Source organism: Stenotrophomonas sp. SMYL86, assembly GCF_036320025.1.
In the GTDB taxonomy this organism is placed as follows: domain Bacteria; phylum Pseudomonadota; class Gammaproteobacteria; order Xanthomonadales; family Xanthomonadaceae; genus Stenotrophomonas; species Stenotrophomonas maltophilia_A.
In genome coordinates, this window is record NZ_JAWIRU010000023.1 from 8540 (window position 1) to 66210 (window position 57671).

At 66.1% G+C, this 57671-nt stretch carries 47 protein-coding genes (1 of these 47 cut by a window edge); 38 read left to right on the forward strand and 9 right to left on the reverse strand.

The genetic code is table 11. From position 1 onward, the window contains the following. Positions 1-189 precede the first annotated feature (189 nt). Both V3B64_RS19215 and recG read left to right on the forward strand, forming a co-directional pair. Positions 190-576: a RidA family protein gene (locus V3B64_RS19215; RefSeq protein WP_005410875.1), complete on the forward strand. Its 387-nt coding sequence runs from the start codon at positions 190-192 to the stop codon at positions 574-576. A gap of 7 nt (positions 577-583) precedes the next feature. Beyond that, on the forward strand, positions 584-2695 hold the full coding sequence (recG, locus tag V3B64_RS19220; protein WP_049422642.1) for an ATP-dependent DNA helicase RecG: 2112 nt from the start codon (positions 584-586) through the stop codon (positions 2693-2695). A 144-nt stretch (positions 2696-2839) separates the two neighbouring features. Here the strand turns inward: recG and V3B64_RS19225 are convergent, their stop codons facing one another. After that, entirely contained in the window at positions 2840-4168 is a 1329-nt protein-coding gene (locus V3B64_RS19225) for a Fic family protein (RefSeq protein WP_065427838.1), read from the reverse strand. Positions 4169-4393: 225 nt separating this feature from the next. Here V3B64_RS19225 and V3B64_RS19230 point away from each other — a divergent pair, with 225 nt between their 5' ends. From V3B64_RS19230 to V3B64_RS19240, 3 genes are all read left to right on the forward strand, one after another. Then, positions 4394-5332, forward strand: a complete 939-nt coding sequence (locus V3B64_RS19230; protein WP_032127836.1) for a nucleoside hydrolase — start codon at positions 4394-4396, stop codon at positions 5330-5332. An 88-nt stretch (positions 5333-5420) separates the two neighbouring features. After that, positions 5421-5663 (forward strand): type B 50S ribosomal protein L31, encoded by a 243-nt coding sequence (locus tag V3B64_RS19235; protein ID WP_005418951.1) that lies wholly within the window; start codon positions 5421-5423, stop codon positions 5661-5663. 296 nt (positions 5664-5959) lie between these two features. Continuing rightward, positions 5960-7237 carry a citrate synthase gene (locus V3B64_RS19240; protein ID WP_032127838.1) on the forward strand — a complete coding sequence of 426 codons (1278 nt, stop codon included), beginning with the start codon at positions 5960-5962 and terminating at the stop codon, positions 7235-7237. Positions 7238-7393: 156 nt separating this feature from the next. On the opposite strand, the gene V3B64_RS19245 is transcribed toward V3B64_RS19240, so the two are convergent. After that, positions 7394-8167, reverse strand: coding sequence for a helix-turn-helix transcriptional regulator (locus tag V3B64_RS19245; RefSeq protein ID WP_329914714.1), 774 nt, complete (start codon positions 8165-8167; stop codon positions 7394-7396). Between the two features lie 93 nt (positions 8168-8260). Here V3B64_RS19245 and V3B64_RS19250 point away from each other — a divergent pair, with 93 nt between their 5' ends. The 9 genes from V3B64_RS19250 to V3B64_RS19290 all read left to right on the forward strand — a co-directional run bounded on the left by V3B64_RS19250 (position 8261) and on the right by V3B64_RS19290 (position 21013). Continuing rightward, positions 8261-9028: an alpha/beta hydrolase gene (locus tag V3B64_RS19250; protein ID WP_329914715.1), complete on the forward strand. Its 768-nt coding sequence runs from the start codon at positions 8261-8263 to the stop codon at positions 9026-9028. 109 nt (positions 9029-9137) lie between these two features. Continuing rightward, positions 9138-9500 (forward strand): NirD/YgiW/YdeI family stress tolerance protein, encoded by a 363-nt coding sequence (locus V3B64_RS19255; RefSeq protein ID WP_121504454.1) that lies wholly within the window; start codon positions 9138-9140, stop codon positions 9498-9500. Positions 9501-9534: 34 nt separating this feature from the next. Further along, the gene (locus tag V3B64_RS19260) at positions 9535-9681 is read left to right on the forward strand and encodes a hypothetical protein (RefSeq protein ID WP_329914716.1); all 147 of its coding nucleotides are present in this window, start codon (positions 9535-9537) and stop codon (positions 9679-9681) included. Positions 9682-9890: 209 nt separating this feature from the next. Continuing rightward, the gene (locus V3B64_RS19265) at positions 9891-10400 is read left to right on the forward strand and encodes a CS1 type fimbrial major subunit (RefSeq protein WP_329914717.1); all 510 of its coding nucleotides are present in this window, start codon (positions 9891-9893) and stop codon (positions 10398-10400) included. A 52-nt stretch (positions 10401-10452) separates the two neighbouring features. Next, positions 10453-13185: a TcfC E-set like domain-containing protein gene (locus V3B64_RS19270; RefSeq protein ID WP_329914718.1), complete on the forward strand. Its 2733-nt coding sequence runs from the start codon at positions 10453-10455 to the stop codon at positions 13183-13185. Further along, the gene (locus tag V3B64_RS19275; RefSeq protein WP_329914719.1) at positions 13182-14333 is read left to right on the forward strand and encodes a CfaE/CblD family pilus tip adhesin; all 1152 of its coding nucleotides are present in this window, start codon (positions 13182-13184) and stop codon (positions 14331-14333) included. The genes V3B64_RS19270 and V3B64_RS19275 overlap by 4 nt, the downstream gene beginning before the upstream one ends. Before the next feature lie 18 nt (positions 14334-14351). Next, positions 14352-15059 (forward strand): pilus assembly protein, encoded by a 708-nt coding sequence (locus V3B64_RS19280; protein ID WP_329914720.1) that lies wholly within the window; start codon positions 14352-14354, stop codon positions 15057-15059. A gap of 59 nt (positions 15060-15118) precedes the next feature. Beyond that, the gene (locus V3B64_RS19285; RefSeq protein ID WP_329914721.1) at positions 15119-20200 is read left to right on the forward strand and encodes an ESPR-type extended signal peptide-containing protein; all 5082 of its coding nucleotides are present in this window, start codon (positions 15119-15121) and stop codon (positions 20198-20200) included. Between the two features lie 69 nt (positions 20201-20269). Continuing rightward, positions 20270-21013: a hypothetical protein gene (locus V3B64_RS19290; protein WP_329914738.1), complete on the forward strand. Its 744-nt coding sequence runs from the start codon at positions 20270-20272 to the stop codon at positions 21011-21013. A gap of 281 nt (positions 21014-21294) precedes the next feature. On the opposite strand, the gene V3B64_RS19295 is transcribed toward V3B64_RS19290, so the two are convergent. Both V3B64_RS19295 and V3B64_RS19300 read right to left on the reverse strand, forming a co-directional pair. Then, on the reverse strand, positions 21295-21939 hold the full coding sequence (locus V3B64_RS19295; RefSeq protein WP_012511978.1) for a hypothetical protein: 645 nt from the start codon (positions 21937-21939) through the stop codon (positions 21295-21297). 331 nt (positions 21940-22270) lie between these two features. Then, positions 22271-24694 (reverse strand): penicillin-binding protein 1A, encoded by a 2424-nt coding sequence (locus V3B64_RS19300; RefSeq protein ID WP_071229171.1) that lies wholly within the window; start codon positions 24692-24694, stop codon positions 22271-22273. Between the two features lie 219 nt (positions 24695-24913). Here V3B64_RS19300 and V3B64_RS19305 point away from each other — a divergent pair, with 219 nt between their 5' ends. The 15 genes from V3B64_RS19305 to V3B64_RS19375 all read left to right on the forward strand — a co-directional run bounded on the left by V3B64_RS19305 (position 24914) and on the right by V3B64_RS19375 (position 41680). After that, complete coding sequence (locus V3B64_RS19305; RefSeq protein ID WP_010484061.1) at positions 24914-25972, forward strand: pilus assembly protein PilM; 1059 nt, start codon at positions 24914-24916, stop codon at positions 25970-25972. Beyond that, entirely contained in the window at positions 25972-26868 is an 897-nt protein-coding gene (locus tag V3B64_RS19310; RefSeq protein ID WP_049422632.1) for a PilN domain-containing protein, read from the forward strand. Before V3B64_RS19305 ends, V3B64_RS19310 begins: the two co-directional genes overlap by 1 nt. Next, a complete protein-coding gene (gene pilO / locus V3B64_RS19315; protein WP_049400744.1) occupies positions 26865-27521 on the forward strand; it encodes a type 4a pilus biogenesis protein PilO in 657 nt (218 codons plus the stop codon). Before V3B64_RS19310 ends, pilO begins: the two co-directional genes overlap by 4 nt. Before the next feature lie 26 nt (positions 27522-27547). Beyond that, a complete protein-coding gene (locus tag V3B64_RS19320) occupies positions 27548-28054 on the forward strand; it encodes a pilus assembly protein PilP (protein WP_032127850.1) in 507 nt (168 codons plus the stop codon). 21 nt (positions 28055-28075) lie between these two features. Continuing rightward, positions 28076-30049 (forward strand): type IV pilus secretin PilQ family protein, encoded by a 1974-nt coding sequence (locus tag V3B64_RS19325; protein ID WP_049400745.1) that lies wholly within the window; start codon positions 28076-28078, stop codon positions 30047-30049. A 197-nt stretch (positions 30050-30246) separates the two neighbouring features. Beyond that, positions 30247-31272: a MoxR family ATPase gene (locus V3B64_RS19330; RefSeq protein WP_032127852.1), complete on the forward strand. Its 1026-nt coding sequence runs from the start codon at positions 30247-30249 to the stop codon at positions 31270-31272. Positions 31273-31280: 8 nt separating this feature from the next. After that, positions 31281-32210, forward strand: a complete 930-nt coding sequence (locus V3B64_RS19335) for a DUF58 domain-containing protein (RefSeq protein WP_121504461.1) — start codon at positions 31281-31283, stop codon at positions 32208-32210. After that, positions 32207-32656, forward strand: coding sequence for a DUF4381 family protein (locus V3B64_RS19340; RefSeq protein ID WP_329914722.1), 450 nt, complete (start codon positions 32207-32209; stop codon positions 32654-32656). Before V3B64_RS19335 ends, V3B64_RS19340 begins: the two co-directional genes overlap by 4 nt. Next, complete coding sequence (locus V3B64_RS19345) at positions 32653-33657, forward strand: VWA domain-containing protein (RefSeq protein WP_329914723.1); 1005 nt, start codon at positions 32653-32655, stop codon at positions 33655-33657. Before V3B64_RS19340 ends, V3B64_RS19345 begins: the two co-directional genes overlap by 4 nt. After that, positions 33654-35492 (forward strand): tetratricopeptide repeat protein, encoded by a 1839-nt coding sequence (locus V3B64_RS19350; RefSeq protein ID WP_329914724.1) that lies wholly within the window; start codon positions 33654-33656, stop codon positions 35490-35492. Before V3B64_RS19345 ends, V3B64_RS19350 begins: the two co-directional genes overlap by 4 nt. Continuing rightward, a complete protein-coding gene (locus V3B64_RS19355; RefSeq protein WP_329914725.1) occupies positions 35489-37204 on the forward strand; it encodes a BatD family protein in 1716 nt (571 codons plus the stop codon). The genes V3B64_RS19350 and V3B64_RS19355 overlap by 4 nt, the downstream gene beginning before the upstream one ends. A gap of 57 nt (positions 37205-37261) precedes the next feature. Next, a complete protein-coding gene (locus V3B64_RS19360) occupies positions 37262-38581 on the forward strand; it encodes a dicarboxylate/amino acid:cation symporter (RefSeq protein WP_032127858.1) in 1320 nt (439 codons plus the stop codon). 199 nt (positions 38582-38780) lie between these two features. Next, complete coding sequence (gene tkt, locus V3B64_RS19365; RefSeq protein ID WP_032127859.1) at positions 38781-40778, forward strand: transketolase; 1998 nt, start codon at positions 38781-38783, stop codon at positions 40776-40778. A 306-nt stretch (positions 40779-41084) separates the two neighbouring features. Beyond that, positions 41085-41363: a type II toxin-antitoxin system RelE/ParE family toxin gene (locus V3B64_RS19370; RefSeq protein WP_329914726.1), complete on the forward strand. Its 279-nt coding sequence runs from the start codon at positions 41085-41087 to the stop codon at positions 41361-41363. Between the two features lie 11 nt (positions 41364-41374). Continuing rightward, on the forward strand, positions 41375-41680 hold the full coding sequence (locus tag V3B64_RS19375; protein ID WP_329914727.1) for a HigA family addiction module antitoxin: 306 nt from the start codon (positions 41375-41377) through the stop codon (positions 41678-41680). A gap of 88 nt (positions 41681-41768) precedes the next feature. Here the strand turns inward: V3B64_RS19375 and V3B64_RS19380 are convergent, their stop codons facing one another. Beyond that, complete coding sequence (locus tag V3B64_RS19380; RefSeq protein ID WP_329914729.1) at positions 41769-43721, reverse strand: acetyl-CoA hydrolase/transferase C-terminal domain-containing protein; 1953 nt, start codon at positions 43719-43721, stop codon at positions 41769-41771. Positions 43722-43755: 34 nt separating this feature from the next. Beyond that, positions 43756-44313 (reverse strand): flavin reductase family protein, encoded by a 558-nt coding sequence (locus tag V3B64_RS19385; protein ID WP_049461815.1) that lies wholly within the window; start codon positions 44311-44313, stop codon positions 43756-43758. A gap of 118 nt (positions 44314-44431) precedes the next feature. On the opposite strand from V3B64_RS19385, the gene V3B64_RS19390 reads away from it, so the two are divergent. The 3 genes from V3B64_RS19390 to V3B64_RS19400 are packed head-to-tail and all read left to right on the forward strand — an operon-like array spanning position 44432 to position 46552. Next, complete coding sequence (locus V3B64_RS19390; RefSeq protein ID WP_014648244.1) at positions 44432-44797, forward strand: BlaI/MecI/CopY family transcriptional regulator; 366 nt, start codon at positions 44432-44434, stop codon at positions 44795-44797. Further along, positions 44790-45992 carry a TonB family protein gene (locus tag V3B64_RS19395; RefSeq protein WP_329914730.1) on the forward strand — a complete coding sequence of 401 codons (1203 nt, stop codon included), beginning with the start codon at positions 44790-44792 and terminating at the stop codon, positions 45990-45992. The genes V3B64_RS19390 and V3B64_RS19395 overlap by 8 nt, the downstream gene beginning before the upstream one ends. Beyond that, complete coding sequence (locus V3B64_RS19400) at positions 45989-46552, forward strand: hypothetical protein (protein WP_032127863.1); 564 nt, start codon at positions 45989-45991, stop codon at positions 46550-46552. The genes V3B64_RS19395 and V3B64_RS19400 overlap by 4 nt, the downstream gene beginning before the upstream one ends. 57 nt (positions 46553-46609) lie before the next feature. On the opposite strand, the gene V3B64_RS19405 is transcribed toward V3B64_RS19400, so the two are convergent. The 3 genes from V3B64_RS19405 to V3B64_RS19415 form a co-directional block, all read right to left on the reverse strand. Then, a complete protein-coding gene (locus V3B64_RS19405; RefSeq protein ID WP_329914731.1) occupies positions 46610-47410 on the reverse strand; it encodes an MBL fold metallo-hydrolase in 801 nt (266 codons plus the stop codon). An 11-nt stretch (positions 47411-47421) separates the two neighbouring features. Then, the gene (locus V3B64_RS19410; protein WP_329914732.1) at positions 47422-48240 is read right to left on the reverse strand and encodes a S1/P1 nuclease; all 819 of its coding nucleotides are present in this window, start codon (positions 48238-48240) and stop codon (positions 47422-47424) included. 559 nt (positions 48241-48799) lie between these two features. Further along, positions 48800-49429, reverse strand: coding sequence for an OmpW family outer membrane protein (locus tag V3B64_RS19415; protein ID WP_329914733.1), 630 nt, complete (start codon positions 49427-49429; stop codon positions 48800-48802). A 193-nt stretch (positions 49430-49622) separates the two neighbouring features. Between V3B64_RS19415 and gap the strand changes: the two genes are divergently transcribed. From gap to pyk, 6 genes are all read left to right on the forward strand, one after another. Further along, positions 49623-50627 (forward strand): type I glyceraldehyde-3-phosphate dehydrogenase, encoded by a 1005-nt coding sequence (gene gap / locus V3B64_RS19420; protein ID WP_032127866.1) that lies wholly within the window; start codon positions 49623-49625, stop codon positions 50625-50627. 125 nt (positions 50628-50752) lie between these two features. After that, complete coding sequence (locus V3B64_RS19425) at positions 50753-53428, forward strand: DUF2339 domain-containing protein (RefSeq protein WP_121504471.1); 2676 nt, start codon at positions 50753-50755, stop codon at positions 53426-53428. After that, the gene (locus tag V3B64_RS19430) at positions 53425-54801 is read left to right on the forward strand and encodes a DUF3999 domain-containing protein (RefSeq protein ID WP_329914735.1); all 1377 of its coding nucleotides are present in this window, start codon (positions 53425-53427) and stop codon (positions 54799-54801) included. Before V3B64_RS19425 ends, V3B64_RS19430 begins: the two co-directional genes overlap by 4 nt. 631 nt (positions 54802-55432) lie before the next feature. Next, positions 55433-56608: a phosphoglycerate kinase gene (locus V3B64_RS19435; protein ID WP_121504472.1), complete on the forward strand. Its 1176-nt coding sequence runs from the start codon at positions 55433-55435 to the stop codon at positions 56606-56608. Next, entirely contained in the window at positions 56605-57258 is a 654-nt protein-coding gene (locus V3B64_RS19440; RefSeq protein WP_049463104.1) for an HAD hydrolase-like protein, read from the forward strand. The genes V3B64_RS19435 and V3B64_RS19440 overlap by 4 nt, the downstream gene beginning before the upstream one ends. Positions 57259-57438: 180 nt before the next feature. Continuing rightward, on the forward strand, positions 57439-57671 hold the start of the coding sequence (gene pyk / locus V3B64_RS19445) for a pyruvate kinase (RefSeq protein ID WP_032127871.1). The gene runs 1234 nt beyond the window's last position; 233 of the gene's 1467 nt are visible here — the first part of the coding sequence; the start codon lies at positions 57439-57441; its stop codon lies beyond the right edge, outside the window.

Sequence of the window (57671 nt, forward strand, 5' to 3'; positions counted from 1 at the left end):
CGCCGCCAGTAATGCGAACCCGGTAGTGCCGGCCGCTGGCCGGCAACTTCGCGGTGCTTCCGACATTCATGGGTTTGCCGGCCAGCGGCCGGCACTACCGAAGCGGCGCGGTGGATCCACGCCATGCGTGGATGCGCCCCCACCCGGTACAATCACCGCTCTGTTTTCCCCCAAGCACCGGAGCGACCCATGTCCCGCCAGATCATCAACACCGAAAAGGCTCCCGCCGCCATCGGCCCGTACTCGCAGGCCGTGCGCGCCGGCAACACCGTGTATTTCTCCGGCCAGATCCCGCTCGATCCGGCTACCGGTGACATCGTCGGCGCCGGTGACGTCGAAGCACAGGCCCGCCGCGCCTTCGACAACCTCAAGGCCGTGGCCGAAGCCGCTGGCGGCTCGCTGGACAAGGTCGTGCGCCTGGGCCTGTACCTGACCGACCTGGGCGAGTTCGCCAAGGTCAATGCGGTCATGCAGGACTACTTCCAGGCCCCGTACCCGGCCCGTTCCACCATCGAAGTCTCCGGCCTGCCGAAGGGCGCCAACTTCGAGGTCGACGCGGTGATGGTCATCGACTGACCGCCACGTGGCACGCAAGGCGGCGGTCACCCCGGTCCTGTCACCGTCCGGCGAAGCATCCCTGGCGATGCTCGCTGGCGTCGGTCCGGCCGTGGCCGCCAAACTGCAGGCGCGTGGCCTGGCCACCCTGCAGGATCTCTGGCTTCATCTGCCGCTGCGCTATGAAGACCGGACCCGGCTGACCCGCATCGAAGACCTGCGCAACGGCGTACCGGCGCAGGTGGAAGGGCGGGTGGTCGCGGTCGAGCGCGGCATGCGCTACCGGCCGATGCTGAAAGTGGCGGTGGAAGACGAAGGGCAGGGCACCCTGGTGCTGCGCTTCTTCCACTTCCGCCAGCAGCAGGTCGGCCAGTTCGCGGTCGGCAACCGGCTGCGCTGCTTCGGCACCCCCAAACCCGGCCACCTCGGCCTGGAAATCGTCCACCCCAGCTACCAGGTGCTGGGCCGCAATGACGATCCCGAACTCGGCGACCGCCTCGACCCGGTGTATCCCACCGTGGAAGGCGTTGGCCCGATGACGATGCGCAAGCTGATCGGCCAGGCGCTGGACCGCCTGCCCGAGGAAAGCACGCTGGAACTGCTGCCCAGCGGCTGGCTGGATGGCCTCGGCCTGCCGTCACTGCGCAGCGCGCTGCTCACTGTGCACCGGCCGCCGCCGGATGCCGATCTGGCCGCGCTGGCCGCAGGCACCCATCCGGCGCAGCGTCGCCTGGCGATGGAAGAACTGCTGGCCCATCACCTCAGCCTGCGTCGTCAGCGCATCGCCTTGCAGGCGCACCATGCGCCGCCGCTGGCCGGCCCCGGCAAGCTGGCCAAGGCGCTGCTGAAACAGCTGCCGTTCGCGCTGACGGGTGCACAGGCGCGTGTGTTCAAGCAGATCCGCGAAGACCTCGCACGGCCCAGCCCGATGCTGCGGCTTGTGCAGGGCGACGTCGGCTCCGGCAAGACCGTGGTCGCCGCACTGGCCGCGATGCTGGCAGTCGAGCAGGGTAAGCAGGTCGCATTGGCAGCGCCCACCGAGCTGCTGGCCGAGCAGCATCTCAACAACCTGCGCGGCTGGCTGGAACCGCTGGGCGTGCGCATCGCGTGGCTGGCCGGCAAGGTCACCGGCAAGGCGCGCGCCAAGGTGATGGAGCAGGTCGCCAACGGCGAAGCGCAGGTGGTGGTCGGTACCCACGCGCTGATGCAGGAGGCGGTGGTGTTCCAGGACCTGGCCCTGGCGATCGTCGACGAACAGCACCGCTTCGGCGTGCACCAGCGGCTGGCCCTGCGCGACAAGGGCGCGGGTGGCAACAGCGTGCCGCACCAGCTCGTGATGACCGCCACGCCGATTCCACGCACGCTGGCGATGTCCGAATACGCGGATCTGGATGTGTCGGCCATTGACGAACTGCCGCCGGGCCGCACGCCGGTGCAGACCGTCGCACTCAACAACGATCGTCGTCCCGAGCTGATCGAGCGCATCGCGCTGGCCTGCCAGGAAGGGCGGCAGGTGTACTGGGTGTGCACGCTCATCGAGGAAAGCGAAGAGCTCGACGCCACCCCGGCGCAGGCCACCTACGAATCGCTGCAGGCGCTGCTGCCGGGCGTGCGCGTGGGGCTGGTGCATGGCCGCCTGAAGGCCGCCGAGAAGCTGGCGACGATGGTGGCGTTCAAGGCGGGTGAGATCGATCTGCTGGTGGCGACCACCGTGATTGAAGTGGGCGTGGACGTGCCGAATGCCTCGCTGATGGTGATCGAGAACGCCGAACGCCTCGGCCTGGCCCAGCTGCACCAGCTGCGTGGCCGCGTGGGCCGTGGTTCGGCGGTGTCGCGCTGCGTGCTGCTGTACCAGGCGCCGCTTTCGCAGATGGCGCGCGAGCGTTTGCAGACCATGCGCGAAACCAACGATGGCTTCGTCATCGCCGAGAAGGATCTGGAGCTGCGTGGCCCGGGCGAACTGCTCGGTACCCGCCAGACCGGCCTGGCTGGCTTCCGCATCGCCGATCTCGCGCGTGATGCCGGCCTGCTGCCCGGCGTGCATGACCTGGCCGAACGCCTGCTGGCCCAGCAACCCGCGCTGGCCGATCGCGTGGTGCAGCGCTGGATCGGCACCGCCGTGCGTTACGCCTCGGCGTAATGCCGCATTGGTGGGTGTGGACCTTGGTCCACACATCCACGCATGGCGTGGATCTACTGCGCGCCGCGCGCGTGAGTCGAGCATGGCGCGACTCTACAGACAGCGCTTTCGATCACCTTCCCGTCATCCCCGCATGGCGTAGATCTACAGCGCCAAACGTTCCGACAGACCGGGTAGCACGAGATACTCGGACGCCTTCCCGACGCGCTCTTTGCTGACAAGCCCGGAAGCCACCAATCCGTTCAGATCCTTCAACGCGGTCGGATAGGTAATGGTGTGTGCCGCCTGGTGGCTGGCGACGGTGTAGGTCCGGTCAGGATCCTTCAGCGCGTTGGCCAGCAACGCGCGCTGACGATGATTGAGAGGCACACCGCCAAGCCGGGCGGTTCGCAGCACGCGTCGCGCTGCCTGATCCTCCGCATGCTTCCTGGCGATGTAGGCATGCAAACCCTGGATCGATTGCTCAATCGCCTCCAGTTGTTGCGCCACGAAGTAGCCAAGATCCCGGTTGTCGCTTTCGGTGTAGAGGTAGGCCCGCATGTACTTGCCTGGGGACTTCTTCAACACGCTGGAAATGGAGAAGTACTCGGTCATCCAATATCCGGCATTCATCATCGCCCAGTAGAACAGTGCGCGTGCCGTACGGCCATTGCCATCCACGAAAGGATGGTCATAGCCAATCTGGAAATGCAGTGCGATGGCCTTGGCGACAGGATGGATGAACGGTGTGCTTTCCTCATTGATGAACGTGCACAGCCGCTCGATCCGTGCGGGCACTTCCTCGGCCGGAGGAGGGATGTGCAGCAGCGTAGGTGGTGAGCCGCGATCGAAGATCGCAACGTTGTCTTCGGCGGTTCTGAAGCGCCCGCTGTCGGTTGGAAGCTCCAGCGTGCCGTCGGTGAGGATGCTGTGCAGCTCCAGAATCTCGCCGGGAGTGATCGGGCGTATGCCGCGCTCGCGGATCACGTTCATTGCCACGTAGTTGTTGTAGATCATGCGCTCGGACTGGTCGCGCGGCGCACGGCCTGTGCTCAGCATTTCCTTTGCCACCGCCCGCGTGGTCGAGGCGCCCTCCAGCTGCGATGAGGTCATCGCTTCCTCGATCAGCGAGCGGATCAGGAACCGTCCTTGGCCGCTGGCAGCATCCACACCCTTCACCGAGCCTGCGGCCTCCCGATCAATGTAGTGCAGGTGCCGCTGCATTGAATCGGTAAGTGCCAGCTTGAAGGGTTGCTGCGTCTTGTCCAGCAACAGCGGTAGCGGCTTCAGCAATGCTGCGCGCGTCCACGTGATGCCCAGCCACCACTGCTCCGCGTTCAGGCCCGCCGGTGGCGCTCTGTGGCGGACTTTGTCCCAGTGCTCATAGGCGCCGTTCACCTCGGGCCCGATCCGGGCGTCCAGGATGGTACCGAGGGTCTCCATGTACTTCCGGGTGAGGGTTGCCAGATCGGGAGCTGGCGCGGGCAGCTTCATGGTTGTTTTCTATAAAATGTTCAACACTTTTTATAGCAAATGATGTTGGGCGCTCCAAGCGACCCGAACTAGAATCTGTTCATGTTCGTGAGTGCGTTGGGCGGGGGCGTTGGTGGGGGCAACGGATCCAACCCTCTCCACTACATCTTTGCCGCCGGGGCAGACCGGTATTGCAACGGTCATCATCCCGGTCCACACTTCGTTGCCGATCTGAAGACGGCAACGATGACCCACAAGATCCCCCTGTTGATCGACACCGACCCCGGTGTGGACGACGCCCTGGCCCTGCTGATGGCCTTTGCCGATGAACGGCATGACGTGGTCGCCCTGACCATCGCCGCCGGCAATGTCGGCCTGCAGTACACCGTCCGCAACGCCCTCAAGCTCTGCGACATCGTCGGCCGCGCCGACGTACCGGTGTTTGCCGGTAGCCCGGATCCGCTGCTGCATCCCTCCGTTGACGCCGCCCACGTGCATGGCCGTGACGGCTACGGCGACGTGGACCTGCCGCCGCCGAGCCGCCAGGCTGAAGCCGAACACGCCGCACTGGCCATCCTGCGCCTGTCGCACGAGCACGCCGGTGAACTGATGCTGGTGATGCTTGGCCCGCTGACCAACCTGGCCCTGGCACTGAAGCTGGACCCGACCCTGCCCGAGCGCATCAAGCGCATCGTGGTGATGGGCGGCGCGGTCACCTGCCACGGCAACATCACCCCGGCCGCCGAATTCAACATCGCCTTCGATCCGGAAGCGGCGCACGTGGTGTTCACCTCGTTCAAGCACCTGCTGGTGTCGGACTGGGAGGCCACCGTTGCCCATGGTCTGCCGCTGCAGGATGCTGAAAAGTGGCTGCAGGCTGATTCCGATCGCGCTCGTTTCTACGAGCTGATCTCGCGCAAGACCCGTGGCCTGTCCGAAGACAGCAAGGGCGGCCGCTGGTATACCGCCGATGCGGTCGCCATGGCCTGGGCGCTGAACCCGGAAGGGCAGCTGCAGGTCGAATCGCGGCCGCTGAACGTAGAGCTGAACGGTACGTTCAGCCGCGGCGCCACCATCGTCGACTGGAACCGCCAGACCGGCCAGCCGGACAACTGCGATCTGCTGATGGCCTACGACCAGCAGCGTTTCGAGGCCCTGGTGCGCCAGGCCCTGGGCGCGGACTGAAGTCTGTTGACCCGCACCGGTTGCCCCGAGCGGCAACCGGTGCTTATAATGCCGCTCTTGACCACCAGCCCATTTACGGTGTGAGCCCATGAAGGCCGATATCCATCCGAACTACCGCGACGTCGTCTTCCATGACGTCACCTCCGATTTCAAGTTCCTGACCCGCTCGACCATGGGCACGAAGGAAACCATCCAGTGGGAAGACGGCAACGAATACCCGCTGGTCAAGGTTGAAATTTCCTCTGCTTCGCACCCGTTCTACACGGGCAAGCACAAGGTCATCGACACCTCGGGCCGTATCGACAAGTTCCAGAAGCGCTACGCGCGCTGATCTGTCGATCCAGCTTCGAACCGACGGCCGCGCTCTGCGCGGCCGTTTGTTTTTCCCCAACGCCAACCCAACAGGCGTTTGGATGGACGGAACACTGCGTTCGTGTGACAACACTTTTGCCGATCCGGGCCGCTCAACGGCCGGCGTCTGGCCGCCTGTCGTATACGACTTCTGTCTAGCGCCGGGCAAATGCTGCTGTGCGATAATGACCTGATCCCCGGCACAGGCCGAGGACGTCATTCACGTGCCTGACCAATGCGCTTGGGCAGGCGCCTTCCCATGAAGGAGCGCACACAGTGTCCGATCTTGATCAGGTCACGCTCAACGCCGGCGATAAGTCGGTCGTTCTGCCCGTCATCAAACCCACCCTTGGCAACGACTGCGTCGACATCGCGAAGCTGACCAAGGAAACGGGGTATTTCACCTACGATTCCGGCTTCACCGCGACGGCCAGCTGCAAGTCCGCCATCACCTACATCGACGGCGACAAGGGCGTGCTGCTGTACCGCGGCTACCCGATCGAACAGCTGTCGGAAAAGTCGAGCTACGTCGAAGTGGCCTACCTGCTGATCAACGGCGAGCGCCCGAGCGCCGAGCAGCTGAAGGCCTTCACCGACGAGCTGGCGGCCGAAGCCAACGTCGATGAGTCGATCAACACCCTGATCGGCAGCTTCGCCAAGGATGCACATCCGATGGCCATCCTGACCGCCGCCATCGCGCAGCTGTCGGGCATCTACCACGCCTCGCTGGACCTGTCCGATGCCGAACAGCGCCGCCAGGCCGCTGTGCGCCTGATCGCCAAGGTGCCGACCCTGTCGGCGCTGATCTACCGTCACGGCAAGGGCCTGCCGGCCAACAAGCCGGACACCTCGCTGGACTACGTCAGCCGCTTCCTGAAGCAGACCTTCGAGTCGGCTGATGGCCAGTACGATCTGAACCCGGACGTGGTCAAGGCGCTGGACCTGCTGTTCATCCTGCACGCCGACCACGAGCAGAACGCCTCGACCTCGACCGTGCGCCTGGTCGGCTCGACCGGTGCCAACCCGTACGCGTCGGTTGCCGCTGGCGTCACCGCGCTGTGGGGTCCGGCCCACGGCGGTGCCAACGAAGCCGTGCTGAAGATGCTGGAAGAGATCGGCAGCGCTGACAACGTCGAGTCCGCCGTGGTCAAGGCCAAGGACAAGACCTCCGGCTTCCGCCTGATGGGCTTCGGCCACCGCGTCTACAAGAACTTCGACCCGCGCGCCAAGGTCATCGGCGAGATGACCAGCAAGGTGCTCAAGCAGCTGGGCGTGCAGGATCCGCTGCTGGACGTGGCCGTGAAGCTGGAACAGGCCGCGCTGCAGGACGAGTACTTCGTCGCCCGCAAGCTGTACCCGAACGTCGATTTCTACAGCGGCATCATCTACAAGGCGCTGCAGATCCCGACCGAAATGTTCACCGTCATGTTCGCCCTGGGCCGTACTTCCGGCTGGGTCTCGCATTGGCTGGAACAGCAGGTTGATCCGGAAATGAAGATCGGCCGTCCGCGCCAGGTCTACACCGGCAGCGACGTGCGCGACTACCAGGGCTGATCGCCCGCGTAGATTGTGCCGAGAACGCCCCGCATCCGCGGGGCGTTTTTTTTGCTTCGGCTCTGGTAGCTGCCAACCTTGGTTGGCACGCACGATTCCCAGCATGTGGTAGGTGCGGACCGTTGGTCCGCACGGCAACCAGACACCTATCCGGCACTACACCTCGGAATACCGGCTCGGCGAACACCCCAGCTCACGCCGGAACGCGGCAGAAAACGCGCTGGGGCTCGCATACCCCAGGTCCAATGCCACGCGTGTCACCGCCTGCCCCTGGCCCAGCCGTTCGATGGCTGCCAGCAGGCATACCTGCTGCCGCCACTCGGCGAAACTCACCCCGGTACCTGCGCGGAACGTCCGCGTGAAGGTGCGCCGGCTCATGCCTGCATCCGCAGCCACCTCATCAAGCCCGATGGCGAGCGAGGGCGCATCGAACAGCGCCCGGCAGACGCGTGCGAGGCGTGTATCGGCAGGCAACGGCGCATGCAGGGAAAGCATCGGCATCGACGCGATCTCCGCGACCAGCAACTGCATCAGCTTGCCCGCACGCCCGTCCTCGTCGTACCGCGCGGGCAGGTCCACTGCGCCTTCCAGCAGCTGCCGCAGCAACGGCGAAACGGCATACACGTGGCACTGCGCCGGCATCGCCACTGCAGCAGCCGCCTCGATGGAAAGGAAGGCGTTGAGCATCGTCACCGGCCCGCGCATCGTCATCTCGTGCACCAGCCCGGCGGGTACCCAGCAGGCGCGCTGTGGCGGCACCAGCCAGCGCCCCTGCGGTGTCGTCACGCTGATGGTGCCGCGCGCGGCGAACGCGAACTGCCCGCGTCGATGGGCATGGCGCGGAAAGGTGGACGACGCTGCATAGTCGTTCGAGGTGACCACGACATCGCGCGGCAGGTCTTCGTAGGGATCGAGCAGCGAATTGCGCATGGCCCGGATTCTATAGCGGTTGACCCGTCATCGACGGTGGGCCGGGCCTGCGCTGCCTAGCATCAACCCTCCTCCTCACTGCGGCAATGCTTCATGGCCAACACTTTTCATCGCGTGGGGCAGGGGCCTCACTCCGTCCTGGTCCTGCATGGCTGGTTTGGCGACGCACACGCGTTCGAACCGATCGAGCCATGGCTGTCACGCGACCACTTCAGCTACATCTTCATGGACTGCCGTGGCTACGGCGGCATGCGCGATGTGGCGGGGCAGTACAGCATCGACGAAATCGCCCGTGACGCGCTCTCGCTCGCCGATGCACTTCAGCTGGAAACGTTCAGCGTAGCGGGGCATTCCATGGGAGGCATGGCGATCGAGCGCATCGCCGTGCTCGCGCCCCAGCGGGTGCGCTCCATGCTGGCCATCGCACCCGTTCCCTGTGGCGGCATTGCCTATGACGCATCCACGCGAGGACTTCTGGAAAGCGCTGCCGGCAGCGTGGCCAGCCGAAGGGCCATCATTGATCGCAGTACTGGCGGCAGACTGCCTGCAGCCTGGCTGGATTGGAAGGCCCGTTACTCAATCGAGCATTCCACGCCGGACGCGTTTGCTGCATACCTTCCTGCGTGGGCAGATACGGATTTCAGCAATGAGATCGTCGGTGACCATCGGTTGAAGGTGGTGGTGGGTGGGAATGATCCGACCTTCAACCGATCACTGATGGAGCGCACCTATCTGCGCCGCTACCGGCAGGCCACGCTGGAGGTTCTGGAGGATGCAGGACACTACCCGATGAATGAGACACCCTTGGCCTTGGTCACGGCCATGGAATCGCTCCTGAGAGCAGGGGCTCATCCGGCATGAATGATTTCTGACACTGAATGTCGCTTTCACATCTTTTCGGATCTATTGCATAGGCATCACATCCGGGGCGATAGAACCTGAGGGCACTTACTCAGCCATGGAGAACGCCATGAATCGACTGCTTGCCATTGCCCTCATCGCCACGCCGCTGGCCCTGTTGAGCCCGCACGCATCCGCGCAGTACACCGGCCCGGGTGCGGGCACCGCTGCCAGCTCCGTGGCCGATGCGCGCGCCCAGCGCGACGACCACCCGGTGGTGCTGCGTGGCACCCTGGTCGCCAAGCTTGGCCACGAGCGTTACCAGTTCCGCGATGCCAGTGGCCAGATCGAAGTGGAGATCGATGACGAAGACCTGCCGCAGCAGGCCATTGGTGCGGATACCGTGGTGGAACTGCACGGCAAGGTCGACACGCATCGGTTCAAACCGACCGACATCGATGTTGATCGCGTGACCGTGGTGCCCGCAGGCTGAGGCTCGCGCGGGTTGCAATATGTAGAGTCGAGCCATGCTCGACTCGCACGCACAGCACGCACAGCACGCACAGCACGCACAGCGCGAACAGCACGCACAGCGCGAACAGCGCGAACAGCAGTCGAGCATGGCTCGACTCTACAAAGGCGAAGCAATGAGATTTTTTGCATTTACCGAATGAGGGAAATTGCATAAGCCTGGAACGTTGAACTAATTCAAAGATTCTTCTTAACGTTCAACGTTTTAGGAATGCTTGAATGGCCTGCAGGACAATGGGTTTCTAACATTCTCTCCGTCGCCCGCAACCACCTCTGCGGGCGGCGCCTCCCTCCCTTTCTCCTTAGGGGAGGGGGGCTTTCTCATTCCCCCCTTGTCCGAGAGAGACAACCCATGCACGCCATTCTCAAGAAGGCCGCGCTCGCTGCAGCGCTGGCCACGGCTTCGCTGTCCGCGCACGCCGTGGAAACCAAGATCTCCGTCTACGCCGACGTCGACCCGACCCTGGCCCTGCTGCGCGACGATGGCAGCGCGCTGCCGGACCTGGTCACCCTGACCCATGACCCGCTGCGCGGCCTGATTCCGAACACCCAGCGTGTGCGTATCCACTCCAACGATGACGCTGCAGATATCGAAGCGCGTATCGACGGCGCCTTCGTTCTGGCAAACGAAACCGGCACGATCACCGTGCCGATGACGATCAGCCTGAACAATCGTGCATTGGGTGCCACTGCCATCGAGTACAAGGCGTCTGATCTCTTCACCGGTGCCGGCTCAACCCCGGGCGCCTCGATCTCGATGCCGCTGACCATCGCCCAGACCACCCCGGCCCCGATCGTCAACAAGGGCCGATACGAGGGTGTCGTCAACGTCGTCCTGAACCAGAAGGCCACCACGCCGTAATCCCCGCGCCGGCCCGTACGCCGGGCCGGCTGCCTTTCCAGCGGTACCCCCAATGACCCCACACGCCCCCGCCATCACCCGGCTGGCGGTCGCGCTCGCCCTGGCGCTGGCAACGCCGCTGGCGGCGGCGCGCGGCGTCCCGCCCGGCTTCGAAGATCTGGTCGAAGGCCAGACCGAACAACTCGACATCCAGCTGTTCGGCCGCTCGGCCGGGCTGTCGCCGGTGCGCGTGACCCTGGAGCACGTACAACTGGAAGAGCCAGCAAGCGTGCTGCAGGCGCTCGACCTCCCCGCCGAGGCGCAGGCCGCGCTGCTGCCCGCGTTGTCGCAGCCGATGGCGCGCAACAGCCATCTGGCCTGCCGCTTCGGTGGCGCCACGGCGGGTTGCGGCTATCTCGATCCGCCGGAAGACCCCGCCACCGTGCGCGCGCTGTACGACGAAGGCGAGGGCGCGGTGCGCCTGTTCGTTGCCCGCCAGTGGATTCCCGGCAAGCCGGCTGCCGAACGCTTCCACACCGTCAGCGCCAACGCCGAAAACGCGTTCCTGCACCAGCAGGTGATCAATGTCAGCGGCAGCCGCGACTACCAGACGCTGTCCGCACGTGGCACCGGCGTGCTGGGCCTGTTCGACCGCGGGCATGTTTCCGCCGAATGGAACTTCAACCAGCAGCGCTACCGCAGCCGCGGCAGTGACAGCGAATTCCAGTTCGACAACGTCTACTACCGCCATGACCTGGGGCAGGCGCACTACCTGCAGGCCGGGCGCATGGACCGCCGCAACCTGTCCAGCCCGCAGGGCGGCACCTTCAGTTTCAGCATGCTGCCGCTGGACCGCCTGCAGGGCCTGCGCGTGGGCACCACCCATGCCTATGTGGATGCCGATGCCGCTGTGCAGGCCACGCCGCTGACCGTGCTGCTGGCGCGCGACGCACGCGTGGATGCCTACGACGGCACGCGCCTGCTGCAGACCTCCTACCTGCAGGCCGGCATCAACCAGATCGACACCCGCAACTTCCCGTTCGGCAACTACAACGTCACCCTGCGCATCTACGAAGACGGCGTACTGGTGCGCAGCGAAGATGCGCCGTTCGACAAGGGCGGCGACTGGACCAACAGCCAGTGGCAGTGGTTCGTGCAGGGCGGCAAGCGCAACGAGCGTCGCAGTGACCGCTTCGATGGCGAACGCGTGGCCGTGGCCGGCATGCGCGTGCCGCTGGGCCGCGACGTGGCGATGGTGGCCGGCGCCGCCGACCTGGGCGGCTTCCGCTACGGCGAGCTGCGCGTGGACCTGCGCCGCCTGTACGCCACCCAGGAACTGCGCGCCAGCTTTGGCGGCATGCGCGGCAACGATGGCAGCACCGGCCAGCAGCACCAGCTGTCGTACCGCCGCACCGCATCCTGGAACATCTACCAGCAGCGCATGCGCGGCAAGGCCTGCCAGTTCGAGGCCGACGCCCGCGACCAGCTGGGCTGCACCAACTCGCTCAGCGCCTCGATGGCGCTGCCGCTGGCCGGTGGCAGCGCCTATGTGGGCTATACGCGGCGCCAGACCTGGCGCGCGGGACGCATCCTGCCGGGTGCGGAAGACGATCCGCTGGCCGGGCTGGACCCGCTGCTGCCGCCGCCGGCGCCGTGGCAACCGCGCCGCGAGCCGCAGCTCAGCCGCACCTGGCAGGCCAGCTTCAGCCGCAGCCATCGCTGGCAGGATTTCAGCGTCTCCACCCGTGTGGGTGTGTGGCAGCAGCGTGCCAGCGACAGCCTGCGCGGCAGTGATCAACGCGACCGCGGCATCTACTTCAACCTGAGCCTGACCCGCCTGCTGCGCGGCACCGCCGGCAGTGGCCAGCGCCGCTACAGCGTAGACGTGCGCCAGCCGCAGCACCAGCGCCCGGACATCAACTACAGCGTCGGCCACAGCCTGCGCCAGGAAGTCGATGCGCAGTACCGCGAGCTGTCAGCCGAACTGCGTGCCAACAACAGCGACCGTTACAGCGCCACGCTCAGCGGCCAGCTGCAGAACAGCCTCGGCCAGAGTGGCGCCACGCTGGCGCACTACCAGCAGCGCGGCCGCAGCGAGACCGCCTACAGCGGCATGCACAGCTCTGGCTTTGCACTGGGCAAGCGCGGCTTCTACTGGAGCGGCAGCAACGGCGCCGACGCTGGCCTGGCCGTGCAGGTGGCCGACACCGACGACATCGACCTGCGTGGCGTGGCGGCCGAACTGCAGGTGGGCGGCCTGCGCAGGCAACGCCTGCAGATTGGTGAGCGCCGGTTGCTGCCGTTGTCGTCGTACCAGTCGCACCGCGCCGAAGTACAGGACGCCAGCACGCTGGACAGCATTGCCGCCATCCGCGTGACCGGCGTGGGTGGTGCACGGCCGATGTTCCTCAGCCCGGGGCGGCTGATGCGCATGCCGGTGCCGATCGAGGTGACCTACACCTTCATCGGCAACGCCAAGGATCTTGCCGGAGCGCCGCTGGGTGGCGCCCGCATCCTCAACGCGCCGGTGCCAGGCACCAGTGCCAACGGCGGCTTCGTTGCCGATTTCCCGCGTCGCGAGACAACGCTGTACCTGCTGCAGGACGACCGCCTGCTGCACTGCCCGCTGCAGGTGCGCGAGCGCCGCCAGGTGGTGCTGCTGGTCGGCGCCGTGCGCTGCGAGCCGCTGGCCGTGGCCCAGCTGCCGGCAGAGATCCGCCAGCAGGCCCGCGTGACCCGCCTGCTGCAGGAACGCGCGTTGATTGCCGCCACGCCCCAGACCGCTGCTGCAGGAGGAACGCCATGAACCGGCGAGTGTTGTTGGTGTTGATGCTGGTGTGTGCGCTGGTGGTGCTGGCGCCGAGGGCGTGGGCGCAGTGGCCGCCGGAGACGCACCCGGCGGATCAGAGCCGGGACATCGTGATGTCGTGGGATCGCTCAGCGGTTCCGGGTGATGTGGAGCTTTGGGCGCCGCGGACGGTGTTGGGGTTCAGTCACGACCTGGCGCTGAAGTATGGGCAGATCCATGTGGTTTGTGGGTCTGCTTCTGATCCTGAGTTTGGGCGGTGTCCGACGGAAGGTGACCTGACCTCGTCAGGGGGAACAGGAACAACAGAGATAGCGTTGCGTCTCGTTGAACTAAGGACTGGCCTGCGTACCGAGATTCGTGCAGTAGGAAACCTGCAGCGGGTCATGTCGGGGTATCGCTGCAGTTTAGATTACTGGGACTCAGTACCGCGTGTTCTGAATGCAGCATTCTGGTACACATGTGGCATAGGGAGTGGGGCAGATCAGCCGCTCGGCACCGGCGTCGAGATGATCCTGCCTCAACGCGAGATCTCGCGGCTCGTCGCAGGCCACTGGAAGGCCATGATGCGCCTGAACATCAAAGCCGACCCAGCCGCCGCACCGGTTGCAACAGCCACCTTCAATTTCGACTTCACCGTCACCGACTACGACGCGATCTCGATCTACTTCCCCGGCTTCAATGGCGTTGCACCCCTGGTCAACATGGACCTGCGCTATGACCCCATCCGCAAGGTCGTCGCCGGGCGTAAGGACGTGGACATGTGCCTGTACGACGGCGTGGGTTCGCAGAGCGAATTCCTCGGCGTCACCGTGCGCGACAGCGGGCCGCGGCCACCACCTGGGCAGGACTTTGCGGTCTGGCACCAGGACGGCGGCAGCGACGACACCCAGCGCCTCGACTACCAGGTCGGCCTGAATTACGGCGGCAACCTGCTGGCCATGAAGCACGGTGAGGAACAGCTGCTGCGCGGTATCGACAGCGCACAGCTACGCATGGTGCTGCTGCCGGGCATCAGCCAACCCGTGTACTGCGTACCCACACCACTGACGCTGGAAACACCGCCCACGCCCATCGCCAGCAAACGCCCCGGCCTCTACGACGGCGAGCTGACGGTAGAGCTGCGCGTGCCGACCGCCAAACCCTGATCCCCACGGAGGCTCATCATGAAGAAGCTGCTGTTCTGCCTGTTGCCGTTGAGCGCACTGCTGGCCCCGCCGGCACAGGCCAACCTGTCCATTCATCCGATGCGAGCGGCGGTGGACGCCAAGCACGGCACGAAGATCCGCGTGTACTCGCAATCCACCCAGCCGCAGTACGTGCAGTCGCGGCTGCTGCGTATCGTCAATCCGGCTGCGTCCGACGAAGAAGAGTTGGAAGTGGAGGCGGCCGATGCGGCGATTGCCATCACGCCCGGCAAGTTCGCACTCAGCGGTGGTGGCAATCGCCTGATCCGGGTGATTCCACTGCAGACGGTCGAGAAGGAGGCGGCCTACCGCATCTACTTCGAGGGCGTGAAGGGCCCCGACGGCACCATTCTGGAAGGCGACGAGCAGGCGGCGCAGGCCAACGTTGGCGTCAGCCTGGTCTGGGGCGCGCTGGTGAACGTAGTGCCCGCCAAAGGCAGCGTGGATCTGCAACTGCAGGGCAACACCCTGCGCAACACCGGCACGCTGCGTGTGGGCATCACCGGTGCTGCCGAGTGCAACACCGGTGGCGTGTGCACGCCGCTTGAGCTGTCCAGAAGTCTCTACCCCGATGCTGCGCTGACCTTGCCGTTCCAGCTCCAGCCGGGCAGCACTCTGCAGCTGCAGTACCGACTGTCGAACGACAGCTATCGCGATCACGTAACAACTCTGGCGCCGAGCGCCTGACCTCTATCGCCCTGCGTAAGCGCGGGGCTTCATTTCCCTTGTCTTGTTAAGGAATGAGCATGAATCACATCTACCGTCGTATCTGGAATACAGCCAAGCAGTGTTGGGTGGTGGCAAGCGAGATCACCTCGGCCAGAGGTCGTAAGAACGCACGCGTAGCTCGCCTTGTACGTGGTTCATTGGTGCTGTCGATGGCTACTGGTGTGCCGGCAGTGCACGCCGATACCTTGAGCTGCTCAGCGCACAGCAGCGGTCCAAAGTGCGAGCTCGATGGTAACGATGTGCTGATCTTTCGTGCGGCAAAGCCAATCACCGAATTTCTCTCTGTGGGCTCTGGGATTATGGGGGCGGGACCGTGGTCAACTACGTACGGCGACGCCGCTGACGCGCCAGGTCGCTACAGCGGTGCCTTTGGCTTTGCAGCAAAAGCTCAGGGCGACTACAGCGCCGCATTCGGGTATACAACAACAGTTGCCGGGGAGAAGAGCGCTGCATTTGGCCCAAGGGCGCGCATTGATGGCGTACTGAGTTCGGCAATGGGATACAGGGCAACTGCGAAGGGCGGCCATGCTTCAGCCTTTGGTGCAGACTCCTTGGCTGATGGAATCGGATCTGTCGCGGTGGGGCACGATGCGCGCGCACTTACACTGAACTCGATTGCCGTTGGTAGTGGAGCGAAGACCAACTCGGGAGCTGGCATCTCCAAGATTGCAATTGGTGGAAATGCATCCGCTGGCACGAATGGATGGACCGGCGCAATCGCGCTCGGTGGGCAGACCTGGGCAAGTTATGACAGCGTCGCCATTGGCTATGAGGCGAAGGCATATGCTGCAAACGCAACTGCGCTTGGGCGGGGCTCGGTTGCGACCGAGGAGGCGACGGTCTCCGTTGGAAGTGCGTCCATCAAGCGTCGCATCGTTAATGTCGCTGACGCCCGCGTTAACGATGCCAGCACGGATGCGGTAGCGGGCAAGCAGCTTCACGCTACCAACAAGAAGCTGGAAACGGCCGAAAGTGCGATTGGCACCGTCAAATCCGATGTAGCCGCCGTACGCACCCTGGCGCAGAACGCCAGCAACAGGATTGATGCCACAAACCTTGCTGTGGGAAAAGGTTCCATTGCGGAGGCTGGCAGCTACGGCCCAAGTACGGCCATTGGCAGCAATGCGGTGGCCTACAACGGACGCGGCGTAGCGGTGGGCCACGGCGCCCGTACCGGCGTGGATGCGGCAGGCAACAAGCTCTCCGGGTCGAACGCAGGTGTCTCACTCGGTGCAGATGCCTGGAGTGGCAACGGTGCCGTGGCGGTGGGATTCAACGCCAATGCATCAGGTGGTTTTGCGGTGGTGGTAGGCACTGGTGCCCAGGCGCAGTCCGAGTACAGCATGGCCTTCGGCTATTCGAGCAAGGCCAAGGCTGCCCACGCGATGGCGTTGGGGGCCTCCAGCGAGGCCGATGCACAGTACGCCGCCGCACTCGGCTACGGTGCCAGAGCGCTTAGCGCCAGCTCCGTGGCGATGGGAGATCGGGCGTTGGCCAATCACAGAAACGCTGTCGCCCTGGGGGCAGGGTCGGTTACCTATACCGCTGACTCGGTTTCTGTAGGCAGTGATTCGTTGCTGCGGAAAATCCAGAGGATTGCCGATGGCACCGTCGCCGAAGGCAGTACCGATGCGGTGACAGGCAACCAGCTGAACTACACCAACGAGCGGGTTGCCTCGGTACACAGCTTGGCCAGCACCGCGCAGTCGAAAGCTGAAGCTGCAACGGTGAGCGCCACCAAGGCGCTGATGGAAACCGAAGCGCTGGGCGGCCTGGTGGCACAGACGTCTGCTTCAGGCAGTGTGCGACTGGGTGGAGGCAACAGTGGTACGGCTCTGGATGTCCGCAACAGCGCAAACGCCAGCCGCAGGATCACCGGCGTGGCAGACGCCACGCTGAGTACGACGAGCACTGACGCTGTGTCAGGCAAGCAGCTGAATGCGACCAACAGCAATGTCACGGCCGCACGATCCGTTGCTGATACCGCGAAGACCAATGCAGACAGTGCGCTGACCAAGGCCAATACCCTCTCCGGGCTTCTGAGCCAGAACTCTGCGTCGGGCAATGTCCGCCTGGGCGCAGCCAACAGCGGCACCGTTCTGGACGTGCGGAACAGCGCCAATGCGAGTCGTAAGATCACCGGTGTTGCCGATGCAGCGTTGTCCACCACCAGCACCGATGCGGTGACGGGCAGGCAGCTCAATGCGACCAACAGCAACGTCAGTATTGCGCTGAGTGATGCAAGCGCGGCCAAGACCAGCGCAAACACCGCTCTGACCCAGGTAGGAACGCTCAACGGGCTGCTCAGCCAGGCCAGTGCCAGCAGTAATGTCCGTATCGGTGAGAAGAACAGCGGCACCGTTTTGGATGTGCGCAACAGCGCGAACGCGAACCGGAAGCTGACTGGTGTGGCTGATGGAGTGGTCAGCGCCAGCAGCTATGAGGCCGTCAACGGCAGGCAGCTCAACGCCACCAATGACAAGGTGGCGACGGTGGAGGGCATTGCCAAGACTGCGGGCACGGAAGCTGCAGTGGCGAAGACGGATGCAGCCAAGGCGCTGGCCGAGACAGCAGCGCTGGGCGGGCTGGTGGCGCAGGCATCTGCGTCTGGCGATGTGCGCCTGGGCGGGAAGAATAGTGGTGCGACGTTGGATGTGCGCAATAGTGCCAATGCCAATCGTAAGATCAGTGGTGTGGCAGATGGGATCTTGAGCGCCAGCAGTACTGAGGCTGTGTCCGGTAGGCAGCTGCATTCAACCAATTCACGCGTCTCAGATCTTGAGGATATCGCGCAGTTTGTGAGTATCGGCTCAGCGCCCTTCAGTGAGCGCGCCGAAGCAGGCGTGGCAGGCGTTGCGGTGGGGAATTCAGCAAAGACGGGACTGGAGGGAGGAACTGCGGTAGGCACTTTTGCGGAGGCAATGGGGAGGAACTCCACCGCAATTGGCCGAGGGGCAACTGTCTCCGTGGATTCCGAGAATGGGTTCGCAATGGGAGTCGGTGCACAGGTCGGCGGAGACGCTGGCGGTGCACGTGGAGGTGTGGCGATCGGTGCTGGCGCAAGTGTTGAAGGCGGAGCTCACGGCTCGTTGGCACTTGGAATGGGTTCCCAAGCTGATGAAGTTGGGGTTGTGTCATTCGGGAGTGTCGGCATCCAGCGCCGCCTTGTAAACATCGCCCGCGGCACCGCCGACCACAACGCCACCACTGTCTCCCAGCTTAGGGATTCATTGGCCACCCTCGGTGGCGGAGCAGGCATGAACGCTAGCGGAAACATCATCGCCCCGGCCTACACGGTGCAGGGCGGAACACAGAGCACCGTCGAGGATGCACTGATGGCACTCGACGGCGCGGTTGTCACCGCCGGCCGTCGCGCGGACAAGGTGGAAGGTCAGCTCAGTTCGATCTTCCAGGATTCACCTTCGGCGCGCGCTGACGGCATGAGCCAGATCGCGCTGAATGGCGTTAACGGCATGGTGCTGACCAATCTTGCCGACGGCCGGGTGGCACCAGGAAGCCGTGATGCCGTATCGGGCAATCAGCTGTACGCCGCAGAGCAGAAGATCTCGCAGAATCGGAATGATCTGGACGCGATGCGCAAGGAGCGGGAGATGGGGCAGCAGGCAATGCGAGAGATGGATGGAAACGGCCCGATCGACTTCGGTGGTGCGCGCTTGACTGGCGTGGCCGAGGCGAAGCTTTCAGCTGATAGCTCGGACGTTGTGCGCGGCAGTCAGCTCTATGAGACCAATAGCCGTGTGTTGGCCTTGGAAGGCATCAGCCAGTACGTCAGCGTGGGTAGCGCGCCTGGCTATGGCTCTGCTCAGGCTGGTCCAGTCGGTCTTGCTATTGGAAACTTCGCTAAAACAGGTGCTAATGGTGGTACGGCAATTGGAACGTTCGCTCATGCGATTGGAATCAACTCAATTGCCATTGGACGCGGATCGAGGGTCTTTGAAGGATCAGATTACAGTTTTGCCATCGGAACTGGAGCTGAGGTCGGTAGGGCCGGTGAGCGGGGTGCGATCGAAGCAATTGCCTTTGGCGTCGGTACAAGGGTCGAGCCCGGAGCTGACGGCTCTATGGCACTTGGAAGCAACTCTCAAGCAATCGAGGCGGGAGTTGCATCATTTGGCAATGCTGGATTGAAACGCCGCCTCGTAAACATCGCCAACGGCACCGCCAACCACAACGCCGCCACCGTCGGCCAGCTGCGCGGTGCGCTCTCCGCGTTCGGCGGCGAGGTGGATGCCAACGGCAACATCGTTGGCCCGCGCTTCAACGTCCAGGGCCAGACACAGTCCACCTTGAATGGCGCACTGGAGGCGCTGGATGGCGCGGTCGTCACCAACACCTCGCGCGTGGACAAGGTCGAAACCCAGCTCCGCTCCGTCTTCCAGGACACCCCCTCGGTCCGCGCCGATGGTGTCAACCAGCTCACCCTCGCCGGTGCCAACGGCATGGTCATCTCCAACGTGGCCAACGGCCTGATCGCGGCCGGTAGCCGCGATGCAGTCAACGGTGGTCAGCTGCATTCGATGCAGCAGCAGCTCAACGGCCGCATGGACGGTCTGGAGCAGCGCATCGACGATGCCCCGGCACCGCGTGCACTGGCGTCGTCCTCGGTGCCGAAGCCGCAGACCGAGGAAACTTCGGTGGCACCGGAGGGCAAGGATTCCCAGCAGATTGCCTCGGTAGGCGAGGGCGACAAGCCCACGCCGCAGCCGAAGGCCAAGCAGAACGACTCGCCGAAGCCGCAGGTCGACACCGCCGAGCTGGAGAAGATGCTGGCCCGCGCCAACGAGTACACCGATGGGGCGATCAGCAACTTCGAGCGCCGCCTGGACAAGATGGACAAGCGCTTCAACCGCATGGCCGCGATGAGCAGTGCACAGAGCGCGATGGCGATGAACACCGCCGGCCTGGCTACCTACAACCGCCTCGGTGCGGGCGTGGGTTACAGCGAGGGTGAGTCGGCGATGGCGGTGGGCTACCAGCGCGTGCTCAACGAGAGGGGCTCAGCCACCTTCAGCCTCAATGGTGCGTTCACCAACAGCGGTGAGCGCAGCATGGGCGTGGGTGTGGGCATCGGCTGGTAAGCCATGGAGCCCCGGCGTGACGCGCGTAATCCACCCCGCCGCGCCGGGGTCCTCGCCCAGGAGATGGCGATGTACAGATGGGTAAAGGGAATCATCAGCTATCGCACGTTCTACATCTGGCGGGCGCGCTATCGCTACTACACACGGAACCTGGATCTGTGGACGCTGATGAGCGGGCTGTGCATCGCCGGTCTGTTGCTGGTGCTGTGGTACATGTGGCGGATGCTGAGCGTGCCGACGCCGCGCGTGCACCCGGAGACAGCGGCGCTGCGCATCGAGGGTGTCACCAGGGAGGCGATCCATCGCATCGTGCTGGTGCGCCACGCGGGCAGCACGCCGGGTGCTCCGTTCACTACGCCGGAGGAGGTGCGGGCGAGCACGCTGCGCACGATGCGGGTACGGCAGGTGATGGACAGCGAAGTGGTGTGGCGGCTGAAAGCCGACATGCTGGCGGACATCGCTGACTACATCATGGCCACAGGCGGGTGCTTCCCCTACGATTGCGGGCGGGTCCTCGATCGATTGGACTACGTGCGCAAGGCGGGTGTTGAGAATGCGCAGATCAACGCTGCGCTGTCGACGATCCTGGAGGTGTCGTTGGACCAGATGCCGTCGTTGGAGGCAGACGAGCATGAGCGGGTGAAGAGTGGTTGGTCGGATGGGTTCAACGACATCTACTACCAGTCCTGGGTGTTGCGGGACCTGCAGGCCATGCACGCACAGATGATGCGGGAATATCCGCAGCGTGCCCCCGCACCGTGGTTGCCGCGGCTGCTCAGCGACCCGCTGCGCGATACCCGTTTTGTCTGGTAGCGGGAGCAAGATGCGCATCATCTGCCAGAGCAGGTAACACCGCTTTTGTAGAGTCGAGCTTGCTCGACTGCTCTTCGGTCAGCCATCGAAATGCCCGAAGCACAGTGCGGACCAGCGGTCCGCACCTACCAAACACGGGTGCAGCGCCCCTGTAGAGTCGAGCCATGCTCGACTGCTCTTCGGTCAGCAATCGAAATGCCCGAAGCACAGTGCGGACCAACGGTCCGCACCCACCCAAGGCAGGCACCGCTGCGCTCGCCGGCCATGGACCGGCGCTACCGTCACCCGCCGATATACGCGGTGATCTCCGCCTCGGCCAGCACCTGCCGCAACTGCGCCACCGACGCGCGCCGCATCGGCTTCTCATCCACCGGTGATAGCGGCGCCTGGCGCAGGGCGTCGTAGGGCAGCACGGCCAGGTCGAAGGTCAGCTCTTCGGCACTGAACACCCACACCGGCACGTCGAGGCAGCGCTCGCGGTCCATGCGCAAACGGCGCGTCCGCGATTCGGCGGGAATGCCGTGCTCGTCCAGGAAGCGGTGCACGGCTTCCGGGTCGTCGCTGTGCAGGTGCAGCTGCACGGGGCTGTTGGCGTCGGCGGTGCCATCCAGCACCGGGCCAGCCAGGCGAGGGGCGAAGCCGTGCAGGAACTCCAGTGCGCGCATGGCGGCTTCGCGGCGGCGCTGCAGTTCGTTGCCGTGCTGGGGCCCGGAGAACAGCCGCTGGTACTCGCGCAGGGCGTCCTCGATCTCGGTGTTGCGGGGCAGGGAGGCATCGTCGTGGATACCGAGACGGCTGGCGGCCTTCAACTTGGCCTGGTGGTAGTCGCGGATGCCGCCTTCGGCCATCAGGCGGGCGGCTTCGTGGGCGAGGCGGTGGCGCCGCTCGCGGGTCTGGCTGGCAGCATGCTGACGGGCGCGATGCATGCGATGACTCCCTGTTGCGACCTGGCTACAGACTAGCGCACGGATGTGACATCTGCGTGGGTATGGCGGATGCAACCGCTTTGGTGGGTGCCGACCTTGGTCGGCACGGGGCGCCAACCAAGGTTGGCATCTACCAGGGCGGCATCGGCGCCAACCGAGGTTGGCACCCACCAACGCTTTGGTAGGTGCCGACCTTGGTCGCACAGGGCGCCAACCAAGGTTGGCAACTACCGGGGCGGCATCGGTGCCAACCGAGGTTGGCATCTACCAGAGCGGCATCGGCGCCAACCAAGGTTGGCATCTACCAGAGCGGCACCTACCGAACCCTTCCTCAGAAGATATCGAACGCGGCGGCGTCGGCCTGCGGCGTATTGAGGTTCAGGTCGTAGTCGGTCAGGCGGTCCATGTCTTCCACTTTCACCCATTCGGTGGCGCCGTTGAGGGTGGCCTGGACCATGCCGCTGGGCGGTTCGTTCTGCGCGATCGGGGTGTCCTTCAGCGCGGTGCGCATGTAGTCGATCCAGATCGGCAGGGCGGCCTTGCCACCGTATTCGCGGTAGCCCAGCGAGCGGAAGTCGTCGCGGCCCACCCACACGGTGGTCACGTACGGGCCGCCGAAGCCGGAGAACCAGGCGTCACGGTGGTCGTTGGTAGAGCCGGTCTTGCCACCCACGTCCTCGCGGCCGAGCACCTTGGCCTGGGCACCGGTACCGCGCTGGACCACGTCGCGCATCATCGACACCAGCTGGTAGGCGGTGCGGGCGTCGATCGCGCGCGGGGCGGTGCGGGCATCGGGGTTGACCGGCGCGGCCGGGGTTTCGGTCTTGGCTTCGGCCTTGGCCGCAGCAGCCGGGTCCACCTTCGGGGCCGGGGCACCGAAGTTGAAGCCGTCCACCACCTGGTTGACCGGCTGGTCGCTGCTTCCGGCGCAGTCGCGGCAGGCCAGTGCCGGGTTTTCCTTGAACACCAGGTTGCCGTCGCGGTCATTGACCTGGTCGATCAGCCACGTATCCACGCGCGAGCCGCCGTTGGCGAACACGGCGTAGCCACGGGCCACCGACAGCGGGGTCAGCGAGGCGGTACCCAGTGACATCGACAGGTTCGGCGGCAGTTCCGATTCGGCAAAGCCAAACTCGCTGATGTACTTGCGCGCGTAGTCCACGCCCATGCCATCGAGCAGGCGCACCGAGACCAGGTTGCGCGACTGCACCAGCGCTTCACGCAGGCGCATCGGGCCGCGGAAGCCGCCACCGTCGTTCTGCGGGGCCCAGGTCTTGCCGCGGCGGTCGCGGAACACGACCGGGGCGTCGAGCACGATCGAGGCCGGGTTGTAGCCCTTGTCGAAGGCGGCGGCGTAGACGAACGGCTTGAAGCTCGAACCCGGCTGGCGACGGGCCTGGGTGGCGCGGTTGAACTTGTTGCCGGAGAAGCTGAAGCCACCCACCAGCGCCTTCAACGCGCCGTTGTGGGCATCCAGCGAGACCAGCGCGGACTGGCCGCGCGGGATCTGGTCCAGCAGCCACTCACCTTCCTTGGCACCGGCGCGCACGCGCACGATGTCGCCGCGCTGCACCAGCTTGCCCGGGGTCTTGTTGGTCCACTTGGCGGCGCCGGCCGGCAGCACGATCTCGCTGCGGTTGGCCAGCACCACCGTTGCGCTGCCATCGGCACCGGTGCTGGCGACGATGGCCGGCAGCAGGCCGGCCTGGCCGTACATGCCACGCAGGTGCTCGGCCAGGGCAGCGGCGTCTTCGCCGGCACCCACCTGCACCTGCTTCTCCACGCCGTGCCAGCCGTGGCGGTGGTCGTACAGCAGCAGGCCGTCGCGCACCGACTGGTTGGCGGCGGTCTGCAGAGTGGCATCGATGGTGGTGGTGACGTGGTAACCCTTGTTGACCACATCGCCGCCGAAGCGGGCGATCATTTCCTGGCGCACCAGCTCGGCCACGTAGGGGGCATCGACCTGCACCGGCGGCTCATGCGCGGTGGCGTGCATCGGCACGGCCTTGGCCGCATCGGCCTCGGCCTGGCTGACGAACTTCAGGTCGGCCATGCGCTGCAGCACATAGTTGTCGCGGCGCTGGCGGGCACGTTCCGGGTTGGAGATCGGGTTGCCCGAAGACGGGAACTTGGGGATGCCGGCCAGCGAGGCCATTTCATCCAGGTCCAGCTCGTTCAGCTTCTTGCCGTAGTAAAACTCGGCGGCGGCGGCCACGCCGTAGGCGCGGTTGCCGAAGAAACTCTTGTTCAGGTACAGCTCGAAGATCTCGTCCTTGCTCAGCTCGGACTCGATCTTCCGCGCCAGCAGGATCTCGGCCAGCTTGCGGGTGTAGCTGTACTCGGAGCTGAGGAAGAACTGGCGGGCCACCTGCTGGGTGATGGTGGAGCCACCCGGCACGCGCTTGTCGTTGGTGGTGGCCAGCAGCCACACCGCACGGCCGATGCCCATGTAGTCCACACCGCCATGCTCGTAGAAGCGGGCATCCTCGGTGGCCAGGAACGCCTGCTTCAGGCGCTCGGGCACGTCCTTCATGGTGATGGGGGTACGGCGGGTCTCGCCGAACACCGCCATCAGCTTGCCGTCGGCAGCATAGACGTACATGGGCTCCTGCATTTCCACGTCGCGCAGGGTCTGCACGTCGGGAAGCTTGGAGGACACGGCGTAGTACAGACCGCCCACGGCGGCCGCGCCGATCAGCGCCAGGACCAGGACAATCAGGAAGATCCAGCGCAGCCAGCGGCGGAGTCGAGTCATCGGGTTCAGATTCCGATTGCGAATTTCGTGGTCGCAGAGTATAGATTACGCAAGGTGGCGGCTGGGGTCGGCACCGGGGAGCGCAAGGGGAACAGTCAGGGGCTGCATGGTGAATCCGTGAGGGACTTCACAGCAGGGCCGTTGCCATTTGCTAAGAATACGTTATTAATGCTCGGGCGCAGGTCTTGCGTCCAAGTGCCCGTCGGCAGGGGAGAAACCGTGGGGCTCATCCCAAAAAGTCAGTCGCCGCTTGTAGGCGTCGACATCAGTTCGACTGCGGTAAAGCTTTTGCAGCTGTCCCGCAGTGGCAATCGTTTTCGTGTGGAACATTACGCTGTGGAACCTCTTCCGCCGAATGCGGTGGTGGAGAAGAACATCGTGGAAGTGGAGGCCGTGGGTGAGGCCATCCGCCGCGCGATGAACCGCTCGGGGAGCAAGGCCAAGCTGGCCGCTGCCGCCGTCGCTGGGTCGGCGGTGATCACCAAGGTGATCCCGATGCCGGCCGAGCTCGACGAGAACGACATGGAAGCCCAGATCGAGCTGGAAGCGGTCAACTACATTCCGTACCCGATCGAGGAAGTGAACCTGGACTTCGAGGTGATCGGGGCGATCCCGAACAACCCGGAGATGGTCCAGGTGCTGCTGGCCGCGTCGCGTTCGGAGAACGTGGAACTGCGCCAGTCGGCGCTGGAGCTGGGTGGCCTGCAGGCCAAGGTGATGGACGTGGAGGCCTTCGCGGTCGAGAACGCCTATGCCCTGGTCGCCAGCGAGCTGCCGGTATCCATCGAGGGTGTGGTCGCGCTGGTCGACATCGGTGCCACCATGACCACCCTCAATGTCCTGCGCGGCGGCCGCAGCCTGTACAGCCGCGAACAGGTGTTCGGTGGCAAGCAGCTGACCGACGAGATCATGCGTCGCTACGGCCTGAGCTACGAGGAAGCCGGACTGGCCAAGCGCCAGGGCGGGCTGCCGGAAAGCTACGAGATGGAAGTGCTGGAGCCGTTCAAGGAAGCCACGGTCCAGCAGATCAGCCGCCTGCTGCAGTTCTTCTACGCAGGCAGCGAGTTCAACCGCGTTGATCACATCGTGCTGGCCGGCGGCTGCGCCGTGCTGGGCGGTCTGCCGGAAATGGTCGAGGAACAGCTGGGCGTGCCGACCGTGGTCGCCAACCCGCTGGCGCAGATGACCCTGGGGCCGAAGGTGAACGCGCATGCGCTGGCCCAGGATGCCCCCGCGCTGATGATCGCAACCGGTCTGGCGCTGAGGAGCTTCGACTGATGGCACGCATCAATCTATTGCCCTGGCGCGCCGAGCGGCGCAAGCAACGCCAGCGCGAGTTCTACGCAATGCTGGGCATGGCCGCGATCGGTGGCCTGCTGCTGTCGCTGGTGATCTGGTTCTACTACGACCGCCAGGTGAGCGGGCAGATGGACCGCAACGCCTATCTGGAAGCCGAGATCGAGAAGGTCAAGGAACAGAACAAGGAGATCGACCGCCTCGACGCGCAGAAGGAACGCCTGCTGGCCCGCAAGAAGGTGATCGAGGAACTGCAGGCCAAGCGCTCGCAGATGGTGCACCTGTTCGATGCGCTGGTGCGCACGATTCCCGATGGCCTGGTGCTGACCGCGCTGAAGCAGGAAGGCGACGTGCTGACCCTGGAAGGCCGTACCCAGTCCAATGCCCGTGTTTCGGCGTACATGCGCAACCTGGAGACCTCCGGTTGGATGACCAACCCGGAACTGTCGATCATCGAAGCGCGTGATCCCGAGAAGGACAAGGACGGCAAGGTGGGCCCGCTGGCCGACATCAAGGCGCTGCCCTATGTGTTCGTGGTCAAGGTGAAGCTGCCGGCACAGAGTGAGGAAGTGGCCGGTACGCCAGGCCTCAACGCCGATGGTTCGGTGGCAACGCCGGCTCCGCCCGCAGTGGCACCGCTTGCAGCCGGCCCGGATGCAGCGGCACCTGCTGCACCGGCCGCCGGCCAGCCTGCTGCTGCACCGGCTGCACCCGCTCCCGCCGCCGCGCCGGTCAACGCACCTGCTGCCACCCCGGCCCCGGCTACGCCGAACCAGCCGGCAGCCCCGGCTGCAAAGCCTGCGCCGAAGCCCGAGGGCAGCCGTCTGGCGCAGCCGCCGCAGGCCTTCAACGCCCCGCTGCAGGGGGATCGCGCATGAGCCAGAAAATCGATCTGAAGAACCTGGATTTCAACGACATCGGCAATTGGCCGCAGAAGGCCAAGATCGTCTTCTGCTCGCTGTTGGCGCTGGTGATCATGTTCGTGGCGTGGATGCTGCTGATCAGTGGCAAGCGCGAGGAACTGGCCGGCCTGGAATCGAAGGAAGTCGAGCTGCGTTCGGAGTTCACCAAGCAGCAGGAGCGTGCGGTGAACCTGGCGCCGCTGAAGCAGCAGCTGGCACAGATGGAACAGGTGCTGCAGCAGATGCTGCGGCAGCTGCCCAGCAAGACCGAAATGCCGGACCTGATCATCGACATCTCGCAGACGGCGCTGTCCAGCGGCCTGACCAACGAGCTGTTCGAGCCGGAGCAGGAGCAGGTCAAGGAGTTCTACGCCGAGAAGCCGATCAAGCTGCGCATGGTGGGCAGTTACCACCAGTTCGGTGCCTTCGTCAGTGGCGTGGCGTCGCTGCCGCGCGTGGTCATCCTGACCATGCACGACATCAACCTCAAGCCCAAGGACAAGACCAGCGGCAACGCCCGCAGCGGTGCGCTGGAGCTGTCCGGCACGGTCAAGACCTATCGCTATCTGGATGAGACCGAAGTGCAGGCACAGCAGGCGGCTGACGCCGGCAAGGAGGAGAAGAAGTGATCCGTTCCCTCTTTGCGCGTTGTGGGATGGCTGCCATCGTGCTGATGCTGGCCGCGTGCGGCCGCGATGTGACCAGCACGCCGGGTGATGCGCCGAATCTTGAAAAGTGGGTGGAGGGCGAGCGTGCGCGACCGGCACAGCCGCTGGAGCCGCTGCCGGTGATGCAGCAGTTCGAAACCTTCGAATACTCCGCACAGGGTCTGCGCGACCCGTTCACCGATGCCTGGACCAATCCGCAGCAGGGGAATGGCGGATTGCGTCCGGATCCGAACCGGCGCAAGGAGCCGCTGGAAGGCTTCCCGCTGGACGCACTGGACATGGTCGGCACCATCGGCACCGGAGCCGCCACCGTGGCGCTGGTGATGGGGCCGGACAAGGTGACCTACCGGGTACGCCCGGGCGGCTACCTGGGGCAGAGCGACGGGCGGGTCACGGCGGTCTTCGAAGACCACGTGGAGCTGATCGAACTGGTGCCGGATGGCGCGGGTGGCTGGCTGGAACGGCCGGCAACGCTCTCGCTTGAAGATCAATGATCGTTTACTGGGGATAGCACGATGACCTTTCACCAAGCCAAGGGGCTGCGTCCCATCCGGCGCTTTACCTTGAACCGTGTCAGCGCGTTGGGAGTCGCGCTGATGCTGGCCTGCGCTCCGGCGCTGGCCGCCGCACCGGCGGAAAAGCCGGTGGGCGCCACCGTGGCACCGGCGGCAGCGCCGGCCGGCCTGTCGGTGGCCAAGATCGATTTCAAGCGCGGCGATGATGGCGCCGGGCGCCTGATCGTCCAGTTCGACGGCCAGGGCGCGGTTCCGGACCTGCGTACGCAGGGCAACAGCGTGGTGGTCGATGTCGGTAACGCCCGACTGCCGGCCAACCTGCAGAAGCCGATGAACGTCATCGACTTCGCCACGCCGGTGCAGCGCATCGACGCCAAGCCGTCCGGTGCCGGTACCCAGCTGGTGCTGAGCACCGGTGGCGCGGTGGAGTCGCTGGCCTACCAGAGCGGCAACGAATACGTGGTCGAGATCAGCCCGCGGCAGGCGCCGGCCGCTGTCGGTGCAGTCACCGCCGGCAGCGTCACCCAGGCTGCCAAGGCTGTCGGTCAGCGCGGTTTCACCGGCAAGCCGGTGACCTTCAACTTCCAGGACGTGCCGGTGCGCACCGTGCTGCAGCTGATCGCCGAGGAATCCAATCTCAACGTGGTGGCCTCCGATTCGGTGCAGGGCAACGTGACCCTGCGCCTGGTCAACGTGCCGTGGGACCAGGCGCTGGACATCGTGCTGCGTGCCAAGGGCCTGGACAAGCGTCGCGATGGCAGCGTGATCTGGGTCGCTCCGCAGGCTGAGCTGGCCAAGTTCGAGCAGGAGAAGGAAGACGCGCGCATCGCCATCGAGAACCGCGAAGACCTGGTCACCGATTACGTCCAGATCAACTACCACAGCGCCACGCAGATCTTCAAAGCGCTGACCGAGGCCAAGGGCATCGGTGGTGGCAGTGGTGGCGGCAATGGCGGTGGTGGCGGCTCGTCGCAGGAGGAGAGTGGCTTCCTGTCCGGGCGGGGCCGCATCGTCGCCGACGAGCGCACCAACACGCTGATGATCAGCGACATTCCGAAGAAGATCGCGCGCATGCGCGAGCTGATCAGCGTGATCGACCGCCCGGTCGACCAGGTGCTGATCGAAAGCCGCATCGTCATCGCGACCGACACCTTCGCCCGCGAGCTGGGTGCGAAGTTCGGCATCAGCGGCAGCCGCGACAACGTGTACTTCAGCGGCAGCCTCGCTGCCAACGAGGAAACCCGCAAGTCGCAGGTCGATACCGCACTGGCCAACGCCAAGGCGGTCCGTGAGTGGCAGGCCGGTGGCAGCGTCGGCCCGGCGCCGGTTCCCAGCGGCCCGACCATCAAGCGTGGCCTGAACTGGAACCTGCCGGTGGCTACGGCCAGCAATCCGGGTTCGCTGGCGCTGTCGATCCTCAACGCAGGCTACCTGCTGGACGTGGAGCTGTCGGCCATGCAGGAAGAGTCGCGGGGTGAGGTGATCTCCAACCCGCGCGTGGTCACCACCAACCAGCGCGAGGCGATGATCAAGCAGGGCAAGGAAATCGGCTACGTCACCATCAGTGGCACCGGTGCTGCCGGTGGCGCCGGTTCCACCCCGAACGTGCAGTTCAAGGAAGTGGTGCTGGAACTGCGGGTGACCCCGACCATCACCAACGACAACCGCGTGTTCCTCAACATGCAGGTGAAGAAGGACGAAGTTGACCGCCTGATCGAACTGCAGGGCTACGGCACGGTACCGTCGATCAACCGCCGTGAGGTCAACACCGCGGTGCTGGTCGAGGATGGGCAGACCGTGGTCATCGGTGGTGTGTACGAGTTCACCGACCGCAGCAGCATCAGCAAGGTGCCGTTCCTGGGCGACGTGCCGTTCCTGGGCAACCTGTTCAAGAAGCGCGGCCGCAACAAGGACAAGGCCGAGCTGCTGGTGTTCGTGACCCCGAAGGTGCTGCGCGTGGCCAAGCAGAACTGAGCCCGCGCCTCCGCGAAACGCAGAAGGGCCGCCCTTGCGCGGCCCTTCTGCGTTTCCGCCCGTAGATCCACGCCGCCCATGTCCAGTGGATCCACACCATGCGTGGATGGGCCGTTCAGCCGTTCTTGATGCCATTCGCAGGGCACCCTGCGATGATGTCGGGAACCCGTGCCGTCCCGCGCCGGTCAAAGGCCCCCATGAACCTGCCACCGCCGATGCCCGAAACCGTCTCGCCGCCGTCCGCGCCGGCCACCTCCCGCCTGCATGCCGCTTTCAGCCAGCTGCGCGACGCATTGTCGGCCGAGATCGTCGGCCAGGCCGCGCTGGTCGAACGCCTGCTGATCGCGCTGCTGGCCGATGGCCACCTGCTGGTGGAAGGCGCTCCGGGCCTGGCCAAGACCACGGCGATCCGCGCGCTGGCCTCGCGCCTGGAGGCCGACTTCGCCCGCGTGCAGTTCACCCCGGACCTGCTGCCGGCCGACCTGACCGGCACCGAGATCTGGCGCCCGCAGGAAGGCCGCTTCGAATTCGTACCCGGCCCGATCTTCCATCCGATCCTGCTGGCCGATGAAATCAACCGCGCGCCAGCCAAGGTGCAGTCGGCACTGCTGGAAGCGATGGGCGAGCGCCAGGTCACCGTGGGCCGCCACACCTACGCGCTGCCGCCGCTGTTCCTGGTGATGGCCACGCAGAACCCGATCGAGCAGGAAGGCACCTTCCCGCTGCCGGAAGCGCAGTTGGACCGTTTCCTGATGCATGTGCGCATCGGCTACCCGGACCAGGCCGCCGAATCGGAGATCCTGCGCCTGGCTCGCGAGCGCGCCCGTGGTGCGTTGGGCGAAGCCGCACAAGCGCCGGAAAAGCTGCCGATGCAGGATGTGTTCGATGCCCGCCGCGAAGTGCTGGACCTGCACATGGCGCCGGCGCTGGAACGCTACCTGATCGAGCTGGTGCTGGCCTCGCGTGATCCGTCGCGCTATGACGCTGGCCTTGGCCGCCGCATTGCATGGGGCGCCAGCCCGCGCGGTTCCATCGCGCTGGAGCGCTGCGCGCGTGCGCGCGCCTGGTTGGCTGGCCGCGATTTCGTCACCCCCGATGACGTGCGAGCGGTTGCTGCCGACGTGCTGCGCCATCGCGTGCTGCCCAGCTACGAAGCCACCGCTGAAGGCTGGGATGGTGAGCGCCTGGTGCAGGAGCTGCTGGCCCGGGTGCCGGCACCCTGAGCCTGCGCATGACCGATCCATCCCTGCACCACGCCTCCTCCGTCAGTGACGGTGACGGGCTGCGCCCGCAACTGTCCGAACTGGTGGCGCTGCGCCGCCTTGCACAGCGACCGCCGCCGCCACGCCGTGGCCGCGCCGGCAATGCCGGGCAGGCGCCGTCGCCGCTGCGCGGGCGTGGCATGGAATATGCCGAGTCACGCGAGTACGTGGCCGGTGATGATGCACGGCATATCGACTGGCGGGTGACCGCGCGTACCGGACGTGCCCACACCAAGCTGTTCCAGGCCGAACGCGAGCGGGTCAGCCTGATCGTGGCCGATACCTCGCCGGCCCTGTACTTCGGCACCCGCGTGCGCTTCAAATCGGTGCAGGCTGCACGCGCGGGCGCCGTCGCCGCGTGGTCGGCGCAGCGTCGCGGCGATCGCATCGGCGCCCTGCGTGGCAGCGACCGTGAACCACCGATTGCACCGGCAGGCGGCCCGCGCGGCGTATTGCGCGTGCTGGACGCGCTCACCCGCTGGTATGCGCAGCCCCCGGCCGATGACCTTGGCCTGGAACGTGCGCTGGACCATGCCGGTCGCGTCCTGCGCCCGGGTGCACGTGTGCTGGTGCTGGCCGATCCGCAGCAGGCCATCCGTATTCCGCCGGCGCGCTGGAGTGCGCTGGCCCAGCACCACGACCTCAGTCTGGTGCTGCTGGTGGATCCACTGGAACTGCAGCCTCCGTCAGCCGCGCTGCAGTTCCAGACCCTGCAGCAGCGCATCGGCCTCGACCTGCGACGCAGCGAGGTCCAGGCTCATTGGCAGGCCCATTTCGTTGAACCGCTGCAGGAGCTGCGGCGCCAGCTGGGAGCGCGCCGCGTCGATGTGCAGGTGCTGTCCACCGACGCGCCCAGTGATGCCTGGCTGGCGCCATTACCGACCGAGGTGCCGGCATGAGCGCGAACCTGCCGCTGCGCGATGTGCAGGTGCCACCCGCCCCATCATGGTGGCCGCCGGCACCGGGCTATCTGATGATCGGCGGCGTGGTGCTGCTGTTGCTGGTGGTGGCGGTCTTCTTCTGGTGGCAGCGTCGCCGTCGCCGCCAACGCTGGTTGCAGCTGTTCGATCAGGAGCTGGCATCTACCGCCGATGCTGCTGCGGAACTGGCAGCCATCGCCGGACTGCTGCGTCGCGCCGCACGCCAGGCGCAGCCCGGCAGTGAATCCCTGCGCGATGACGCCTGGTGGCAGCGCGTGGATCCGCAGGGCACATTGCCGGAAGCACGCCGAAGCCTGTTGGCCGAAGGTGCCTATCGCCCACGCGTGGACGTCAACGAGGTGGCCGCAGTACGCCGCTGGGCGCGCGAGCGCTATCTGGCCATGCTGCTGGAGCGGCGCCGATGAATCTGCTGGCAAGTTACTGGCCATGGCCGGACCTGGAGCTGGCGTGGCCGTTGGCCCTGCTGGCGCTGCCGTTGCCGTTGCTGATGCGCTGGTGGAAGCGTCGTGCCGATCCCGGTGCTGCGCTGCGGGTGCCCTATGCGGCGACGGAACTGGAAGCGCTGTCCGGTGGCGGCCGCGTTGACGTGTCGTGGCTGCGCACGCTGCTGTTGTGGCTGGGTTGGTGCGCGCTGTGCGTCGCACTGGCTCGCCCGCAACAGCTGGGTGAAGCGATCACGCCGCCGCAGGAGGGCCGGCAGATGATGCTGGCGATGGACGTGTCCGGCAGCATGGGCGAGGGCGACATGGTGCTGGGCGGGCAGGCGGTGGATCGCCTGACCGCGGCCAAGGCCGTGCTGGCCGATTTCCTTGATCGTCGTGCCGGTGATCGCATCGGCCTGCTGATCTTCGGCGACCGCGCCTACACGTTGACGCCGCTTACGGCCGATCTGGCCAGCGTGCGCGACCAGCTGCGCGACAGCGTGGTCGGCCTGGCCGGGCGCGAGACCGCCATCGGTGATGCCATCGGCCTGGCGGTGAAGCGCCTGCGCAGCCAGCCTGAAGGCCAGCGCGTGCTGATTCTGCTGACCGACGGCGTCAGCAATGCCGGCGTGCTGGAACCGCTGCGTGCCGCCGAAGTCGCGCGTGCCGAGGGCGTGCGTATCCACACCGTCGCCTTTGGCGGTGATGGCAGCATGCGCCTGTTCGGTATTCCCATTTCCGCCGACCAGGATCCGGTCGACGAGGCCACGTTGAAGAAGATTGCGAGCATGACGGGTGGCCAGTTCTTCCGCGCCCGCGACACTGCACAGCTGGCCGGCATCTATGCCGAACTGGACCGGCTGGAGCCGATCGCCGCGAAGGGACCAAGCCTGCGACCGCGCGAGGAACGCTATGCATGGCCGCTGGGCCTGGCCTTGCTGCTGGGCGCATTGGCCTGGCTGTGGCCGGAGCGTCGCCGATGATCGCACTTGCTCCGAATCTTCCCGACTGGAACGCGCTGCACTTCCTGCGTCCGGAATGGCTGTGGGCGTTGCTGGCGCTGCCGTTGATCATCGCTGTGGCGTTGTATCGGCAGCGGCGCAGCGACGTGTGGCGAACAGCGGTGGATGCCCACCTGTTGCCGCATCTGCTGGCTGCGGGCACGCGCCGCCGTGCACGCCTGCCCTGGGCCGTGCTGCTGGGCTGGACCCTGGCAGCGCTGGCCATGGCCGGGCCGAGTTGGCGGCAGCAGGCACAACCGATGTTCCAGGCCAGCGCACCGCTGCTGGTCGTGCTGGATCTGTCCAGCCGGATCAATGCCACCGATCTGCCGCCGTCGCGTCTGCTGCAGGCTCGGGCGAAAGTGGGCGAGCTGCTGCGTGCCCGCCAGGGTGGCCAGGTGGGCCTGGTGGTCTATGCCGAGGATGCCTACACCGTGGCACCGCTGACCGATGACGGCAGCAACGTCGCGCTGTATCTGGACGCGCTGTCGCCGGATGTGATGCCGCGCGACGGACAACGCGCCGACCGTGGCATCGACTGGGCGACGCGGTTGATGCGCCAGATCGGGGCATTGCGGGGGCAGATCCTGCTGGTCAGCGATCAGGCGGATGATGAAGCGGCACTGGCCGCAGCGCAGGCGCGCAGCCTCGGCATGCAGGTGTCGGTACTGGGGCTGGGCACATCTGCCGGTGCGGCGTACCGGGATGGCACTGGGCAGATCCGCCAGGCCGCGCTGGATGAAGGCAGCCTGCGTGCGGTGGCGACCGCAGGCGGAGGCCGCTATGCCCGCATCGCCACCGATGACAGTGATCTGCGTGCGCTGGGCGTACTTGATGCACGCGAAGGTACTGCGGCGCAGCGGCCCGGCGAGGGCAAGCAATGGCGTGATGAAGGGTTCTGGTTGCTGCCACCGGTGATGCTGCTGGCGCTGTTGGCCTTCCGACGCCGCGCGCTGCTGGCGGCGGTGCTGGCGGTGGGCCTGCTGCCATGGATGAGTGATGTGCAGGCGCAGGCGCCCGCGGTGCCTGCCGCACCGCTGGCGCAGGGCACGCTGTGGAAGCGCGCCGACCAGGTGCAGCACCAGCGTCTGGCCGAAGGTGCGCAGGCTTACCGCAACGGTGATTTCGCCAGTGCCCGCAAGCAGTTCGAGGGCATCGACAGCGATGCGGGCTGGTACAACCTGGCCAATACGCTGGCCCGCCAGGGCAACTACGACGAAGCCATTGCCGCCTACGACCGCGCGCTGGCACTGCATCCCGGCATGGCCGATGCGGTCGCCAACCGTGCCGTGGTCGATGCCGCGCGCAAGCGCAAGCAGTCGGGTGGCAAAGGCCAGGATCAGCAGAAGCCACCGCAGAACGGGCAGCAGAAGCAGCAGAACGATTCACAGGGCCAGCAGAATCCGCAGGGCCAGCAGCCGCAGCAGGGCCAGCAGAATCCCGGTCAGGGGCAGCCACAGTCGGGTCAGCAGGGCCAGCCCAATCCCGGTGACGACAAGAACCAGTCGAGCCCGCAGCCCGGCGAGCGCGGCCGCGATGGACAGCAGGCGCCGCCACAGGTGGAGGATGCCAAGGCGCAGGCCCAGGCTGATGAGCAGCAGCGCCAGCGCATGCAGCAGGCCATGCAGCAGGCACGTGAGGGCAAACGCGATCAGGATGGCAAGCCCGTGCCAGGCAGCGACGGCACCACCCCACGCCAACGCGAGGAGCAGCAGGCGGTGGAGGCGTGGATGCGGCGCGTGCCGGATGATCCGGGCGCATTGCTGCGGGCCAAGTTCCAGCTGGAAAACGAACGCAGGAAGAGGGAAGGGCGATGACGCGGGCGATCAACATGCACGGGCACTGGCCCCGACAGGTACTGGCGGCGCTGCTGCTGTGGCTGCCGCTGCTGGCCTGGGCGCAGCCGCGTGCGTGGCTGGACCGCGACCGCATCGCGATGGGTGACACGGTCACGCTCAATGTCGAGAGCGACCAGGGCGCCCCTGACTTCACACCGTTGCGCACCGACTTCGACCTCAGCGGGCAGACCAGCAGCCGCCAGGTAGCGTGGAGCAACGGCAGCATGCAGCAGCGCAATCTGTATGGCGTGGCACTCACGCCACGGCGTAGCGGTGCACTGGTGGTGCCGGGCCTGCAGGTGGGCAGCGTACGTACCGCACCGTTGACCCTGCAGGTGGATGCCGCTGCCGTGGCAGGTCCCGACAGCAATGCGGTGGCGTTCATCGAAACCGTTGTCGATGACGAGACACCGTATGTGCAGCAGAGCGTAGGCGTGGTGGTGCGGTTGTATTTCGCCTCGCAGCTGGCCTCCGGCGAACTGGTGCTGGATACACCGGCCGGTGCGTCGTTGCAGCGGGTGGGCGATGACCGCACCGATGTGCGACAGGTCAACGGCCGCCGCTACAACGTGGTCGAGCGGCGCTTCCTGCTGATCCCCGAGCGCAGCGGTGCGCTTCGGCTGGCCGGTGCGCGCTTCAGCGGGCGCAGTGCCGGTGGCTTCTTTGACGACTTCTTCGGCGGCGGCGACGGGCGCATGAATGCCACCGGCGCCGATCGCACGTTGCAGGTGCAGGCGCAACCGGCACAGGCGCCGCAGCCATGGCTGCCGCTGCAGGGCCTGCAGTTGCGCTACACCAGTGCACCGACCAGCGCCCGTACCGGCGAGGCGGCCAACGTGGTGGTGGAGGCGATTGCCGAAGGCGCTACCCGCGCGCAGTTCACCGATCTGCCGGTGCCCGACGTCGGCAACGCCGCGCAGGTGTTCGCCGAACCTGCGCAGTACGAAGAGACCTTCAATGGCAGTACGCCGCGGCTGAAGATCACCCGCCGCTATTCCATCGTGCCGCGCCAGCCGGGTTCGCTGGTGGTGCCGGGGCCGCGCCTGCCGTGGTGGGACGTGCGCAATGGCAAGGCACAGGAAGCGAAGCTGCCGGACCTGACGCTGGCCGTGGTGGCCGGTAACGGGGCTGGCAGTGCGCCACCTGCACCGCTGCCGCCGATCGACACCGATGCGGCGCTGCCGGATGGCGATGGCCAGGACAGCCGTATCGCGGCGACCGATCCGCGCGCCAGTGGTTTGTCCGAGCGGCCATGGCCGTGGATGGGCGCCGCCATCGGCCTGGCGTTGCTGTGGCTGTTGACGCTGTTGTGGGGCTGGCAGCGAGGCCGTCGCCCGCGCGTGGCGGCGCCCGTGGCGGCCAAGGGCGCTGTGCCGGCTGTGGCGACTGGACGTGCCGGCGTGGCCGAACTGCGCCGCGCGCTGGATGGTGAAGGGTTTGATCAGGTGGAAGCGCAGCTGTGTGCGATGGCCGGTGTCGAACGTATCGAGCAGGTCATCGCGCGGCTTGAGGATGCCGCCCAGCGCCAGGTGCTGCAGGAACTGCAGCAGGCGCGCTGGGGTGGGCAGGGCGACCTGGCGTCGCTGCGTGCGCGCTTGCGCGAGGCCTTCCGTGACGGACCGCACTGGTCGGCGGCTGCCGGCACCGCTGACACTGGCCTGGCGCCGCTGTATCCGCCGCGGCGAACCTGAACCGGCGCCGCTTGCGCGCTTTGTTAGAGTGCATTCATTTTTCGAGGAAACCCGCGCATGACAGCAGCTGCTGCCGACAAGAAGAAGTTGCCCCTGCATTGGAAGATGGGCATCGGCTTTGCGATCGGCCTGATCCTGGGACTGATCGTGCACGCCCTGGGCGGCAGCGTCGATGGTCTGCAGGCCGGTGCCAAGTGGGTAATGGACTACATCACCACCCCGGCGTCGGGCCTGTTCCTCAACCTGATCTTCATGCTGATCGTGCCGCTGATCTTCTCGGCGCTGATCATGGGTGTGTCGGAGATGGGCGACATCCGCGCCCTTGGCCGCATCGGCTGGAAGACCTTGGCCTATACCGTGCTGCTGTCCGGCATTGCCGTGGGAATCGGGCTGGTGCTGGTGAACCTGCTCAAGCCGGGTGTCGGCGTCGACCCGCAGGTCGCTGCGATGATGCTGTCGGAGAACGCCGAGCGCAGCAAGGAGATTGTCGCGGGCATCCACGGCACGCCGAAGGGCATGGACATGCTGCTGTCGATCGTGCCGAGCAACGTGCTGCAGGCCGCGTCTGACAACGGCGCGATCCTGTCGCTGATGTTCTTCGCGCTGATGTTCGGCATCGGCATGGTGCTGACCGACAACGAGAAGGTCGCGCCGCTGCGCCGCGCCATCGAAGGCGTGTTCGAAATTTCGATGACCCTGATCAACCTGGTCATCCGCCTGGCCCCGTATGCGGTGGCCTGCTTCATGTTCAACCTGGCCGCGCTGTTCGGCTTCGAGCTGATCATCCGCCTCGGTGCCTACGTGGGCGTGGTGGTGCTGGCACTCGGCCTGCACATGGTGGTGAGCTACGGTACGGCCGTATGGCTGTCCGGTCGTTCGCCGCTGTCGTTCTTCCGCGATACCCAGGAAGCGACGGTGATGGCGTTCTCCACCGCCTCCAGCAACGCCACCCTGCCGACTGCGCTGCGCGTGGCCGACCAGATGGGCCTGCCGCAGCGCGTGTCGCGCTTCGTGCTGACCGTGGGCGCCACCGCCAACCAGAACGGCACCGCGCTGTTCGAGGGCGTGACGGTGATCTTCCTGGCCCAGTTCTTCGGCGTGGACCTGAGCATCGGCCAGCAGATCATGGTGATGGCGGTCTGCATCCTCGGTGGCATCGGCACGGCCGGCGTGCCGTCGGGCTCGCTGCCGGTGGTGGCGATGATCTGCGCGATGGTGGGCGTGAACCCGCTGGGCATCGGCCTGATCCTGGGCGTGAACCACTTCCTGGACATGTGCCGTACCGCGCTGAACGTCACCGGCGACCTGGCCCTGACCACCCTGGTGGCCAAGGGCGAATCGCACGATGGCCCGGCGCTGGGCCCGCAGCAGGACTGAGTCCGGATTCCCGCCCCCGGACTCCGGGGGCGGGTAGTGCCGGCCGCTGGCCGGCAACTTCATGATCTTCATTGAATTCTGCGCAACTGCCGGCCAGCGACCGGCACGACCCGGCAAGGTGAACCGACCCCCCGCCCGGCGACTATGGGACAATAGGCCGCCCGCACGTCCGCGGCCGCCTCCCGATTCCGACAGAACCATGACGCAGCCTACCCGTCGCCAGTTGGCCAACGCCATCCGCTTCCTTGCCGCCGATGCGGTTGAAACCGCAAAGTCCGGCCACCCCGGCATGCCCATGGGCATGGCCGACATCGCCGAAGTCCTCTGGAACGACTATCTCCGCCATAACCCGAGCAACCCGCACTGGTTCAACCGCGACCGTTTCGTGCTGTCCAACGGCCACGGTTCGATGCTGCAGTACGCGCTGCTGCACCTGAGCGGTTACGACCTGCCGATCGAGCAGCTGAAGCTGTTCCGCCAGCTGGGCAGCCACACCGCCGGCCACCCGGAACGCCACGAGACCCCGGGCGTGGAAACCACCACCGGCCCGCTGGGCCAGGGTTTCGCCAATGCCGTGGGCTTCGCCCTGGCCGAGAAGCTGCTGGCACAGCGCTTCAACCGCCCGGAACTGGAAGTGGTCGACCACCGCACCTGGGTGTTCATGGGCGATGGCTGCCTGATGGAAGGCGTGTCGCATGAAGCCGCTTCGCTGGCCGGTACCTGGGGCCTGCACAAGCTGGTCTGCTTCTGGGACAACAACCACATCTCCATCGACGGCAACGTCGAGGGCTGGTTCACCGACAATACCCCGGAGCGTTTCGAGGCCTATGGCTGGAACGTCGTGCGCGATGTCGATGGCCACGACCCGGAAAGCATCAAGGCCGGCATCGAGGCCGCGCTGTCGCAGAGCGACAAGCCGACCCTGATCTGCTGCCGCACCACCATTGGTTTCGGTTCGCCGAACAAGGCGGGCAAGGAATCCAGCCACGGCGCTCCGCTGGGCAAGGACGAGCTGGAAGCCACCCGCAAGCAGCTGGGCTGGGAATACGGTCCGTTCGAGATTCCGCAGGCGATCTACGACGGCTGGCGCGCCAATGGCGCTGGCACCCTGCGCCAGGCCGAGTGGGAACAGCTGTTCGACAAGTACGCCAGCCAGTACCCGGCTGAAGCGTCCGAGCTGACCCGCCGTTCGCACGGCGAGCTGCCGGCCGACTTCGTTGCCAAGGCCGATGCCTACATCGCCCAGGTGGCCGCTGAAGGCCCGACGATCGCTTCGCGCAAGGCCTCGCAGCTGGCCATCGAAGCCTACGCCCCGCTGCTGCCGGAAATCGTCGGTGGCTCGGCCGACCTGGCGCACTCCAACCTGACCCTGTGGAAGGGCAGCAAGTCGGTTGCCAGCGACGACGCCAACGCCAACTACGTGTATTACGGCGTGCGCGAGTTCGGCATGACCGCCATTGCCAACGGCCTGGCCCTGCACGGCGGCTTCATTCCGTTCGACGCCACCTTCCTGGTGTTCAGCGACTACGCCCGCAACGGCGTGCGCATGAGCGCGCTGATTCCGGCCCACGCCATCCACGTCTACACCCACGACTCGATCGGCCTGGGCGAAGACGGCCCGACCCACCAGCCGGTGGAGCACCTGGCCTCGCTGCGCTACATCCCGAACAACGACGTGTGGCGTCCGTGCGATGCGGTCGAGTCGGCGGTGAGCTGGAAGGCTGCGATCACCCGCCAGGACGGCCCGAGCTGCCTGGTGTTCAGCCGCCAGAACCTGCCGCACCAGCCGCGCAACGCCGAGCAGATCGCCCAGATCGAGCGCGGTGGCTACGTGCTGGCCGATGCCGCCGGTACCCCGGACGTGATCCTGATCGCCACCGGTTCGGAAGTTTCGCTGGCGACCGAAGCCAAGGCCCAGCTGGACGCGGCTGGCCTCAAGACCCGCGTGGTCTCGATGCCGTCCACCGACGTGTTCCTGCGCCAGGATGCGGCCTACCGTGAATCGGTGCTGCCGAACGCCGTGCGCAAGCGCGTGGCGGTGGAAGCCGGTGTCACCGGTTTCTGGCGCCAGTTCGTCGGCCTGGACGGTGCGGTGATCGGCATCGACACCTTCGGTGCCTCGGCCCCCGCCGACCAGCTGTACAAGCACTTCGGCATCACCACCGCCCACGTGGTGGAAGCGGCCAAGGCGCTGTAAGCAGCCTCGCGAAGCAGGAAGGGAAAGGCCGGCGCACGCCGGCCTTTTCTTTGCTCGAGAGAAAAGGGGACGGAGGGGATCAAGTCGTTTGTGCACAAACGACTTGATCCCCTCCGTCCCTTTTTTCGTCCGGCATGTTGCGCCCTGCGGCACCAGTGTCGCGTTGGCCTCTTCAACTAGCCTGCATTCCTTGCGAAAAGGAGGGCCTGCCGAGGTACCCCCGGAAGTAGTCATGGACAAGAAGAGCGGCGCAGAAACCCATGGTGGATTTGCGGGGTGTAAGGTGATGCCTTACACTGGCGCCGCATGATCGTCAGCGTCAGGCACAAGGGCCTGAAGGCGCTCTATGAGCGGGGCGACATTTCCGGAGTCCGTGCCGATCATGTGGCTCGGTTGCGGCGTTTGCTTCTGCAGCTGGATCAAGCCCGGCTGCCTGGAGACATGGGGCTGCCCGGAAATCGCCTGCACCCCCTGCGCGGGAGCTATAGCGGCTACTGGGCTGTAAGTGTCTCGGCGAGTTGGCGATTGGTGTTCCGCTTTCGTGGGCTGGACGTCGAACTGGTCGATTACCTTGATTACCACTAGGAGTCTGCTCGATGCCGTTGCATGATCCACCGCATCCCGGAGAGTCGCTGCGCGAAGACATCCTGCCGGCGATCAGCATGTCGATCAGTGCGCTGGCGCAGCATCTTGGCTATTCGCGCGGACAGCTGTCGACCATCATCAACGGGCACGCTGGCATCTCCGCGGAACTTGCATTCCGCCTTGAGCTTGCAGGTCTGGGCAATGCCCGCATGTGGCTGGCGATGCAGGCGGCATACGACCTGTGGCAGGTCGAGCATCGAGCGCATCCACCGATTGCCCGTCTGTATCCTGAGGATGCAGTGAGGATAGAGCGGTAGATCTACGCCATGCGTGGATGAGAAAAAGGGGACGGAGGGGATTAAGTCGTTTATGCACAAACGACTTAATCCCCTCCGTCCCCTTTTTTCAGGCGGTGCGTGCCAGTGCGAGGCGCAGCAGTCGCGCGTCCAGGCGTTCGGCGAAATCCTTGGGTGCCTGCAGGTCCATGCGCTGCAGGTACACCGCATCGCCGTCGCCAGCCGGTTGCCGCAGCGCCGCCCAGACCGTGCGCAGCTTGTCGCCGCGGGTCTGCGTGTTGGCCTTCAGCCAGCCCAGCGCTTTCACCAGCACCTGCTCGATCTCGTTGAAGTCGCTGCCCAACGGATAGTCGGGCAGGCTGCCATCGACGCGGAACGGTGCCAGTGCCGCGGACAGTGCCTGCGGCGTGTTGCGCTGCTGGCGCTCCGGATCCGGTTGCGTGGCCGCCAGCAGCTTGCGCGAGGCGTGTGCCTGCTGCAGCAGGCCGCCCTGGAACGGGGCCTCGGTGATTGCGGTCATCGCATGCACGCAGTCCTCGTCGGTCAGGCCGCGCAGGTCGGCGATGCCGTATTCGTTGAGGTAGATGTCGCGCAGGTGGCGTGGGATGGTGGTGTGCCCGTAGTTCCAGCGCACGTTGGATTCGCGCTGACCCTTGTCATCGCGCGCGGCGCGGAACATCAGCACGCTGCGCGCTTCCGGCAGCGCATGTGCCATCGCCACGAAGTTGTACTGACCACCCACGCCGGACACCACACGTCCATCATCCAGCGCATCCGACACCGCCGCGCCCAGCGCGGTGGCCATCATGCAGGAGTTGAAGAAGCGCGCGTGGCGGCGCTGCAGGCGTTCCAGTGTCTCGTTGCCACCGTACAGCTGGTTGATCTCGCTGATGCGGCGCATGCCGATCGCACGGCATTCGTCTTCCGGCAGCGTGCGCAACCACTCGTAGAACTCCGGCGAGCCCAGGTAGAAGGCGCCATGCAGATACTCGCCCTCGGCAGCCAGGGTGGCGTGGTCGATGGACAGCGTGCTGCCGTTCTCGATGCGTTGCATCAGCGCCAGGTCATCGTGCACCTTGCGCTTGATCACGCCGGTCTGCACCAGCCGGCGGAAGCCCTCGTTGAGCATTTCGCTGCAGCCATACAGGCCGACCTCGAACGGATCCAGTCCGCCGATTTCCTGCACCAGCGGGTGGCCGGCCAGCTGCGGATCCAGCGCGTGCAGCACGCGGCGGTAGCGGGCGTTGTCGGTGTGGCGCAGCACCAGCGCATGGCTGAGCGCGTCGGCCAGCGTGCCGATGCCGATCTGCAGGGTGCCGCCGTCGCGCACCAGTGTGCTGGCATACAGGCCGATCGCGTAGTCGGCATCGCCGACCGGCTGCCGCGGCAGCCCGAACAACGCCGGGTACGGTGGTGGCGGGGTGATCACCAGATCGAAGAACGACACATCGACCGTGGCCGAGCCACCCAGGTAGGGTAGCTGCGGATCGATCTCGGCGATCAGCAGCGGACGAGGCAGCCCGCGAGCGGTCATCGCATCCAGCGTGTCCTGGGTGATGTCGTTGTTGCACGACAGCGAGAGCCGCCGGTCGTTCGGCCGCATCGCCACCTTCTGCACGATCACCTGCGGCGCGCGCTGCGCCACCGCATCGGCGGCGTGGGTGTAGTTCAGGCTGGTATAGCTGGACTGCGCCTGCCGCGAGCCGAGCAGGGCGCCGGACTGCATGTAGAACTCTTCCACCTGCACATGTGCCGGCAACGCGTCGCGCGCGATCGCATCGGCATAGGCCAGGCGCGGGAAATCGTCGCCGAAATGGCGCTGCGCGAACGGCGCCATGAAGCGCGCTTCCAGGCCGTTGCCGCGCGCCTTCGGCGGGTTCAGCGACAGCGCGGTATACAGCTGCAGTGGCCGCGACGGATCGTGCTCGACGCGTGCGTAAAGGGCATTGAGCAGCCGATGCGGCTTGCCCAGTGCCAGCGGTGCCCCGATCCGCAGCGGCCCGTCCACGCGCGCAAACAACCAATCGACGGCGGCGTCCAGGTCGGTGAGGTGTTCGGTCATGCGGGGCGGTCCTGCGTGTGGGGGAGTGCGGGCATTACAGCATGTCGGGCTTGAACCGCCGTCGACGGGAGACTTCGGCGCCAGACACCATGAACTGCCCATCGCCCCGGTAATGCATCGTGCGCGGCAGTTTCGGCCGGGGCGCAACATGGGCGCGCACGATTTCCCAGATGAACAGGTTGTTCGACGCCACCTGGCTGTCGTCGTACAAGCGGCATTCGAAGCACGAATGGCATTGCCCGACCAGCGGTGCACCGACCTCGCGCGCCGGCAGCGCATCAAGCTCGAAACGGGCGAATTTGTCGACCTCGCGGCCGCTGCAGTTGCCGATGTCCACCACGGTATCGAGCAGTTCCACCCCCGGCACATTGATCACGCACTCGCCGCTGCCACGCGCCAGCGCATGGCTGTGGTTTGCGTCCCACAGGAAGGTGGCGACCAGCGAAGGCGAGAAGCCCATCACCATGTGCCAGCCCATCGTCATCAGGTTGCGCTGGCCGCGCCAGGCGGTGCTGACCAGCACGACCGGCCCGGGTTCGAGGAAGCGGCGGGCCTGCTCGACCGGGAATTCCTTCTTGGGCAGCGCTTTCATCCGGGGCCTGGGGCGGGAGGAATCGATGCTGGCGCAGCCGGGATGAACCTGGAGTCGAGGGGCTTGACAGACGATTCGATTACGCGCGTAATCAGGTCGTCGATTACGGATGTAAACCATGACCCCGATCAGCGAAGCCGAAGCCGTTGTGATGGAGGTGCTATGGCAGCAGGCACCGCGTAGCGCCGATGACGTGGTCGCCGCACTGGCCCACCGCGACTGGGCCGAGCCGACCATCAAGACCCTGCTCAACCGCCTGCTGACCAAGGGCGCGATTACTGCCGAGCGCGATGGCCGGCGCTACCTGTACCGGCCGCTGCTGCAGCGGCAGGCCTGGGTGGAGGCGCAGAGCCAGGACTTCATTGGTCGTGTCTTCGAAGGGCGCGTTGCGCCGCTGGTTGCGCACTTCAGCGAACGGGGCCAGTTGAGTGCGCAGGACATCGCCGAACTGAAGAAACTGATCCAGGAGCTGGACCATGACTGAGCTGCTCGATGGGCTGTGGCAGGCCAGCCTGTGGCTGGCGGTGGGCGTGGTCGTGCTGGCGGTGCTGCGACCCTTGCTGGTGCGGCTGGGGGGCGTGGCGTTGGCCTACCGCAGCTGGTGGCTGCTGCCGTTGCTGCTGCTGGCACTGATGCTGCCGTTGCCGCAGGTGGCACTTCTGGAGCATGTGCCAACGCTGCCGCTGAAAGTGGTACCCGGCGCCGTCGAAGGCATGGCAGGGCAGTCGTTGCCGTGGGCCGGGCTGTTGCTGCTGGCATGGATGCTGGGGGCGGTCCTTTGTCTGCTACGCGATCTACGTGCGCAGCGGCGCTTTGAACGTGGCATGGGCCAACTGTGTGCACGCGCCGATGGCAGCTGGCAGGCCAGCGCCGACCCGGGCCTGCCCGCGCTGGTCGGCCTGTGGCGTCCGCGCATCGTGGTAGGCCCGGATTTCGACCAGCAGTTCACCGCACAGGAGCAGGGCCTGATCCTGCAGCACGAGCGCAGCCACCGTCGCAATGGCGATCACTGGGCCAATGGGGCGCTGCTGATGGCACGCGCGGTGTTCTGGTTCCATCCGCTTCTGCCATGGGCTGCACGCCGCTTCCTGCGGGACCAGGAACTGGCCTGCGATGCCCGCACCATTGCCCCGCAGCCTGCGCTGCGCGGTCTCTACGCCAGCACGCTGCTGAAGGCGCAGCTGGTCCATCCGGTTGCGCCAGCGGTCTGCCATTGGCGCAGCCAACCCGTGTTGAAGGAGCGTATCGCCATGTTGAAGCAGTCCAAGCGGAAGGCATTGCCGTGGGTGTCGGGGCAGGTGCTGGTGGTCGGGTTGTGTCTGGGAATGGGCGCGGTGGCGTGGGCCAGCCAGGGCGGTGCAGCCGCAGACGGCCAGGCAGGGGCCGCCATGGATCGCGAGATAGAGGTCGAGAAGATGCCGCCGCCGTCCTATCCGAAGTCCGCGTTCGAACAGCGCCAGGTGGGCGTGGTGAACCTGCGCGTGGAAGTGGATGCCAAGGGCCATCCGACTGACGTCCAGGTGCTCAGCGCAACCAATCCGGGTGTGTTCGATGCGGTGTCGATCGCCGCTGCGCGAAGCTGGACCTATCGTCCGGCGATAAAGAACGGAAAGCCCGTTGCAGGGGCTGTGAAGATTCCGATCACCTATGCCATGGACAACACCGAGGACTCCCAGTGAAGACCGCGCCGCTGTTGATGATGGCGGCGCTGTTGGCAGGATGCGCGACCCAGGATCGCCTGACCACCGTTGATACCCGCAGCGAGAATGTCGGCCATCAGCGCCTGCAGCCGCAGGCCGGTGGCGGCAGCGGGCAAGTGCAGACGTACTCGCTGGGCGCGAGCGAGGGCTACCGGATGCCGCAGTTGTACGCGGCGCCGGATCCGGAGGTCGGTGATCGTGACCCGCGTGCGGAGCTGGCACCGACCACCATCTGCCTGCAGGTGGTGGTTGATGCACAGGGCAGTGTCGAACGCAGCGTGCCGCTGACCGATCGCCCTGAGTGCGCGGCAGGTGCTGCAGGCGAGAATGCGCCCCTGCTGCAGGCGGCGCAGGAAGCCGTGGCGATGTGGAAGTACTCGTCCGCAGCGGTCTGCCACTTCGCGGCTGGCAAGGTGCCTGCCGACCGTGGCGACTGTCGCGGCGCCGAGCGCGTCGAGCCGGTGGCGGTCACCCTGCAGTATGCCTTCACCTTCGAGATCGTGAAGGGACAGCACGTGGTGCGTACGCAGGGAAAATGACCGCTTGCGATGACCGGGGCAGCGCCGGGCCATGCCCGGCGAGCGCAGCGGCGTGGGTCAGGCCCCGCCCTGGATGTTGGCCTTCACCGCGGGCTGCATCAGCTTGGGTTCTTCCAGCGTCGCATCGCGTGCCTGGCGCACGCTGACGAACTCCGCCTCGGCCACGCCGTCATGCACGTGGATGTTGTGTGCGCGCTGTTCGCCGATGGTGGTTTCGTTGGCGAATGCACGACCACCCGGACCGTAGTCGTGGCAGACGAACACGCGCGTCGCATCGGGCAGCGCCAGCAGGCGCTGGATCGAACGGTACAGCTGCGCGGCATCGCCACCCGGGAAATCGCAGCGGGCGGTACCGCCGTCGGGCATGAACAGCGAGTCACCGGTGAACAGCGCATCGTCGATCAGGTAGGCGATGCTGTCGCTGGTATGGCCGGGCACGGCGATCACCTGACAGCGCAGTTCGCCCAGAGCAAAAGTTTCGCTATCGCTGAACAGGTGATCGAAGATGTCATCGGCCGCCGGAAGTTGCAGCCCATAGCGCGGTGCGAAGGTGGCCTGCACCGCGCGGATGCCTTCGCCGATGGCCAGCGTGGCCTGCGGGAAGCGCTCCTTCAGGCGGCGCCCGGCCGACACATGGTCGGCGTGGGCGTGGGTTTCCAGCAGCCAGCGCAGCTGCAGGTCCTGTTGTTCGATGGCCTGCAACGCGGCATGCAGCGGCGCTTCACTGCTGGCGTCGGTATCCGGGTCGTAGTCCAGGACCGGGTCGATCAGCGCTGCCTCGCCGCTGGCCGGGTCGCTGACCAGATAGCTGAAGGTGTTGCTGTCACGGTGGAAGAACGACTGCACCTGGACCGGCATCGGAACTCTCCTCAGCGCGTGCCGAGCACGCGGTTCAGCAACTGCGCCAGGTTCTCACCGGCCAGTCGCAGCTGCGCTTCGGCCAGCGGCCGGTAGCGCTCGGTGTATTCGTCACCGATTTTACGCGTGGCCGGATAAACGCCAGCTTGCATGGAAATGCGGCAGCTGGCTTCGGCCCACGTCTGCGGGTCGTGCTGCGGGTTGGACTGGCGCGCCAGCTTCGGCGCGCGCTGGCTCTGCAGCAGCGGGAGATAGCCGGCGTCGTCCAGCTTGCGGGTGTTGAGCATGCCGCTGTCCCACAGCGAGTGCAGGTTGGTACCGCGGTTGCCGAACTGCAGCTGGAAGTCGTTGCCGCCCTTGTCGTGGGCGTAACCGGCGTGCATCGGCTGGTGGATGTCGCCGACCAGGTGCACGACGAACTTCAGCGCCTGCAGGCGCTCGCCGTCGGTCAGGCTGCGGTCGCCGAGGATGGCGCTCTGTGCCTTCAGGGCCTCGACGATGCAGTTGCCGTTCTTGCAGTGCTTCGGTGCTTCGTAGTGGCAGTTGTCTTCGGCGATGTTGACGTAGTGCCAGCCGGCCGAGCGACGGCCCAGGCCCGGGTCTTTGGCGCGCAGCTGGTCGGCCCACGGCGCGATGCTGGCCAGCGTGGCATCTGGTTCGGTGGCCAGCAGGCGGTCCACTTCGGCGCGGGCGGTGGGGTTGAGGCGGGCGTCGGCGACTTCGGCGACCAGACGGTGGCCTTGCGCGCCCCAGGCATGGGCGGGGGCGGAGACGGACAGCAGGGCCGGCGCCAGGGCGGCGGCGAGGAACAGGGAGTGCAGGGCTTTCATGCGCACATTCTAGCGGGGTAGGTGGATTGAAGAGCGGCGCGTTCCTGTTCCGAAGTGGGAGCGCAGCGGGAGGGGCGGCGGGACACGCCGTAAACCCATCCATGGGGGCTCGATGGCGCCATCCATGGCACCAACGGTCCCGCCGCCCCTCCCGCTGCGCTCCCCTCCAAACATGCCCGCGGAGGCGGATGCAAACGTCAAAGGCAACATCAAAAACAAATGCAGGATCAGAATCGGCCTCCTGCAATTACAGGCAATCATTGCGCCTCGGATGCACGGGTTCTGCTATTGCCTTTGCTTGAGCTGGCACGCGCGCGCAGATGGGAAGGGTGGAGAGGGTGGGGTGATCGGGACCGTTCGCCGCATGGATGCGGCGATCAAGCCTACAGGGACGTATTTACGGCGTGTCCCGATCACCCCACCCTCTCCGCCCAATTCCAGATGCCGGTGCTTTTCGCGCAAACAAAAAAAGCCCCGGCAATCACCGGGGCAACATGCTGCGAGGGTTTTGCGTGTAGCGGGGGAGCGGGGGCGAAGCCCCCGCGCTCAACACGCCGCCTTAGAACTTGAAGACGTACGAAGCGCCGTAGACCAGCGGATCGATGTTGACCGTGCCGATCTTCTCGCCGTTCAACTTCACCTTGCTGTCGATGTCGATCCAGCGCATGTCCACGCGCAGTGCGCCCTTCTCGCCGATCGCGAAGTCCACGCCCGCATGCGCGGCCAGGCCCCACGAATCCTGCAGCTTCAGGCGGCTGTCCTTCAGCGCACCGGTGGTGTCTTCGCTGAAGAAGGTCGTGTAGTTCACGCCCGCACCGATGAACGGCGACACCTTGCCCTTGCTGTTGAAGTGGTACTGCACGGTCACCACCGGCGGCAGCTGCTTGGTGCTGCCCACGCGGCCCAGGCCGTTGATGTTGATGTCGTGCTTGAACGGCAGCGCGGCCAGCACTTCGACGCCCAGGTTGTCGGCGATGAAGTACTCACCGGTGATGGTCGGCTTGACGTCGTTGTCGACGTCGACCTTCAGGGTGTGGTTGGCCAGCCAGCCGTTGTTCGACTTCGGGGCCACCTGGTGCACGCCGGCGGAGAGGGTCCAGTCGCCCTTGGACTGGGCCATGGCCGGGGCGGCGGCGAGGGACAGGGCGGCGGCCAGGCTGGCCACGATCAGGGGGGAGGTCTTGCGCATGGGGGTGATCTCGTTGCTGGGTGGATGCAGCCAGTCTCGGCCTCACATCGCGCTAACGCTTTGATCCGGATCAAATCCTGTCCGCCGGCCTGCTGCCTGCCGGGGCTGGCCGGCGGTGGCCAGCCCCGGTTTGCTAGACTTGTGGGCCCTATCCATCCCGCCGCACCCGTCGCGGCCGCAGGAGCTTGAGAACATGGCAATCAAGGTTGGTATCAACGGTTTCGGTCGCATCGGGCGTAACGTCCTGCGCTCGGCGGTGCTGAACTTCGGCGACGACATCGAAATCGTGGCCATCAACGATCTGCTGGAGCCGGACTATCTGGCGTACATGCTCAAGTACGACTCCGTGCATGGCCGTTTCAAGGCTGACGTGGCGGTGCAGGGCAACGACCTGCTGGTCAACGGCAAGAAGATCCGCCTGACCCAGGAACGCGACCCGGCCAACCTGAAGTGGAACGAAGTGGACGTGGACGTGGTGATCGAATCCACCGGCCTGTTCCTGACCAAGGAAACCGCGCAGAAGCACATCGATGCCGGCGCCAAGAAGGTCATCATGTCGGCCCCGTCGAAGGACGACACGCCGATGTTCGTCTACGGCGTGAACGACAAGACCTACGCCGGCCAGGCGATCGTCTCCAACGCGTCGTGCACCACCAACTGCCTGGCCCCGCTGGCCAAGGTCATCAATGACAAGTGGGGCATCAAGCGTGGCCTGATGACCACCGTGCATGCGGCTACCGCTACCCAGAAGACCGTCGATGGCCCGTCCAACAAGGACTGGCGTGGTGGCCGCGGCATCCTGGAGAACATCATTCCGTCGTCCACCGGTGCGGCCAAGGCCGTCGGCGTGGTCATCCCGGAACTGAACAAGAAGCTGACCGGCATGAGCTTCCGTGTCCCGACCTCGGACGTGTCGGTGGTCGACCTGACCGTCGAGCTGGAAAAGGAAGCCACCTACGCCGAGATCTGCGCTGAAGTGAAGGCACAGAGCGAAGGCCCGCTGAAGGGCATCCTGGGCTACACCGAAGACAAGGTCGTGGCCACCGATTTCCGCGGCGAGACCTGCACCTCGGTGTTCGACGCCGAAGCCGGCATCGCCCTGGACGGCACCTTCGTCAAGCTGGTCACCTGGTACGACAACGAGTGGGGCTACTCGAACAAGTGCCTGGAAATGGCCAAGGTCGTCGCCGCCAAGTAAGGCTGGCCAAGATCGCACGCGGACCCCGGCCTGGCCGGGGTTCGTCGTTTATGGGGCCAGCCCTGTCGTAGCATGGGGCGGTCGACCGCTGCCGCTGGGGCGCGGGATTGCAATGGAAGCATGCAATGGAAGCATTGATAGCCCTGGTGGTACTGGTTCTGCTGGCCATCCCGCTGCTGCTGGTGGTAGCGCTGGTGATGATTGCCGGCCTGCGCCGCCGTGTGGCCGCGCTGGAAGGTGCCTTGGCCGCCGCGCCGGCCGCCCGCCCGGCTGCAGCCGAGCCTGCGCCGGAACGGGCTGCGCCCATGCCTGCGCCTGGCGCCGATCCGCCGTTCCTGCGGCCGGTGGCGGCTGCCGCGCCGCCTCCCCCCCAGCCAACGCCGCCGCCGGTGCACGAACCGGTGCCTGCGGCAGCGGAGGCGCCGCGCCCGGTCGCACCACCGCCGGTGCCTTCCGTGCCAGTGCAGCCGCCGTTGCCTTCCGAACCGACGCTGCCGAACTTCATCGAGCGCGGCATCGGAGCGGTCAAGCGCTGGTTCACCGAGGGCAACGTGCCGGTCAAGATCGGCATGCTGGTGCTGCTGGCCGGTGTTGCCGCGCTGTTGAAGTACGTCAGTGACCAGGGCTGGCTGGTGCTGCCGATCGAGCTGCGCCTGGCCGGTGTCACCGTGGGTGCGCTGGGCCTGCTGGCGTTCGGTTGGCATCAGCGCGAGCGCCGGCGCTTGTTCGCACTGGCGCTGCAGGGCGGTGCCATCGGCGTGCTGCTGCTGACCATCTTCGCCGCGTTCAAGCGGTTCGAGCTGCTCAACCCCGGGTTTGCCTTCGCCAGTTCGATCGCGCTGGTGGCCGGGCTGTGCGTGCTGGCGGTGGTGCAGAACTCGCGCACGCTGGCGGTGCTGGGCATCCTCGCAGGCTTCATGGCACCGCTGTGGCTGTCCACCGGCAGCGGCAACCACGTGGGGTTGTTCAGCTACTACGCGGTGCTCAACGCCGGCATCTTCGCCATTGCCTGGTTCCGGCCGTGGCGCGCGCTGAACCTGCTGGGCTTCGCCTTCACCTTCGGCATCGGTACGTTCTGGGGCGTGCTGCAGTACGCGCCGGACAAGTTCAGCAGCACCGAGCCGTTCCTGCTGCTGTTCTTCGCCTTCTACCTGCTGATCCCGCTGCTGTACGCACGCCGGCAGCCCGCCGGGCGGCGTGACCTGGTCGACGGCAGCCTGGTGTTCGGTACGCCCTTGGTCGCCTTCTCGCTGCAGGCCGGCATGCTGCACGAGCAGCCGATGACGCTGGCGCTGTGCGCACTGGGCCTGGCGGCGATCTACGCCGTACTGGCGCGGGCACTGATTGCGCGCGCGTCGTACACCGTACTGGCGCAGTCGCATGCGGTGCTGGCGGTGGGCTTCGCCACGCTGGCGGTGCCGCTGGCCTTGTCGGCGCGTGCCACCGGCGCGGTGTTCGCGCTGGAAGGTGCAGGCCTGGCCTGGCTGGGCCTGCGCCAGAAGCGCTGGCTGCCGCAGGTGTCCGGTGCGTTGTTGCAGATGGGCGCGGCGTTCGCTTTCGTGGCCGGTGGCGATCACTGGCATGAGGACCTGCGCTTCCTGCTCAACCCGACCGCGATCGGTGCACTGCTGCTGGCCGTTGCCGGCTTCGCGTCGGCCTGGAGCTACCAGCGCAGGCAGCGCCACGAGATTGCCCTGGTCTACTACCTGTGGGGCCTGCTGTGGTGGTTGGGTGGCCTGGTGCACGAGATCACCCGGTTCTTCCCGTACCGCACCGAAGTGGATGCACTGCTGGTGCTGGCTGCCGTTACCGCATGGCTGGCCGCCGAAGTACAGCGGCGCCAGCCGGCGCGTGCGCTGGGGGTGACCGCACTCGCGATGCTGGCGCTGGGCTTCCCACTGGCGCTGATACAGAGCGACGCGCACCATCAGCCGTTCGCCGGCTACGGCGCGCTGGCCTGGGCGGTGTTCGCGGTGCTGGGCGTGCGCACGCTGCTGTGCCTGCGCCAGGGCGGCAATACCGTGGCACGCATCGCGCAGTTCCTGTGGTGGCTGCTGTGGCCGTCGCTGCTTTCGCTGCTGGCCCTGTGGGGCGGTGGTGAAGCCGGGCTGGCACAGGGCTGGACCACGTTGCTGGTGACGCTGCCGTGGCTGCTGATGGCGGCGCTGTCGCTGTGGCGCTGGAATGCGCTGCGCTGGCCGCTGGGTGCAGCGTTCGACCGCGTGCGCCAGCCGCTGCAGTGCGTGCTGTTCGGCCTGTTGTCGATCGGCTGGCTGTCCGGCCAGCTGCTGCCGGGCGATGCCGCGCCGCTGCTGTGGCTGCCGGTGTTGAATCCGGCGGAGATCGGGCAGTGGCTGAGCCTGCTGCTGCTGGCGCGTTGGCTGTACAGCGATCAGGCGCCGCAGGCGCTGTTGGGTATCCGCATGCCGCTGCTGTCATTGGCAACCTTCGTCGCGCTGACCAGCGTTGTGCTGCATGGCGTGCATCAGTGGGGCGGCCTGTCGTGGAACGCGTCGATGATGCGCTTCAGCCTGGCGCAGACCAGCCTGACCGTGCTGTGGAGCGTGCTCGGCGTGATTGCCTGGGTGTGGGGCTCGCGCCGCGGCCAGCGCGTGTTGTGGATGGTCGGTGCGGTGCTGATGGGCGTGGTGCTGGCCAAGCTGGTCATCGTCGATCGCCAGCACCTGGGCAACCTGCTGGGCATCGCATCGTTCATCGCCTACGGCCTGCTGTGCACGGTCGTGGGTTATCTGGCACCGGCACCGCCGAGCGCGGCGCCGACCGTGGAGGAAAAACAATGAAGACGTGGAGCAGGGCGCTGCTGCCGGCGATGTTCGGCATGCTGGCCGCCGTCACCGCACAGGCCGCCGATTACCGTACCCAGTACGCCGAGCAGTGGCCGCTGACGTTGTCCAGCGCACAATCGGGTGCCTACCGTGTCGTGCTGGAACCGGCGATCTACCGTCGCGCCGGTAGTGCGGACCTGGGCGATGTGCAGGTGTTCAATGCCGCCGGCCAATCGTTGCCGTCGGCCTTGCTGGCGCCGGACCAGCCGCTGGCACAGCCGCCGGTGCAGCGTGAGCTGCCGTGGTTCGCGTTGCCGCCGCTGGCCGAAGCGCAGCGCAACGACCTGCAGTTGCTGACCGAGCGCGATACCGATGGTCGCGTACGCCGGGTCGAGGCGCGTGTGGGTGGTGGTGCGGTAGCGAACGGGCAGGGCGGTTGGCTGATCGATGCCAGCGTGCTCGGCCAGCAACCATTGGCGGCACTGGTGCTGGATTGGGCGGATAGTGGCCAGCCGTTGCAGGCACAGGTGCAGCTGGACGTCAGCGACGACCTGCAGCACTGGCGTGCGATTGGCCGCGACATTCCGCTGGTGGATCTGCAGCGCGCCGGCAAGCGCCTGCTGCAGCGCCGTCTGCAGGTGGATGGTGAAGCGCGCTATCTGCGTGTGCTGGCGCAGGGCGATGCCCGTCTGCCAACGTTGCGCAGCGTACTGGCCGAGCTGCCACCGGCACCGGCCACACTGCCGTGGGAGTGGTTGTCGCTGGAACCGACCTCGAAGCGCAAGGGCGAATACACCTTCGAGATGGATGGCCGCTTCCCGGCGGCGCGTGCTGACGTGGCCAGCACCGACAACAGCCTGGTGCAGTGGACATTGTTCAGCCGCGATGACGAGAGCGCGGAATGGCAGCGCCGCAGCGCACCGTGGATTGCCTACCAGCTGCAGCAGGGCGCCCAGGGCCAGCGACAGCAGTCCGCCGCCCAACCGCTGGGCGGCATCCACCGCGACCGTTACTGGAAGCTGGTGGCGAATCCGGCTGAAACGGCGACGGCTCCAATCCTGCGTCTGGGTTATCAGCCGGAAGTGCTGGTGTTCCTGAGCCAGGGCGCGGCGCCGTATGCGCTGGCGGTGGGCAGCTCGACTGCGCGCCGGATGGAGGCGCCGATCGGTGTGCTGATCGAGGAGCTGCGGCAGCGCAATGATCCGTCGTGGCAGCCGACGCTGGCGCGCCTGGAAGGCAGCCCGGAGCCACTGGCCGGTGAGTCGGCACTGAAGCCGCAGCACGACTGGAAGTCGTGGCTGCTGTGGGCGTTGCTGGGGCTGGGTGTGTTGGTTGTTGGCGGCCTGGCGGTCAGTCTGCTTCGGCAGAAGCCGGCGCCTTCGGCGTAGGTTCCGGCGAACGGCGCAGCCCCTCGTGAGTGGGGTTGGTCGTGCAAAGCAAAAGCCGCGCTTGGCCGGGCGGGGTAGGTTCGCGGGGGACGCCGCAAGTACGTCCTTGTAGGCTTGGCAGCCGCATCCATGCGGCTGACACCCCCGCGAACCCACCCCGCCCGGCCTCTGACAGTTTCCGTGTGCGTCCACCCACGGAAGAGGAAAAAGAAAAGCAAGAGCGGAAGCGGGTCGCTTCGCTCGACGGCCATCGGGGTCAGATCCGTTTTCCGCAGGAAAACGGATCTGACCTCTTCGTTCTTCATCCGACACCACACACTGCTTGTGCCTTTGCCATCCGCTCCGCCTCATGAACCTTTCGAGGCCGGGTGGTGTGGGCTGGCAGGGGTATCCGCGCCATGGATGGCGCGGCTAAGCCCCCCCGGCCGGATTCACGGCCTCCCCGGCCCGCCCACCCAAACCCGGCCCCGCCCCAGCATCACGAAGCGCCAGCGCTTTGGCCGTTGCCGTTGCTGTTGCAGTTGCCGTGCGCCTCTGCCTGCCGCAGGCATCGGCCCTCCCACCACCCGCACCCGATACAATGGCCGTCTGCCGTACCCCGGCATCCCGTCCCTGAGCCAAAGAGTTGCCCATGTCCATCGTCCGCATGACCGACCTCGACCTCTCCGGCAAGCGCGTGCTGATCCGCCAGGATCTGAACGTGCCGATCGAGAATGGCCGCATCACCTCCGAACAGCGCATCACCGCTTCGCTGCCGACGCTCAAGCGCGCGCTGGAGCAGGGCGCGGCAGTGATGGTCACCTCACACCTGGGGCGCCCGAAGGAAGGTGTGTGGAGCGAAGCCGATTCGCTGTCGCCGGTGGCCCAGCGCCTGTCCGAGCTGCTCGGTCGCGAGGTTCCGCTGGTGCGCGACTGGGTCGACGGTGTCGACGTGCAGCCGGGCCAGCTGGTGCTGCTGGAAAACTGCCGCATGAACGTCGGCGAGGGCAAGGACGATGAAGCCCTGTCGAAGAAGTACGCCGCCCTGTGCGATGTGTTCGTGATGGATGCCTTCGGCACCGCGCACCGTGCGCAGGCCTCGACCCATGGCGTCATCCGCTTCGCCCCGGTCGCGGCCGGGGGCCCGCTGCTGATGGCCGAGCTGGACGCGCTGGCGCAGGCGTTGGATGCACCGGCCAAGCCGCTGCTGGCCATCGTCGCCGGCAGCAAGGTCAGCACCAAGCTGGAACTGCTGGCCAACCTGGTCGGCAAGGTCGATCAGCTGATCGTCGGTGGTGGCATCGCCAATACCTTCATCGCTGCCGCCGGCTACAACGTCGGCAAGTCGCTGTACGAGCCGGACCTGCTGGACACCGCGAAGAAGATCGTGGCCGATGCCAAGGCGCGTGGCGCCGATATCCCGCTGCCGGTGGACGTGGTCACCGCCAAGCAGTTCATGCCGGACGCGGTTGCCGAAGTGAAGGCGGTCGACGCCGTTGCCGAAGACGACCTGATCCTGGACATCGGCCCGCAGACCGCGGCGCAGTACGCGCAGCTGATCGGGAAGGCCGGTACCGTGGTCTGGAACGGTCCGGTCGGTGTGTTCGAATTCGAGGCCTTCAGCAAGGGCACCGAAGCGCTGGCCCGTGCCATCGCCAGTTCGCCGGCATTCTCCATCGCCGGTGGTGGCGACACCCTGGCCGCGGTCGACAAGTTCGATATCGCCCAGCAGGTCAGCTACATCTCCACCGGTGGCGGTGCGTTCCTGGAATTCCTGGAAGGCAAGACCCTGCCGGCGGTGGCCGCACTCGACGCGCGCGGCGCATGAGTGCCGATCGCAGCAAGGATGTCCTGTTCTTCGACCTGGACGGCACGCTGATCGATTCGCAGGTGGGTATCACCGCCTGCATCGCCTATGCGCTGCAGAAGATGGACCATCCGGTGCCACCGCAGGAGACCCTGCTGGGCTGGATCGGTCCGTCGCTGCGCACCACCTTCGCGCCGCTGTTCGGTGAACCGGCGCGGGTGGAACAGGCGGTGGGCTACTACCGTGAGCGCTTCGACGTCGAGGGCTGGCGCGAGCACACGGTGTACCCGCAGGTGGAAGACACCCTTCGCACGCTGCATGGTCGTGGCCATCGCCTGGCGGTGGTCACTGCCAAGAACGAGCCGCACGCGCGCCGCATCCTTGCCCACCTGCCGTTCGGTGGGCTGTTCGAGGAGATCGTCGGTTCAACCCTCGATGGCTCGCGCAGCCACAAGCCGGAACTGGTCGGTGAGGCGCTGCGTCGGCTGCAGGTGCAGCCCGCGCAGTGCTGGATGATCGGCGACCGCCGCATGGACATTGAAGGCGCGCGTCACCATGGCCTGCGCAGCGTCGGTGTGTTGTGGGGCTTTGGCGGTGAGGCCGAACTCACCGAAGCCGGTGCCGGGCAGCTGGCCCGTGAACCGGCGCAGCTGGAAACGCTGCTGGCGTGATGCGCCGTTGATCGGTAGCGCCGGGCCACGCCCGGCGCCACCACCACCCTGCGCCAGCGTATGTCCGGCCGATGTCCGTTCGATGACCCGCGAAGTCAGGCAGCGCAAGGCTGTAACCGTATACATGCGGCGTGAAGGATGTGCTAATTTCCGTTCTTTATCGGGAGAGGCCCATTCACCATGTTCGAGCGTCAGCGTCGCACCAAGATCCTTGCCACCCTCGGTCCGGCCACTGATCCGCCGGGCGTGCTGGAGGATCTGTTCCGCGCCGGCGTCAACGTGGTGCGCCTGAACTTCAGCCATGGCGATCCCTCCGGCCAGGCCAAGCGTGCTGCCGAAGTGCGCGCTGCCGCGGCCCGCGTGGGCGTGGAAGTCGGCATCCTGGCCGACCTGCCGGGCCCGAAGATCCGCAT

Bases quoted from the DNA above. Each gene is read 5' to 3' on its own strand.
- V3B64_RS19215 (WP_005410875.1), top strand. From the start codon at position 190: ATGTCCCGCCAGATCATCAACACCGAAAAGGCTCCCGCCGCCATCGGC.
- V3B64_RS19225 (WP_065427838.1), bottom strand. From the start codon at position 4,168: ATGAAGCTGCCCGCGCCAGCTCCCGATCTGGCAACCCTCACCCGGAAG.
- V3B64_RS19230 (WP_032127836.1), top strand. From the start codon at position 4,394: ATGACCCACAAGATCCCCCTGTTGATCGACACCGACCCCGGTGTGGAC.
- V3B64_RS19235 (WP_005418951.1), top strand. From the start codon at position 5,421: ATGAAGGCCGATATCCATCCGAACTACCGCGACGTCGTCTTCCATGAC.
- V3B64_RS19245 (WP_329914714.1), bottom strand. From the start codon at position 8,167: ATGCGCAATTCGCTGCTCGATCCCTACGAAGACCTGCCGCGCGATGTC.
- V3B64_RS19250 (WP_329914715.1), top strand. From the start codon at position 8,261: ATGGCCAACACTTTTCATCGCGTGGGGCAGGGGCCTCACTCCGTCCTG.
- V3B64_RS19255 (WP_121504454.1), top strand. From the start codon at position 9,138: ATGAATCGACTGCTTGCCATTGCCCTCATCGCCACGCCGCTGGCCCTG.
- V3B64_RS19260 (WP_329914716.1), top strand. From the start codon at position 9,535: ATGCTCGACTCGCACGCACAGCACGCACAGCACGCACAGCACGCACAG.
- V3B64_RS19265 (WP_329914717.1), top strand. From the start codon at position 9,891: ATGCACGCCATTCTCAAGAAGGCCGCGCTCGCTGCAGCGCTGGCCACG.
- V3B64_RS19270 (WP_329914718.1), top strand. From the start codon at position 10,453: ATGACCCCACACGCCCCCGCCATCACCCGGCTGGCGGTCGCGCTCGCC.
- V3B64_RS19275 (WP_329914719.1), top strand. From the start codon at position 13,182: ATGAACCGGCGAGTGTTGTTGGTGTTGATGCTGGTGTGTGCGCTGGTG.
- V3B64_RS19280 (WP_329914720.1), top strand. From the start codon at position 14,352: ATGAAGAAGCTGCTGTTCTGCCTGTTGCCGTTGAGCGCACTGCTGGCC.
- V3B64_RS19285 (WP_329914721.1), top strand. From the start codon at position 15,119: ATGAATCACATCTACCGTCGTATCTGGAATACAGCCAAGCAGTGTTGG.
- V3B64_RS19290 (WP_329914738.1), top strand. From the start codon at position 20,270: ATGTACAGATGGGTAAAGGGAATCATCAGCTATCGCACGTTCTACATC.
- V3B64_RS19295 (WP_012511978.1), bottom strand. From the start codon at position 21,939: ATGCATCGCGCCCGTCAGCATGCTGCCAGCCAGACCCGCGAGCGGCGC.
- V3B64_RS19300 (WP_071229171.1), bottom strand. From the start codon at position 24,694: ATGACTCGACTCCGCCGCTGGCTGCGCTGGATCTTCCTGATTGTCCTG.
- V3B64_RS19310 (WP_049422632.1), top strand. From the start codon at position 25,972: ATGGCACGCATCAATCTATTGCCCTGGCGCGCCGAGCGGCGCAAGCAA.
- pilO (WP_049400744.1), top strand. From the start codon at position 26,865: ATGAGCCAGAAAATCGATCTGAAGAACCTGGATTTCAACGACATCGGC.
- V3B64_RS19320 (WP_032127850.1), top strand. From the start codon at position 27,548: ATGGCTGCCATCGTGCTGATGCTGGCCGCGTGCGGCCGCGATGTGACC.
- V3B64_RS19325 (WP_049400745.1), top strand. From the start codon at position 28,076: ATGACCTTTCACCAAGCCAAGGGGCTGCGTCCCATCCGGCGCTTTACC.
- V3B64_RS19330 (WP_032127852.1), top strand. From the start codon at position 30,247: ATGAACCTGCCACCGCCGATGCCCGAAACCGTCTCGCCGCCGTCCGCG.
- V3B64_RS19335 (WP_121504461.1), top strand. From the start codon at position 31,281: ATGACCGATCCATCCCTGCACCACGCCTCCTCCGTCAGTGACGGTGAC.
- V3B64_RS19340 (WP_329914722.1), top strand. From the start codon at position 32,207: ATGAGCGCGAACCTGCCGCTGCGCGATGTGCAGGTGCCACCCGCCCCA.
- V3B64_RS19345 (WP_329914723.1), top strand. From the start codon at position 32,653: ATGAATCTGCTGGCAAGTTACTGGCCATGGCCGGACCTGGAGCTGGCG.
- V3B64_RS19350 (WP_329914724.1), top strand. From the start codon at position 33,654: ATGATCGCACTTGCTCCGAATCTTCCCGACTGGAACGCGCTGCACTTC.
- V3B64_RS19355 (WP_329914725.1), top strand. From the start codon at position 35,489: ATGACGCGGGCGATCAACATGCACGGGCACTGGCCCCGACAGGTACTG.
- V3B64_RS19360 (WP_032127858.1), top strand. From the start codon at position 37,262: ATGACAGCAGCTGCTGCCGACAAGAAGAAGTTGCCCCTGCATTGGAAG.
- tkt (WP_032127859.1), top strand. From the start codon at position 38,781: ATGACGCAGCCTACCCGTCGCCAGTTGGCCAACGCCATCCGCTTCCTT.
- V3B64_RS19370 (WP_329914726.1), top strand. From the start codon at position 41,085: ATGATCGTCAGCGTCAGGCACAAGGGCCTGAAGGCGCTCTATGAGCGG.
- V3B64_RS19375 (WP_329914727.1), top strand. From the start codon at position 41,375: ATGCCGTTGCATGATCCACCGCATCCCGGAGAGTCGCTGCGCGAAGAC.
- V3B64_RS19380 (WP_329914729.1), bottom strand. From the start codon at position 43,721: ATGACCGAACACCTCACCGACCTGGACGCCGCCGTCGATTGGTTGTTT.
- V3B64_RS19385 (WP_049461815.1), bottom strand. From the start codon at position 44,313: ATGAAAGCGCTGCCCAAGAAGGAATTCCCGGTCGAGCAGGCCCGCCGC.
- V3B64_RS19390 (WP_014648244.1), top strand. From the start codon at position 44,432: ATGACCCCGATCAGCGAAGCCGAAGCCGTTGTGATGGAGGTGCTATGG.
- V3B64_RS19395 (WP_329914730.1), top strand. From the start codon at position 44,790: ATGACTGAGCTGCTCGATGGGCTGTGGCAGGCCAGCCTGTGGCTGGCG.
- V3B64_RS19405 (WP_329914731.1), bottom strand. From the start codon at position 47,410: ATGCCGGTCCAGGTGCAGTCGTTCTTCCACCGTGACAGCAACACCTTC.
- V3B64_RS19410 (WP_329914732.1), bottom strand. From the start codon at position 48,240: ATGAAAGCCCTGCACTCCCTGTTCCTCGCCGCCGCCCTGGCGCCGGCC.
- V3B64_RS19415 (WP_329914733.1), bottom strand. From the start codon at position 49,429: ATGCGCAAGACCTCCCCCCTGATCGTGGCCAGCCTGGCCGCCGCCCTG.
- gap (WP_032127866.1), top strand. From the start codon at position 49,623: ATGGCAATCAAGGTTGGTATCAACGGTTTCGGTCGCATCGGGCGTAAC.
- V3B64_RS19425 (WP_121504471.1), top strand. From the start codon at position 50,753: ATGGAAGCATTGATAGCCCTGGTGGTACTGGTTCTGCTGGCCATCCCG.
- V3B64_RS19430 (WP_329914735.1), top strand. From the start codon at position 53,425: ATGAAGACGTGGAGCAGGGCGCTGCTGCCGGCGATGTTCGGCATGCTG.
- V3B64_RS19435 (WP_121504472.1), top strand. From the start codon at position 55,433: ATGTCCATCGTCCGCATGACCGACCTCGACCTCTCCGGCAAGCGCGTG.
- V3B64_RS19440 (WP_049463104.1), top strand. From the start codon at position 56,605: ATGAGTGCCGATCGCAGCAAGGATGTCCTGTTCTTCGACCTGGACGGC.